Annotated in this window: 50 protein-coding genes; 37 read left to right on the top strand and 13 right to left on the bottom strand. The window is 40.5% G+C overall.

The genetic code is table 11. The annotated features are described in order from the left end of the window. Nucleotides 1-3 precede the first annotated feature (3 nt). From CDI09_RS09150 to CDI09_RS17680, 6 genes are all read left to right on the top strand, one after another. The gene (locus CDI09_RS09150) at nt 4-1,683 is read left to right on the top strand and encodes an N-6 DNA methylase (RefSeq protein WP_167370266.1); all 1,680 of its coding nucleotides are present in this window, start codon (nt 4-6) and stop codon (nt 1,681-1,683) included. A 418-nt stretch (nt 1,684-2,101) separates the two neighbouring features. Further along, nucleotides 2,102-3,160 (top strand): hypothetical protein, encoded by a 1,059-nt coding sequence (locus tag CDI09_RS17690; protein WP_146220852.1) that lies wholly within the window; start codon nt 2,102-2,104, stop codon nt 3,158-3,160. Nucleotides 3,161-3,350: 190 nt separating this feature from the next. Continuing rightward, a complete protein-coding gene (locus CDI09_RS09145; RefSeq protein ID WP_078528295.1) occupies nt 3,351-4,841 on the top strand; it encodes a site-specific DNA-methyltransferase in 1,491 nt (496 codons plus the stop codon). 422 nt (nt 4,842-5,263) lie between these two features. Further along, nucleotides 5,264-7,063 (top strand): PcfJ domain-containing protein, encoded by a 1,800-nt coding sequence (locus CDI09_RS09140; RefSeq protein ID WP_078528298.1) that lies wholly within the window; start codon nt 5,264-5,266, stop codon nt 7,061-7,063. A 363-nt stretch (nt 7,064-7,426) separates the two neighbouring features. After that, nucleotides 7,427-8,800: a hypothetical protein gene (locus CDI09_RS17685; RefSeq protein ID WP_146220851.1), complete on the top strand. Its 1,374-nt coding sequence runs from the start codon at nt 7,427-7,429 to the stop codon at nt 8,798-8,800. A 107-nt stretch (nt 8,801-8,907) separates the two neighbouring features. Beyond that, nucleotides 8,908-9,300: a hypothetical protein gene (locus tag CDI09_RS17680; protein ID WP_146220850.1), complete on the top strand. Its 393-nt coding sequence runs from the start codon at nt 8,908-8,910 to the stop codon at nt 9,298-9,300. 52 nt (nt 9,301-9,352) lie between these two features. Here CDI09_RS17680 and CDI09_RS17675 read toward each other — a convergent pair whose 3' ends face one another. Further along, nucleotides 9,353-10,285 (bottom strand): serine protease family protein, encoded by a 933-nt coding sequence (locus CDI09_RS17675; RefSeq protein WP_170120487.1) that lies wholly within the window; start codon nt 10,283-10,285, stop codon nt 9,353-9,355. 126 nt (nt 10,286-10,411) lie between these two features. On the opposite strand from CDI09_RS17675, the gene CDI09_RS17670 reads away from it, so the two are divergent. Next, nucleotides 10,412-10,984: a hypothetical protein gene (locus CDI09_RS17670; protein ID WP_146220848.1), complete on the top strand. Its 573-nt coding sequence runs from the start codon at nt 10,412-10,414 to the stop codon at nt 10,982-10,984. An 845-nt stretch (nt 10,985-11,829) separates the two neighbouring features. Here the strand turns inward: CDI09_RS17670 and CDI09_RS17665 are convergent. Next, nucleotides 11,830-12,381: a hypothetical protein gene (locus tag CDI09_RS17665; protein ID WP_146220847.1), complete on the bottom strand. Its 552-nt coding sequence runs from the start codon at nt 12,379-12,381 to the stop codon at nt 11,830-11,832. Nucleotides 12,382-12,623: 242 nt separating this feature from the next. Here CDI09_RS17665 and CDI09_RS09130 point away from each other — a divergent pair, with 242 nt between their 5' ends. The 7 genes from CDI09_RS09130 (at nt 12,624) to CDI09_RS17650 (ending at nt 20,821) form a co-directional block, all read left to right on the top strand. After that, nucleotides 12,624-12,902 (top strand): hypothetical protein, encoded by a 279-nt coding sequence (locus CDI09_RS09130; protein WP_078528304.1) that lies wholly within the window; start codon nt 12,624-12,626, stop codon nt 12,900-12,902. Then, nucleotides 12,902-13,570 carry a hypothetical protein gene (locus tag CDI09_RS09125; protein ID WP_078528307.1) on the top strand — a complete coding sequence of 223 codons (669 nt, stop codon included), beginning with the start codon at nt 12,902-12,904 and terminating at the stop codon, nt 13,568-13,570. The genes CDI09_RS09130 and CDI09_RS09125 overlap by 1 nt, the downstream gene beginning before the upstream one ends. After that, nucleotides 13,571-13,801 carry a hypothetical protein gene (locus CDI09_RS17660; protein ID WP_146220846.1) on the top strand — a complete coding sequence of 77 codons (231 nt, stop codon included), beginning with the start codon at nt 13,571-13,573 and terminating at the stop codon, nt 13,799-13,801. 63 nt (nt 13,802-13,864) lie between these two features. Further along, complete coding sequence (locus CDI09_RS09120; protein ID WP_078528310.1) at nt 13,865-16,519, top strand: DotA/TraY family protein; 2,655 nt, start codon at nt 13,865-13,867, stop codon at nt 16,517-16,519. Nucleotides 16,520-16,650: 131 nt separating this feature from the next. After that, nucleotides 16,651-16,974, top strand: a complete 324-nt coding sequence (locus CDI09_RS17655; RefSeq protein WP_146220845.1) for a hypothetical protein — start codon at nt 16,651-16,653, stop codon at nt 16,972-16,974. A 540-nt stretch (nt 16,975-17,514) separates the two neighbouring features. After that, on the top strand, nt 17,515-20,055 hold the full coding sequence (locus tag CDI09_RS09115) for an AAA family ATPase (protein ID WP_078528312.1): 2,541 nt from the start codon (nt 17,515-17,517) through the stop codon (nt 20,053-20,055). 274 nt (nt 20,056-20,329) lie between these two features. Continuing rightward, a complete protein-coding gene (locus CDI09_RS17650; protein WP_146220844.1) occupies nt 20,330-20,821 on the top strand; it encodes a hypothetical protein in 492 nt (163 codons plus the stop codon). Here CDI09_RS17650 and CDI09_RS17645 read toward each other — a convergent pair. From CDI09_RS17645 to CDI09_RS09100, 4 genes are all read right to left on the bottom strand, one after another. Next, nucleotides 20,807-23,347, bottom strand: a complete 2,541-nt coding sequence (locus CDI09_RS17645) for a toprim domain-containing protein (RefSeq protein WP_146220843.1) — start codon at nt 23,345-23,347, stop codon at nt 20,807-20,809. The genes CDI09_RS17650 and CDI09_RS17645 overlap by 15 nt on opposite strands. Before the next feature lie 235 nt (nt 23,348-23,582). Then, nucleotides 23,583-24,677: a Flp family type IVb pilin gene (locus CDI09_RS17640; protein ID WP_146220842.1), complete on the bottom strand. Its 1,095-nt coding sequence runs from the start codon at nt 24,675-24,677 to the stop codon at nt 23,583-23,585. Between the two features lie 1,890 nt (nt 24,678-26,567). Then, nucleotides 26,568-29,876, bottom strand: a complete 3,309-nt coding sequence (gene mobF, locus CDI09_RS09105) for a MobF family relaxase (RefSeq protein WP_078528314.1) — start codon at nt 29,874-29,876, stop codon at nt 26,568-26,570. 1 nt (nt 29,877) lies between these two features. Continuing rightward, the gene (locus CDI09_RS09100; protein ID WP_167370268.1) at nt 29,878-30,183 is read right to left on the bottom strand and encodes a ribbon-helix-helix domain-containing protein; all 306 of its coding nucleotides are present in this window, start codon (nt 30,181-30,183) and stop codon (nt 29,878-29,880) included. Nucleotides 30,184-31,342: 1,159 nt separating this feature from the next. Here CDI09_RS09100 and CDI09_RS09095 point away from each other — a divergent pair. From CDI09_RS09095 to CDI09_RS09085, 3 genes are all read left to right on the top strand, one after another. Further along, on the top strand, nt 31,343-32,050 hold the full coding sequence (locus tag CDI09_RS09095; RefSeq protein ID WP_078528318.1) for a hypothetical protein: 708 nt from the start codon (nt 31,343-31,345) through the stop codon (nt 32,048-32,050). Between the two features lie 79 nt (nt 32,051-32,129). Then, nucleotides 32,130-32,981 (top strand): P-loop NTPase family protein, encoded by an 852-nt coding sequence (locus CDI09_RS09090; protein WP_110571263.1) that lies wholly within the window; start codon nt 32,130-32,132, stop codon nt 32,979-32,981. Nucleotides 32,982-33,100: 119 nt separating this feature from the next. Beyond that, nucleotides 33,101-33,793 carry a hypothetical protein gene (locus tag CDI09_RS09085; RefSeq protein ID WP_078528323.1) on the top strand — a complete coding sequence of 231 codons (693 nt, stop codon included), beginning with the start codon at nt 33,101-33,103 and terminating at the stop codon, nt 33,791-33,793. Here CDI09_RS09085 and CDI09_RS09080 read toward each other — a convergent pair. Next, complete coding sequence (locus CDI09_RS09080) at nt 33,790-34,569, bottom strand: D-alanyl-D-alanine carboxypeptidase family protein (protein WP_078528326.1); 780 nt, start codon at nt 34,567-34,569, stop codon at nt 33,790-33,792. The genes CDI09_RS09085 and CDI09_RS09080 overlap by 4 nt on opposite strands. 151 nt (nt 34,570-34,720) lie before the next feature. On the opposite strand from CDI09_RS09080, the gene CDI09_RS09075 reads away from it, so the two are divergent. From CDI09_RS09075 to CDI09_RS09070, 3 genes are read left to right on the top strand one after another with little or no spacing between them, the layout of a single operon-like run. Continuing rightward, on the top strand, nt 34,721-35,047 hold the full coding sequence (locus CDI09_RS09075; protein ID WP_078528329.1) for a hypothetical protein: 327 nt from the start codon (nt 34,721-34,723) through the stop codon (nt 35,045-35,047). 2 nt (nt 35,048-35,049) lie between these two features. Next, a complete protein-coding gene (locus CDI09_RS17635) occupies nt 35,050-35,736 on the top strand; it encodes a hypothetical protein (protein WP_146220841.1) in 687 nt (228 codons plus the stop codon). 42 nt (nt 35,737-35,778) lie between these two features. Next, nucleotides 35,779-36,270: a hypothetical protein gene (locus tag CDI09_RS09070; RefSeq protein ID WP_078528332.1), complete on the top strand. Its 492-nt coding sequence runs from the start codon at nt 35,779-35,781 to the stop codon at nt 36,268-36,270. Between the two features lie 318 nt (nt 36,271-36,588). On the opposite strand, the gene CDI09_RS09065 is transcribed toward CDI09_RS09070, so the two are convergent. From CDI09_RS09065 to CDI09_RS09055, 3 genes are read right to left on the bottom strand one after another with little or no spacing between them, the layout of a single operon-like run. Next, the gene (locus tag CDI09_RS09065) at nt 36,589-37,005 is read right to left on the bottom strand and encodes a MucR family transcriptional regulator (RefSeq protein ID WP_078528450.1); all 417 of its coding nucleotides are present in this window, start codon (nt 37,003-37,005) and stop codon (nt 36,589-36,591) included. A 29-nt stretch (nt 37,006-37,034) separates the two neighbouring features. After that, the gene (locus CDI09_RS09060) at nt 37,035-37,595 is read right to left on the bottom strand and encodes a hypothetical protein (protein WP_078528335.1); all 561 of its coding nucleotides are present in this window, start codon (nt 37,593-37,595) and stop codon (nt 37,035-37,037) included. Further along, the gene (locus tag CDI09_RS09055) at nt 37,595-38,092 is read right to left on the bottom strand and encodes a hypothetical protein (protein ID WP_146220840.1); all 498 of its coding nucleotides are present in this window, start codon (nt 38,090-38,092) and stop codon (nt 37,595-37,597) included. The genes CDI09_RS09060 and CDI09_RS09055 overlap by 1 nt, the downstream gene beginning before the upstream one ends. A 1,117-nt stretch (nt 38,093-39,209) precedes the next feature. On the opposite strand from CDI09_RS09055, the gene CDI09_RS17630 reads away from it, so the two are divergent. From CDI09_RS17630 to CDI09_RS09035, 4 genes are all read left to right on the top strand, one after another. After that, the gene (locus tag CDI09_RS17630) at nt 39,210-39,848 is read left to right on the top strand and encodes a hypothetical protein (RefSeq protein WP_146220839.1); all 639 of its coding nucleotides are present in this window, start codon (nt 39,210-39,212) and stop codon (nt 39,846-39,848) included. Nucleotides 39,849-39,957: 109 nt separating this feature from the next. Beyond that, on the top strand, nt 39,958-40,158 hold the full coding sequence (locus CDI09_RS09045) for a hypothetical protein (RefSeq protein WP_078528344.1): 201 nt from the start codon (nt 39,958-39,960) through the stop codon (nt 40,156-40,158). Next, a complete protein-coding gene (locus tag CDI09_RS09040) occupies nt 40,145-40,858 on the top strand; it encodes a hypothetical protein (protein ID WP_146220838.1) in 714 nt (237 codons plus the stop codon). Before CDI09_RS09045 ends, CDI09_RS09040 begins: the two co-directional genes overlap by 14 nt. A 244-nt stretch (nt 40,859-41,102) precedes the next feature. After that, nucleotides 41,103-41,282 (top strand): Flp family type IVb pilin, encoded by a 180-nt coding sequence (locus CDI09_RS09035; protein ID WP_078528350.1) that lies wholly within the window; start codon nt 41,103-41,105, stop codon nt 41,280-41,282. A 71-nt stretch (nt 41,283-41,353) separates the two neighbouring features. On the opposite strand, the gene CDI09_RS17625 is transcribed toward CDI09_RS09035, so the two are convergent. After that, complete coding sequence (locus CDI09_RS17625; RefSeq protein ID WP_146220837.1) at nt 41,354-41,914, bottom strand: helix-turn-helix domain-containing protein; 561 nt, start codon at nt 41,912-41,914, stop codon at nt 41,354-41,356. Nucleotides 41,915-42,130: 216 nt separating this feature from the next. Here CDI09_RS17625 and CDI09_RS09030 point away from each other — a divergent pair, with 216 nt between their 5' ends. After that, nucleotides 42,131-43,222 (top strand): MucR family transcriptional regulator, encoded by a 1,092-nt coding sequence (locus tag CDI09_RS09030; protein ID WP_078528353.1) that lies wholly within the window; start codon nt 42,131-42,133, stop codon nt 43,220-43,222. Here the strand turns inward: CDI09_RS09030 and CDI09_RS17620 are convergent. After that, on the bottom strand, nt 43,190-43,600 hold the full coding sequence (locus CDI09_RS17620) for a hypothetical protein (RefSeq protein ID WP_146220836.1): 411 nt from the start codon (nt 43,598-43,600) through the stop codon (nt 43,190-43,192). The two genes, CDI09_RS09030 and CDI09_RS17620, sit on opposite strands and share 33 nt — an antisense overlap. A 183-nt stretch (nt 43,601-43,783) precedes the next feature. Here CDI09_RS17620 and CDI09_RS17615 point away from each other — a divergent pair, with 183 nt between their 5' ends. The 6 genes from CDI09_RS17615 to CDI09_RS09005 all read left to right on the top strand — a co-directional run bounded on the left by CDI09_RS17615 (nt 43,784) and on the right by CDI09_RS09005 (nt 50,462). After that, on the top strand, nt 43,784-44,344 hold the full coding sequence (locus tag CDI09_RS17615) for a hypothetical protein (protein WP_146220835.1): 561 nt from the start codon (nt 43,784-43,786) through the stop codon (nt 44,342-44,344). 1,441 nt (nt 44,345-45,785) lie between these two features. After that, a complete protein-coding gene (locus tag CDI09_RS17610) occupies nt 45,786-46,286 on the top strand; it encodes a hypothetical protein (protein WP_146220834.1) in 501 nt (166 codons plus the stop codon). Beyond that, on the top strand, nt 46,286-46,861 hold the full coding sequence (locus tag CDI09_RS09020; RefSeq protein ID WP_146220833.1) for a hypothetical protein: 576 nt from the start codon (nt 46,286-46,288) through the stop codon (nt 46,859-46,861). Before CDI09_RS17610 ends, CDI09_RS09020 begins: the two co-directional genes overlap by 1 nt. Before the next feature lie 145 nt (nt 46,862-47,006). Then, nucleotides 47,007-47,537, top strand: coding sequence for a hypothetical protein (locus tag CDI09_RS17605; protein ID WP_146220832.1), 531 nt, complete (start codon nt 47,007-47,009; stop codon nt 47,535-47,537). Further along, nucleotides 47,534-48,502, top strand: coding sequence for a hypothetical protein (locus tag CDI09_RS09010; protein WP_146220831.1), 969 nt, complete (start codon nt 47,534-47,536; stop codon nt 48,500-48,502). The genes CDI09_RS17605 and CDI09_RS09010 overlap by 4 nt, the downstream gene beginning before the upstream one ends. Before the next feature lie 433 nt (nt 48,503-48,935). Then, the gene (locus CDI09_RS09005; RefSeq protein WP_078528368.1) at nt 48,936-50,462 is read left to right on the top strand and encodes an LPD7 domain-containing protein; all 1,527 of its coding nucleotides are present in this window, start codon (nt 48,936-48,938) and stop codon (nt 50,460-50,462) included. On the opposite strand, the gene CDI09_RS09000 is transcribed toward CDI09_RS09005, so the two are convergent. Beyond that, nucleotides 50,452-50,979 (bottom strand): hypothetical protein, encoded by a 528-nt coding sequence (locus CDI09_RS09000; protein WP_146220830.1) that lies wholly within the window; start codon nt 50,977-50,979, stop codon nt 50,452-50,454. The genes CDI09_RS09005 and CDI09_RS09000 overlap by 11 nt on opposite strands. A gap of 344 nt (nt 50,980-51,323) precedes the next feature. On the opposite strand from CDI09_RS09000, the gene CDI09_RS17600 reads away from it, so the two are divergent. From CDI09_RS17600 to CDI09_RS17585, 6 genes are all read left to right on the top strand, one after another. Further along, nucleotides 51,324-51,527, top strand: a complete 204-nt coding sequence (locus tag CDI09_RS17600; RefSeq protein ID WP_146220829.1) for a hypothetical protein — start codon at nt 51,324-51,326, stop codon at nt 51,525-51,527. Nucleotides 51,528-51,548: 21 nt separating this feature from the next. Continuing rightward, a complete protein-coding gene (locus CDI09_RS08995; protein WP_167370269.1) occupies nt 51,549-51,836 on the top strand; it encodes a terminase gpP N-terminus-related DNA-binding protein in 288 nt (95 codons plus the stop codon). Nucleotides 51,837-53,400: 1,564 nt separating this feature from the next. Then, nucleotides 53,401-54,114, top strand: a complete 714-nt coding sequence (locus CDI09_RS08990; protein ID WP_078528376.1) for a Flp family type IVb pilin — start codon at nt 53,401-53,403, stop codon at nt 54,112-54,114. Between the two features lie 103 nt (nt 54,115-54,217). Beyond that, nucleotides 54,218-54,760: a hypothetical protein gene (locus CDI09_RS17595; RefSeq protein ID WP_146220828.1), complete on the top strand. Its 543-nt coding sequence runs from the start codon at nt 54,218-54,220 to the stop codon at nt 54,758-54,760. Between the two features lie 85 nt (nt 54,761-54,845). Next, nucleotides 54,846-56,414, top strand: a complete 1,569-nt coding sequence (locus tag CDI09_RS17590; RefSeq protein WP_146220827.1) for a hypothetical protein — start codon at nt 54,846-54,848, stop codon at nt 56,412-56,414. A gap of 437 nt (nt 56,415-56,851) precedes the next feature. Continuing rightward, nucleotides 56,852-57,671, top strand: an 820-nt coding sequence (locus CDI09_RS17585) for a PcfJ domain-containing protein (protein WP_211308937.1), incomplete at its 3' end; no start/stop codon positions are given.

Genomic DNA, 57,671 nt, shown 5'->3' with positions numbered 1-57,671 from the left:
AACATGACAAATGGAAAGCATGAATTCACGTTTGATAAATTACAGAAGGTAGTTGAGAAGTTCACGGATAGAATCCGCCATGCGGGGCGTGGCAATTCACAGGATTTCATGCCGATAACGGTTGGAACCTTGATGTTAAAACGGATTATCGATGAACGGACACATTACAAGCGGTTCTTGATTCAGCAATTATCGAAGGAAGGTGTCACCCTTGATGCCTTTGTTGAAAAAAATAACACCGGGAAGTTCAAAGTGGACGAAACAGCCCTGTGGTCATTCCGTCTGGATTGGAGTGATGTCGCGCAGTTCCCTGGAAACGTGGAACATGCATCCGAAGGCATCACATACACGGATATGGACTGCATCCGTAAGCATGGTGTCGGTGTGGATAACCATGCGTATGTGCCCGTTGATGAGAACGGTGCGCTGATAACGATGAAAACGGGTCTGGTGAAGTTCCTTGCGAATTCATTCAGGAATGAATTGTTCAGACAACTGTTTGATGTGTTCAACTTCACATCCCTTGTCGGTCAACGGGTAAGCGATACAGACCGTATCGTTATGGATGATGCCTGTTTCGATGGCATCTTGTCGGAACTGGACCCTTTTGATTTTTCAGTTCATCAGGAAGACCGGGACATCTTCGCTGATGTGTATATGGAACTGATTGGAAACTACACGGGTGGTGGTGGCAAACAGTCTGGAGAATTCTTCACGCCCCCTTCAATCGTGCAGAATGCCGTTCGTTTCATCAGGTTCGACCGTGAACTTGATAATGTCAAAATCGGTGACCCTACGGCTGGGGTGTGTACCTTTGCCATTGAAGGCGTGAATGCCTTTTCAGGCGGCAACCAATCCCTGAAAGATAAAGTGGAGGTCGTGGTCGGTGAAAAAAGCATTCGTTCTGGTGTTCTTGGTGCTACCAATATCTATCTAAATGGCATTGAAAAAAGTCATGTATATATCGGTGATAGCATCACAGAATATCCTGAGAAACTTGGTCAGTTTTCAGGGAAACTTGATTATATATTTGCAAACCCACCATATGGCTTGAAGGATTACGGAATAGACCACATCAATAAGAAGGATGCTGTATGGAAATATGGTGTACCGAAGAAAGGTGACTGTGAATATGCCTTCCTTCAGGTGGTCATGGATTTGATGAATGACCGGGGGCAAGCAGTCCTTGTTATGCCGATGAACACATTGTTTAAAAGTTCAACAAAGGCAATCAGGAAAGCAATTCTGGAAACAGGATGTGTTGCAGGGATTGTATCATTGCCACCAAAACTATTCCAAAATACGGATATCCCTGTGTGTCTGTGGATACTGGATAAAGACCGTCCTGATATGTCTGTAGATGGTGGCACACCAAGTGTCATGATGATTGATTCATCGCGTGATTTCAAACGGGATGGCAAACGCAACATCTGGACACCTGGGTCCAGCATGAATGTGGATGCTTTTCAAATCTATCATGAACAGAAAAATATAAACGGTTATTCCTGTATGGTTTCATATGAACAGATAAAACAAAGTGGATATCGTTTGGATACAGGGGCATATATCTTTAATGAAGAAGAAGAATTAATAGATATAAAAAAGGTCCGTAACAATATGAGGCAATTAACTAAAGCCCTATTTGCTGACTTATATGGAAATAAGGCTTTGTTTAATCTGTAAGATAATCAGTCCCCTTGGAATTAGATTTCAGGGGGCTTTTTTCTATGTCTTGTTTTCAGTGATAAGGGCGCTATCGCGCTGATAAGCCCGTGGATGGTTGTGTGTCTTCAAGCAATGTCCTGGATTTCCTTAAGCGCCTGCGGCGTTTTGTTATCGTTTAGCCGCAGGCGCATGAGACGAAATCAATTCCCTATTCCGACCTGTAAACTATATATATACACGGGCTTGATATGCGATAGCATCAAAAGACAATCATATATCTTGCGACCTTATTATATGACATAATGAGCTATCAGATATGATGATATGACATTAGTCATTCATGCAAAAGTTTGTTATATTGCATGATACCCGGTAACCTGAAAACAAGGTTCATAACATGTTGTTATGAACAGATTAACATGGGAGGAAAGTTATTATGGCTAAAACAATGATTAAATATGAAAATGGGTTAAATTGGATACATGAAAATACAACCTATAAGGGGAAAGATATAGATTTATACCAATTACTTGATAAAAATGGCGAAAATCAAGGGGATATTATGTCGAAAGGTGAAAGCGCACGTATAAACATGCATAAAGATGAATATTTACCATTTGCTGAAAACATTTTAAACGAATTAAAACCTGAAATTATCTTAGGTGTAGATTATGCGGTGTCTAATGACGGAGATTATTACCTTGGACTTGATAGCATTAAACAAGCATCCGAAGAAGGTGTTAAGTTCGACAAAGTTAGTATCAGTGGTATCCGTGAAAATAATGCGTTATCAAATGATGGTAGGTTATATTTAGGTGAAGATGCTATCAAAAGCATACCAGAAGATGTTGTTCTAAAAAATGTTAATATTCAAAATTCAAAAAATATAACAGAGTGGAACCGTCCAGTTATTGGTTATTTTAATGCAAAAGGTAGTAATTTAACGACTATTGGACCAAATGCTGAGTTCGGGGGTTATGTTGATATCAGTAGATGTAAAAATATAACCGAATTCAACAACAAGATTCCAGATACACTTTACGCATCCGATAGTGGTTTAACAACAATTGGACCAGATGCCGAGTTCGGGGGTAATATTTGGATTGAAAATTGTAACATAACCGAATTCAATCATAAAGTTGAAGGTACTCTTTTTGCAGAAAATAGTAGTTTAACAACTATTGGACCAAATGCTGAGTTCGGTAGTGGTGTTAATATTGAAAAATGCAAAAACTTAACCGAATTCAATCATAAAGCCCCTCATTTTAATGCAGAAAATAGTGGCTTAACAAAAATAGGACCAGATGCGGACTTTGGTCATGGTAAATATATTGAGGTAATTATTTCGGGAACACCATTGTCAAAAGAAATCGGCATGGATGTAATTAAAACACCTGAAGGAAAACAGGAATTAAAAGATGCCTGTCAAGCCATGAATTCGAAACAGGAACATATACCTGAACCAGAAGAAGAAACCCGTTCCATGAGCATGTAAAACACAAACAGGTGTCATCATGATGATGAACAATTAAGCCCTTTGGTTTATCCACGGGGCTTTTTTTATGTCTACTATTTGTAGAATTGCAGGCAAATAGAACAAAGTAAACAATTAAAATTATTGAATATTAGTTATATCAAATGATTTAATTAGACATGGGGGACCATTTAACAAAGGAGAATTAATTATGGGAACTGATATTAATACGTTAGTTGATTTAAATACAGATGATAAGGACGCAATCATTGCATCTTTAAAAGAACAGATTGAAACCATGGAACGTGAACGTTCTGGTCTGTTTCTGTCATATCCAGGTCGTAATCCGAACCTTGCTGATTCATTCGCATCCATTCCACGTGTCGCATTCAAATTAGATAAAGGCATGGAAATAGATAACGATGAAGACATGCCAGCACATAAGATTATCGAAGGTGATAATCTAAAAATCATGGCATCTTTGGAAATATGTTTTGGCGGCAAAGTTGACCTGATAGTCACCGACCCCCCTTATAATACAGGGAAAGATTTTAGATATAACGATAACTACAAAGGGGGCAAGGCATCCATACTTGATACAGATGACAAAAACAGGCACGCACACTGGTTAACATTCATGCGTGAACGTCTGTTTGCTATGCGTAAAATGCTATCAAATTCAGGCATCATCGCCATTTGCATCGATAGCAGGGAAGAAACACATCTTGGTTGCCTGATGAATGAAATCTTCGGAGAAGACAATTTTATCACAAAATTAACATGGGTGAAAAAAGCCGCGGCCAATGATGCAAAAAGGTTTCAGGAACTAACCGAGGCTGTCTTCATCTACGCAAAAGACATCAACAAAGCCGTCATCAAACGCATGAAACGTGACCCAGAAAAGGACATGAAGGCTTACGATAAAAACAAACTGGATGACGATGTGGAGCCATGGACTGGCTATCAGTTGACTGCACGGAGTGGTACCAAGATTTTTGCTATCCAGTCACCCTTCACCGGCGAACTGCATTACCCTGGCACACGCTACTGGATACGGGCACCACAGACCATTGCAGACATCCTAAGCGAATATGGTAGCCAATACGTCATCAAGGACATCGGGGACGGTCACGCGCCTGCAGTCGTTCTGGATGGCTGTGAATTCAAGGACGGCAAATGCACGAACCTGGAAGACATCCTACTGGGGGCATCACAAAAAGCACGTGACCGATATGCTAAAGGGTCTTGGCCTTCAATCTGGTTCGGTAAGGATGGCAAGGGCACACCATATGCCAAAAAATACCTGAAGGATACGAAGGCACCACCACCTAAAAACTTCCTGTTGCAAACAGAATCAGGGGGCGTGAATGGTAAGAAGGAATTATCCGAGATTGTAGGCAAATGGCATGACTTCAAAACCGTGAAACCCCTGAAACTGATAAAATACCTGATTGAAGCCCTATGCCCTGAAGATGGCATCGTCATGGACCCGTTCGCTGGTTCAGGAACAACAGGTCATGCAGTCCTGGATATGAACAGGGAAGGAGACAAAAGGACATTCATAATGATGGAACAGGGCAATGAAGCCAATGATGACATGTATGCCCGTAGCCTAACCTATGAACGTGTGAAAGCAGTTATTGGCAATGATAACCTGTCATTCTTTGAGCTATCAAATACCCCCTTCCCCCGCGCAATTTGATAATATCCAGTTATCAACTAAGCCCTATGGTTGTGATGACCAGGGGCTTTTTTTATGTCATGTTTTCAATGATAGGGGCGCTATCGCGCTGTAAGGCAAAGCCTTACCAAAGCCCGTGTGATGTGTGTGTCTTCAGTAATTCATATCCTGGAAATCGATCAGCCCTTCGGGTGTTTGATAACAAAAACGCCGCAGGCGCTAAGAGAGAAATCATAAATCATATCATCTGATAACACACTATTACACGGGCTTGATATGCGATAGCATCAAAAACCAATCATATTTCTTGTTAACTTATCATATAACATAATGTGTTATCAGTCATGTTGATATGACATTAGTCATTCATGCAAATATTTGGTATATTGCATGATACCCGGTAAACTAAAAAATAAGGAAATGACATATGGGAGGGTGATGATATGACTGATGAAGAAAAACAAAGGAAGATTGCAGAAGAAAATAGGAAACTTACTGATATCCAGGAACAAGCCAATTTATATGCTGGTAAATGTCCTGAGTTTGCAAAGGAATGGATGAAAAAACGCTTGGAATCCTATGCTAAGAAAAATGACTATAACCTACCACCAGAAGATGAAATTACTAACACAAGGGACTGGTTACATGGTTTGCAGGAGGAAGACCCAAAACTTGCAAATAAGATTGACCGTATTTCATGGGAGGCTGGACAAGGACACCAGGAAAAATGGCATGATAAATTAGCAAAAAAGGCTGAAAAGTTATCTGAATTCAGGGGAAATCCTGATGATATCACCCCGATGATTAAATATGAAGATGGTTTCCAGTGGGTGAAATTGGACACACCAGAGGCAAAAGATTTCGAAGGAAACGCTATGGGTAATTGTGTTGGCAAGGGTGGCTATGACAATAAAACAATATTTTCTTTAAGAGATAAAGATAACTTCCCTCATGTCACTATTGAATATGATGAAAAGACAAAAACTATTCAGCAGATGAAATGCAAGGGCAATTCAGAAGTTACCGATGATTATATGCCTGTTGTTAAAAATCTTATGATGGAATTAAAACCTGAACATATCTATGACATAGATAATGCAGTATCAAAAGATGGGGATTATTACATTGGCATATATGAAATTAAACAAGCAGTAAATGATGGTATTAAGTTTGATGCAATTAACATTGAAGGTGAATATGCATTATCTAAAGAAGGTGAATTTTACACAAACTTTATTGACATATATGATGCCATGAAAGAGGGAGTTAAGTTTGATGATGTTCAATTAGATTCATTGTATGAACAACAGAATTACGCTTTATCAAATGATGGAATATTGTGTGTAGAAAATGACATATATGATACGAAAGATAAAGGTTTAAAGTTTGATAAAGGTAAAATTAGTGTATCAGGTGAATATACAATGTCAAAAGACGGCACATTATATGTTGGAGTAAACGAAATTAAACAAGCAGTCGAAAATGGTGTGAAGTTTGAAACAATAGATATGCGAACTGCGATTATGTATGCGTATGCAGAAGATGGTAGTTTATATTTAGGTCAAAATGCTATTAAAAATATACCTGAAGATGTTGTTCTAAAAGAAGTTGATATCACAGGTAGTAAAAATATAACTGAATTCAACAATAAAGTTGAAGGAAGATTTATTGCACCATTTAGTGGTTTAGAAAAAATCGGTCCTAATGCTGAGTTCGGTGATGAGGTTGACATCAGGGGTTGTAAAAACCTAACAGGATTCAACAACAAAGTTGAAGGTTTTTTTTATGCAGATGATAGTGGTTTAGAAAAAATCGGACCTAATGCAGAGTTCGGTGGTAATGTTGATGTTTCAAAGTGCAAAAACTTAACTGAATTCAATCATAAAGTTCCCGGTAGATTTTTTGCATATAGTAGTGGCTTAACAACTATTGGACCTAATACCGAGTTCGGGGGTAGTGTTGATATTGAAGGATGTAAAAATATAACAGAATTCAATCATAAGGTTGAAGGTAATTTTGATGCAGAAAATAGTAGTTTAACAAACATTGGTCCAAATGCCGAGTTCGGTCGTAATGTTGATATTTCAGGAACCCCATTATCCGAAGAAATCGGCATGGATGTAATTAAAACCCCCGAAGAAAAACAAGCCTTTGCAGATGCTATCAAATCCATGGATTCAAAACAGGAACAGATACCTGAACACATACCTGAACCTGAAGAAGAACATTCCATGAGCATGTAAGGTGTCATCATGATATCAAACAATTAAGCCTTTATGGTTCAGCCATAGGGCTTTTTTTATGTCTGGTGACCAGGTGTGGCGCTATCGCGCTGATAAGCCCGTGGTATGTGTGTGTCTTCAAGCATGCCCTGGATGTCGAATTCATCCCTTTGGGGTGTTTGATGACTAAAACGCCGCAGGCGCATGAGGCGAAAACTTTAATCATCCTACATGAAGCCATTCACATCACCGGGCTTGACATGCGATAGCATCAAAAGACAATCATTTAACATCCAGAAAACAACGCAATAAGTCAAACATTTGTCGGATATCATGTGTTTACGTTATCATCAAAGATGAAGATAACAATGGGAGGACGATATCATGACAGATGAATTAAGACTGTATTATCACAGCAAGGGCGATGCATTAAGATATATCACGGAAACAAACCCGGTTATTAAATATGAAGGTGGTTACGAGTGGGTGAAATTAAATACGGATATCACAGCATATTCTTTGCGTGATAAAAATAACAATTCACTAATCACGGTTGCTTTCAGTGAAGAAGATAAACAATTATACGTAAAACAAAACAATGTGGATGACTACGCCATATTTATCGAACAATTGGCACAAGGGCTGGAGGCTGAAAAAATAACAGGCATCCAATCAGCCAGGGATGATACAGGGAAATTATACATTGGATACGATAGCATATTAGAAGCATCCGAAAACAATAACACATTTACACGAGATAATATAAACATACCGGATACTTATAATTATGCCATTTCAAACGAAGGACAACTGTATGTAGGAATGGATAACATAAACTATGCATCCGATAATGGAGCCACTTTCAACAAAAATAATGTCCACGTCAATATACAGTCAAGTATGTATGAAAACGGACCATTATATGTAGGGGAAGAAAGAAGTAACCAATATGATTACGAAATCATGCAGAAGAAATTAGAAGAAGGTAAACCGATTGATATTAAAAACATACCCGATTTTATGCTTGCGAAAGGATATGCAACATCTAAATCCGGGCGTGTTTTTCTTGGATACGAGCAGATGCAGAAAGCCGTAGATGATGGTGTAAGATTTGAAAAGGTATCTAAAAACCTATCGGGGGCAATGCCTGAAAATAAGTATGAACCTGAATCTTGGGCAATATCTAAAACAGGCAAACTATATCTTGGAATTGATGAAATAAAACATATATCAGAACATACAAACTTTTCCAAAGTTCACATTTCACCAGACGATAGAAGGAATGAAAAAGCATTAGCAGTTTCAAAAGAAGGCAAATTATTTGTAGGCGAAGATGCAGTCAATAAAATACCTAAAGGAACCGTTCTGGCATCAGCAACTATAAAAGGAACAACAAATATAACAGTCTGGAGCCATAAAGTTATCGGTGATTTTAATGCATCAGATAGCAATTTGTCATCACTAAATGGAAACGCCTGTTTTAAAGGAAATGCTACCTTCGATAACTGTAATAAATTAAAGTCTTTCGAAGAAAAGGTTTACGGTAATTTTTCAGCAGAAAATAGTAGACTGACAAGTTTGGATGCAAAAAAAATAAAAGGAAATATTAACATCAAAGGAACAGAATTGGCACAAGAATGTGGATTCGATGAAATTAATGCAGATGATAAAAATCAATATGAACAAAAACAAACAATGAATGATAATCAAATTGGATTCTTCATGGATGAAGAAGAAACCACAACACGAACAATGTAATTGTTCCATAATGCAAGGAACATATGATTTAATAAATATATAAGGTGTCTTCATTGGGAAGATGCCAACAACAAAGTTATTTTAATCAACAATGGAGGATATTAAACATGGAAAAACAACCAAACCTTGCAGTCATTGCCCTGGAATCCAATGTCAATTCAGATGATTTCTTCGGAGCCGTCATCGACCTGAACGGTGATATAAAAAAACAATGTCATGCAAAAGCAGACTTCTATATCAAAGACACACTGAATCTTGTCTATTCATTCCTTGATGAACCATATGATAAATACCTACCTAAAATGGAAGCCGTTTGCTATATATTGCCACCCGAAACATTAGCAGAATACAATATCAAGATTGAAGATTATGATAATGATGAATTCCCGGCCATGCCACCAGGCATCTATAAACCTAATGATGACTTTTTCAGTGATGATGAAGATTCAGTCCTAAAACAATTGACACCAATTCATTTTCCAAAAGGAAGTTTTAGTTAATAACATATAAGCAACCAGCCCCCTAATAAATGATTTAGGGGGTCTTTTTATGTCATTCAACGCGACCATGATAAATCACGCCACTGTTGTTCGCATATCCAATTATTGAAATGTTGCCGCCTGAAAAGAAATCAACATCATCAATCATATTTAATGCTTGTAAGGTTTCATGCGATAAATTAGCAAAAGATGCCGTGTTATGTTTCTTTACAGTCCATTTTATTTCCTTGTCACCTTTATGTAGGATGAACCAATAAATGGATGGCGAGGTTACATTCACCTTTGGTGTAAACATATTACCTATTGTGTGAGCAATTACGCCCGATACGACACCAATGATTTGATTGTTCATATCGAGAACAGGACCACCAGATTCACCAGGGGACATGCCAAATGGATTGCTTAATTCAGACCTGAAAATGTCACGCGGTCTATGGCTTGATATCACCAGCCCCCTTAACTGGTCATATTCGCCACTGATTTTTTCACGCATTTCAATTACAGCATCATCCCCTTCGGAAAAATTGTCATCATTCATCTTAACTTTAGACAATACATCCCGATGTTGATTGCCGACACGCCTTCCATTTCCAAGAAAATGACCGTATCTGTTTATAACAGATATTACATCGCAGTTAGCAGCAACATGATAAGCCGTTAGAATTCTGTTGTGTCCATTGTGTTTGCTATCACGAATTACAGTGCCGGTGCCCTGAGATATATTCTTGTCTTTGGTACACAAGAGAATGACAACATTATCCAGGGTTGCAGAATCAAAAGACTGACCACTGAAAACATTGTCCCCTACCCTTCCAATGCGAACAGACGACAAAGGGACATGCTCAAGAAAATAAATAGAAGATAATAGCCATATACATATGGACCATATCATCACACTTACAAACCGGAACATATCAGCCATTTCTTTTATGATGTGACATGCATACCATATTACGTAACAAGAGAACAGATTAAATCCCGCCATGCAAACATAATTGTCATATAACAACATGACATGTTTGAAATCCTGTAAATATTACAGTTAACTAAACATATAAGACCCGTTCATGATGAATGGGTTAGCAAACATGATATAAAGGAGAACGACATTATGAATAATATAACTTCACCAGAAACAGGAACAAATTCCTTCATCAAGGTTTTAGGTTCGGTATCATCTTTAACAAGTCACCAGATAGATGACATGCTTGATACAGTTGAACATGAAGGCGTTGAATCTTGCGAACGTGCCCGTGAGAAAGCAATTGCCGAACTGAAAAGGGTAGAAAGCGACAAAATCCTGATTATGCATGCAGTTAGCATCATCCGTAATTTTGCCCGTGACAATGCAGACAAAAGCCTTCCACGCCTTATCGAAGCCCTACGTGATGGCTTGAACAAAACCACACCCGTAGTCACCAAGGAACCTGAACTTGTTCAGACACCAGTTGATGAACCATTGGAAAGTCCGTCATTCGATGACGTGCCACGACTTGAAGACACTGTGCCCGATAGGAAATTGGAAAACGACACTATCACCGTGCATCCTGAACCTGTTTCCGAAACCATAGCCGAACCTGAACCAAAGCCTGAACATCAGGAGACAAACTACCAAGTTAGGGAATGGAATGAAGATGAGACATCAGGGCATAATGACATATCAAGTCACCTGTTCACCCCCTGATAGGGTTCCCGTATCATATCAGTCTGTGTTGCCCTTGGTGTCATGCCAGGGGCATTTTAAATGCCCTGATACCCCCTTGGATACCATGTCCCCCGTCAAAGGGGCTGTATGGTCATCCTACGGGGTTCTGTGATATGGTTATGGTCGTGCTGATGTGTGTGGAACGGCATATAAGACGTTTTCAGGGGCATTCTGGTGACGGGATAACAAAAGTGACGGGTTAACGGGTGAATAGCCCTGTATGGTCATCCTACGGGGTTCTGGTCGTGTTATCTGTTTCAGGGGGTGATGACCTGGTGTCTGGTTTGATTGATGACGGGGAAGATGATTGATGAGCAGGTGTGGCGCTATCGCGCTGATAAGCCCGGTATTAGTGATTGTGTTTCCAGTCATTCCATATCCTGGATGTCGGATTTCCTTGAGCGCCTGCGGCTAAATGATGACAAAAGCGCCGCATGGCGCATGAGACGGAATCTTAAAATCATCCCTTCCTGATAACACAAATATCACCGGGCTTGAGTAGATGCAAAGCATCTGCAGTGCGATAGCACCAAAGACAAGAATATAGTTTTCGAAATCGATTAATAATCTGAATTCCTGAAAATAAGATTTAAGAGAAGATTCAGCAATCTGGTTATATAGATTCCCTATAGCCAGTTTGGTGAATTGACAAACGGGTAACGTTTGTGTAAATATTACTGATAAAGTGTTGAAACATTGCAATCGTCAACAAGTATTATTTTGACGTTTTTGGAAACGTCATATTTTGTCTTGTCCTGAAGACAAAAAAATACCATGCACGAAAATTATCATACATGGTATCCGATGACGATTTTAGATGTCATTTATGCCCTCAGTTTTCGTATCTCTTTTAACAGTTCAACATGCTTGATGATGTCTTCGGGATTGGTATCAGTTAACACCATATCCATGACCTTCTTTTCCAGGTCATCAACATCCATGCCCCCTGTTTTCTTTTCCTTTAATGGAAAAGGCACGGCATCAGGTGTCTTGTCATCCGTTATGAAAACACCAGACTTGATATCTTTTAGCCATGCCTCTGCAACAGACATCTTGATGTCAAATGTCTTCACAATTTCCATTAATGACATCCCTTCATCAACATAATCCTGAAACTGCAAACGTGTAATCTTGAACTTACTACCCTTGTTAGAAGATGACAAAGATACGGATGTAGTCGTGGAATACTTTTTAAGAAGTTCAGGAAACCATTTCCTTTTTGCATAATGAACTTCACCCGCCGAAATGCCAAAATGAGACATTATTTCCTTGTTTCCATATCCAGCATCCAAACATTCCTTGAATTCCTTCTTGGAAAAAGACTTAAACTTACGCTTGCTACTTCTTATTACGTTGGAATTACGTTTCTTACTCATTAACTTTCCCTCCAGATTGTTGCTTTCACAAGTGATGCCACCTGCTTAATTCCAATATAATGAAAAATAATTATTAAAAGCAAATAAAACAAACATATAATTAAATATACCAGCATTTAACCTTAGAAAATAAGGGATAAATAAGCGTGTCAACTATTTTTTTAATTCAACATGTTTGAAAAAATAACAACTTATGCCGTAACTTAAGAAACAGGTAACCAATATAAAAAGGGGGGAAGGTTATGTTTTATTATCCGAGAACAGGCGGGATAGGTGATTTGGCACAACATATAGGTGATGCCTTAATGATAAATGTGTCGGCAACCATTATCGGTCTTATGCACATCATGTCTTTTTACATGTTTGCATCTGGCTTGATGAAAGTAAGGCAATCATTTCATGAACGCCGTGGGGCAATTACCATTAGCAATATAATGCCATTTGTTCTTGGGGGCATACTTTGCTTGCCAATGAATGCATCGGAAATCATGCAGATGATACCAGTTATAGGAGAGCAATAATGATGAAATACTATATTTATGAAGACACGATGACACATGAACAGTTTACCATTCATACGAATGATAACAACTTCGCCCGTTATTCCATTATGAATTTCATTAGTGATGACAATATCGGAAGTTTTCGCAAACAGGCATATATCGTCATGACAATCTATTTTGCAATTGCGATGGCTTTGTTCGGATATACGGGATACGAGCTTGTTTACAACCTGTGGACCGGTCACGATACGCTTGATGAAGCCAAACAGGCATTGCAAGGCATACCGTCATCTATTGGTTCCATGAGTCCGTTCATGTTGGTTCTGATAGCGATTGTCGGGTTTTCCCTGTTCAAACGCCTGATTGAATCCACATGCCTGCTGATGTGTGGTCTGGTTGCGGCGCTTTTATCCAGCATGGGTCTTCTATGGCCATTGGTTCACCTGGTGGCGAACTACCCCGTGATGATGCCTGCAATCATGTTCCTGATATTATCGGCTAATAAGTCGGCAACCCTGTTTTATCTAACAACACGTAGGATAGATTTCAACGCATGGTTTAAATCAGGTGAATGGTTCCCTGTTACCATACCATTAAAAATCATGAAGTTCAGAAAAGAACTAAAAAGAAAACAACAGTTAGCAATTGAATATGACGAATTCGCATTTGTTAAAGGGAGAAGATAAATGAATAGATTACAAGAAATCTTATTACACCCCGTGACCAGAATCCTTGCCATGATGCTGATTGTTAAATCGGCAACAGGTCTGTGGTCTGTTATCATGAAATATGATGCACAACTGATTGCCATACATGGTCATAACATGTGGACAATATGCACAGATGCACTGAATACACTGGTTGCCATAGCATTGGTGGTAGGACCAGCAATATTAATCAAACCGGAATTACGGTAATTATATAATATTGTAAACATTACCGGTAACATTAAAAAGGATACAACATAGGAGGAAAATAAAATGGAGGACAAACCTCGTAGTATATTAGGAATGGTTACAGGTTTTAATGTTATCAAAAAGATAACAGGCGAAACCAAGGATAATATCGTTGAAACCGGCAAGTTCGTCAAACAAGGCGTTGATATATTAATAGGAAATCAAGAATGTCCTATTCCAGAAAATGTAAAAGATGATATGCCCCCTGCTGAACGATTTGAAGAAATCGCAAAAGCACGGCATGTCGATGATTATACAATTGGCAAACGTATGAAATCATACAAAGTCACCTGCTTTGCATTTATGTTCGTCACTTTGTATATTCTTGCATACATTATAATAAGTAAACCATATGCAACCATATTGACATCAATGCTGTGGTTTTCTTGTCTATTCGCATCAACTTCAGTAGCTGTCAAATATGCATACTATTACAGACAACTTGCCAAGAGGTCACTGATATCAATTGGTGATTTCATTAGTAAGCCAAAACTGTGGTTGCCATTGGCTGTTATCTTGATGGCGCTTGGTGGTAGTGGTCAATACGCGCATGCATCCAATTATGATAACACTGAACAAGTAACCATGCAGTTCAGCACGGCAACAAAAAACGATAGTCCAGGCAAATTCGTAGATAATATCCTTGGACATAAAAACGGCACTATGGTTACGCCGTCTAATACATCAGGAACAGCATTCACATACTTGCTTGGAGATATCAACGCCTTTGTGTTCTTCTGCGCCATGATGTCTTTTACATATTTCACAATCATCGGTATTGCACAGACGGCACATGACGGGAAGGTTCTTGGACAAGAATGGAACACTATGTGGGCACCAATTCGTGTCTGTTGGGGTATCGCCTTCCTACCACCAATTCCTGGTTCACAAGCCGGATTAAGCCTTGGGCAATATTCCATTATGTCTTTGTGGATAGGTGGTCAAAACTTTGGAACATATTTAGCAAAACAGGGCATCGAATATGCGACCAATCTACGAAACACAACATCTGGAACACAAAGTGGCTTGAAGAACACCGGAAATCAGGATTTCGGCGGACAAAAACTGGTTCACGAAGTTATTGAATCCGAATTGTGTTATCAGGCATACAAAACACAAATAACAAATCAATATGGTTCCAATGCATCTAATTATATTGCACAGGTAACACAACAGCCTGATATCAAAGGTCAAGCAACAACAGACGGCAAGGAAACCGAATGGGATTATGGAGACTGTGGAAAAATAACAGTCGGTAGTACCGCAACAGTTGCACAGTTTGGTAGTCTTTCTTCTTCTGATACCGATGCCATTAAACAACAGCAAACTGATATGCAGACGTTCATAACGGCACGTAATCAGGCTTTGTCATCCTTAATTCAGTCTGTTCGCTCCAGTCAGCAGATACAGGCAATGGTTCAGTCATCAACACCTGGTGGTGACGCAAACACCGCAAAATTCCCTACTAACCTGACATCTGGATACGGAAATCTTGCCGATAGTTATAATGCAACTGTTCTAAAAGCGGCGACAACGCTTGATGTGGCACTGAACGGCAACGCATACAAGCGCATGGAATCAGGTCTGGACACATACGGATGGCCATTCCTTGGAGCATACTTCGTTGACTTAGCAGCAAGTTCACAGCACGTCGCTAATATCGTGAATTCGGCCCCTGTTGATACAAGCATAAAACTGACTTCGTATGAAAACGTGCCTGGTTGGAAACAATATGTGGAATTCATCGAAAACCGTTTTGAAAATGAATGGACACAAGAGAACGAAAAACCTACTGCGCTAACTGGAGCGGACTTTGCGACAACAAAAAGCAATACAGATGGCATAACAGGTAAAAGCTTTTCGTTAATGAATAAAGCAATCAACTATGTGTCAACAAAAATTATAAATTCATTTACGGATTCATCCGATAAAGACCCGATTACAGAAATGATGTGGTGGGGTAATACTATTATAGGAATTGGAAATGGAATTATAGCGATGGCGTTCGCTGCTGGCATATTATCAATACCAAGTTTCGGGTTATATATTGTTGGCGTCGGGGTATTTATCTCACCTATAGTCTTTGGATTATATGCACTTGGAATTCTTACCGCCTTTATCATGCCAATGCTTGCCGCCATGTATGTTTTCTATTCATTCATTGCATGCTGTAAGTTCGCTATTGAAGCCATGATGGCAGCGCCCCTGTGGTCATTCACTTTCGTTCGTCTTGATGGACAGGAATTGATACATCAGGTATCCAAGGCAGGTATCATGCTGGTAGCCAATCTTGCCATGCGCCCTGCATTCTCAGTCATCGGTTTCTTCGCAATTTTCTATATCGCACCTTTCCTGATGTCATGCGTCGATAACTACTTTGCTACAATTTTCATAGCACAAGAAGGTAGTAGTCTTGGTGGAGTATTCACCATAATGGCTGGTGTTACCATGCTGATGTATCTAAAATACCAGGTTATCATTCAGTCAATTAACGGTATCACTGATTATCAAGCACACGTATTCACATGGATTGGCGCACACGCACGTAACTATGGCGAAGCCGAGAATTCAGCCAAGTTCGCTGGCGTAATGTATAATACCAGTGGCAAGTCAAACGAGCTTAACAAACTGGTTCATAAGCATCCGAAGAAAGGTGGTGGTTCAGTTAAAGGAGGATAAGGTGTCAAAGGAGGGGGTAACACCCTTCCTTTATTATTTGTTCGATAAACATGCAATAAATTCTTGACATTTATAACAGATATGATAGTATTAATAGTAAGAGTTAGATTACATCAAAGGAGGACATTAACATGTATGATTTTTTAAAAGGTATGGTCATCTTATGTATTAAGACTGTTTGGGGGTTTTGTGGCTGTATGATGACAATTGGTTGTATGATATTCTTTCATTTATGTGAAAGCACACAATCAAGGGCAACATTCACAGACTTTATTACTGACAAACATAATGTTCATGTCATATTGCATGCGGGATTAATGGCACTTGTAGTTAGTGCAGTATTTACCATAGCATTCCTGGGAATGACGGTTCTACGTCCTATCGGTGATGCCATGGAAGAACGCATTGAAAGTGATGCCGAAGATATCCTGGCATTTTTCGGCATCTACGATTAACCAGTTCTATCTCCTAATGCTGTAATCTTTTAAGGTCTTGTGGTGTGAGCCATCGGACCTTTTTTATTAGCAAAAACAGAACGGTAACATATGCGCTAACGCGAATTAAGCCCGTGTGTAATAAGTGTTTCCATAAAGCCTGTAACGCCATTTTAACGCGATATGAATGCATCCGAGAACAATGCTACACATCAATGGTCACATCCAGATAACGAAACACGGATATCCAGATAACGTTAATTATATGATAAACGATACATTAACTTATGATTGATAACACGTTCTATAATCACACGGATAACAGACTTATAATTTCTTTTTGCGAAACCTTTAATGTCATCATGTAAGCCGCAATCATCACCGGGCTTACCCGCGATAGCGCCTAAGACACATATAATTAATAACCGCTATAATCAAGTATGTCATAATGACATGGGTTTCCGGTTGACAAATATGAAGGTCATGAGTATATAAAGACACATGAAGTCCATGATGTGGCATTGTCTGTCTACATCTATCATCTGAATTAAGGATATTGTCATGAATGCTGTTGAATTCCTAAAAAAGATGGTAGATGACGAAATCAAGTATTCTGTTGTCACAACAGGTGATATCTATAGCCTGTCTGCTAATGACATCTACAAGGCAATTGAAAAGAAAAAAGAAGATTTCAGGAAAGAAATCGGTCGTCCTATCTGTGGTGAAGAAAAGAAGGTTGTTGCCACCATAATAGGTGAACGGGCAAGCGAATTGCTGAGTTCAGCAAGTGACATGGATTTCGAAAACATTTTTGCATTTGGCAAATTAGAAGACATTGTATTTGATACTTACGTGTCAAAAATCCTGATTAAAGAAATCGGAGAAGATATCGTTTCTGTAAAATTGGATAGTGAAACATCCAAAAGATTTAACCCCGAAAACAAAAAACACTTGTCGTTTGATTTTTCACAACTGGTGATGGTGGTGTTTGATACCATGAAACTGGTGTGGAGTGATGATGACCGGAACGCCGTATGGATGTCATCGGATGGCGTCCTGTTTTTTGAAAAACAAGGCGACATGCTGAACCGTGTGTTCGATGCTATCCTGAAAGTCCCCCTGGATATCCCCTGCGTTGAAGACGCAAAAATGGTCCTACAGGCACGCAAAGACTTTCCTGTGAACCCTTGCACGAATTCTGGTGATAGCGTTGTAGATGCCGATTGGCTGTTGCTGTTCGCACGCGCTGAAATCGGTTTTATCCGGTCAATTATGAAATATCATCACACGCCCGATAAAGACTGCGATGATATCAAGAGTAGTTATAACAGATACATCATTAGCGATGACGAAAAAAACAAACTGTTTAATGCAGTCGGGAAATCAGCAATCATCCTGGCGCTGCGGCACTCATACATCGCAAAAGAATATATAAGAGAATTCGGATGCGAACGAACCGCCCTGAAATTCATGTATCAGCAAATGGTATGCATGGACCTGAATGATGATTGGCGTGAACTGAAAACAGTTTGTTATCTCACTGAAGAACTAATTGACTTCATTGTTGAAAACATTGATGACATCACAACAAATGACGCCTGTGAAGTCCATTTCACATATCACAGACTGATATTAGAAACCGTCCGTGTCATGGCGTATGCATCCAGTCCGAATATCTATGGTCACATCTTTGATGAATGCAAAGATATTCCCGTAAAAGCTTTCAGCATTCCATTAACAGACATGGTCCCTGACCTTGTTAATTATAACACAAAGGATATCGAAAGCCTTTTCAGTATATCACATTTCCTGATTGATAAAGCATTGGAAAAAGATACTGAGTTCATGTCGGAAATGGCTAAGAAACTATTTTACGATATCAAAAGACATGAGGTTTCGAAAGAAAACGATACATCAAAGTTCATGACTTATTGGTTCAAGCCAACCGATATCATCACCATGAATGACATCAGCACAAAAATAACAGACCGAGACCTTATCGGTGAAATAGGAAATGCTGTGTCCGAAAAGCCCGGTAACATACCCGTAGCACCCGATGCCGTTATCATACCCCCCGATGATTTTGACGAAATCAATGGGAAAGATGATGAACACAAAGAAATGGTTGCTTTCGAAATAAATGATGATGGCATCGAGGAAGTCATCCCCCCTGACCCCGTGAAAAAACTACATCGAAAAAAAGATACCGAAACAACAGATTTCAAGGTGAAGGCTGGTGAAGGCGAAGTCGCAATCTTCGAAACCTTCCCTGCAAGCATCCTACATCGGAAAAAACGGATTGCCGAAGACTTTAATAACTTTCGGAAACCGCTGAAACTTCGGAAACCGAAAAATATTGATATATCCAAACTGGAGGCAAAGTTTTCCTATGCCAAACATGCAATCAGGGAAATGAAGAAGACATACGATACATATAGCCGATACGGTATCATGGTCCGGTCACCGAACATCATTCTTGTAGGTCCGTCTGGAACCGGCAAGTCAACCTTGGCACGTGAATTCTTCGAACTGGTAGGCATCCCGTCTATGATTCGGAATATGGCAAGCACGCATGATTCATTTTTTCTAACAGGCACACACATGTCGTTCGGTGAATCCACACCGTCACAAGTCCTGGAAGAAGTTGCACGCACAAAATGCCCGAACATGGCTTTCATCCTTGATGAAATCGATAAGGTGACACGTCACCGAGACTACGGTTGCATCCAAGACGCCCTGCTTGGTGTCCTGGATAAGAAGGAGGCACAACACTACCGGGATATCTGGTTCAACAGACCTGTTGACCTGTCATGGCTAACATGGGTGATGACCGCGAATAATCCTGACAATATACTACCCGCCCTGAAATCAAGGTGTACCATCATCAAAGTGGATGCCCCGAGAACAGAACACGTCCCCGTAATCGCAAGGAATGTTGTCCGCGATATCGAAAAAGAACGGGGGCTATGTGAAGGCTGGTTTCAACTGGATAACGTCGATATCACAGCACTGAAAAACGTGTTCAAAGGCGATATGAGGTCATTCAGGAAATACGTTGAATTCATCGTGGATTCAAAAGAAAACAATATGTTCAACGCATAACAGATAACAAAACAACGAAGTCCCTGAGTTTAACATTCAGGGATTTTTTTTAACACACATCATCACAAGGTCTATCAGGCGTTAGCCCCTTCTTAATATTTCCTATATCAGTTGATTGTTTCTTGATGCTATCGCATTGATACACAAGTGTATCAGGCCCGTGTAATGTGTGTGTCTTCAAGCATACATCATATTAGTTAACACATAACCTTATATCATCTTGATATAATCTGGTATCCTTTATGTTAGCAACATAAAAAAGGAGGATATCAATATGAGTGTTATGAAGTCAAAAAAGATTACAGGGTATATTTTACGAACAGAAGAAGTTAACACTTCCAATCTTGGCAAGAAATATAAAAGCATCACATTGAAAACTGATGATGGTGAAGAAGTTGTTTTAACAAATGTGAATGTTTCAGGTGAAATCAACAGGATGCTAAGATTTGGAAACCTTGTCACATTGTTCTATGTAAATGCTGGAATAGGAAATGAAGTCATAGGATGTGTTCAAGGAACAAAATCCATAATCGATTCATCTATTTCACAAGTCATATTGAAAATAACAGGTGGTCTATTCCTGTTGTCATTCATGATTGTCACAATGTTAATGATGTGGATGAATGCAAATGTCATCACGATACTACTTGAATTGGTTGTCGGAGCAAGTTGCCTGATTTTTGCAAGCAACTGGTTTATGCTACGAAATGCAATCAAAGAAACCATGATGACATTTGAAAAGGATGTCCCGTCACATCTTATGTGATGATGACATAATATCTTCTTCTTCTTCTAACCAAGACAAAGCACGGTCATTGGTGTCATCATTAGCATCGTCGATGACATCATCTACTATCTGTTCATTATCAGCATCACGTATTTTTTCAACGTCATCCTTTGATGCGATATCCATTTCATCATCTTCCATGATTTCTTCAGGATACCACATGTTAACCTGGTCAATCATATCCTGTGGAATCTGGTCACCAAATTCTTCCTTCAGTTCAACAATCTGAAAATCGGGAACATTGCTGCTGAACTTTCTCCACAATGCATCAGGTGTGTCCTGTTTCCACAACTTGCCCTGGATGCAATCATTCCAGTCCTTGTATTCTGCTGGAGGATGATGGTCGAAAACTTCCAATCCCTTCGGCGCAATCGCACGGAACTTTTCACTGAACGTGTTTCCCGCACTGTCATTGTCAAAGCAAAGATATACAGACGCCTGGGGGTTGCCTTCACTGATAACCTGAGCCGTCACACGATGAGCATGTTCACTGGTGTTGCCATAAACAGACATCAATATGCTGTTCTCAGGTGAACCGTCATGTTGCCAAGCCGATAACAGGTCCACAACAGATTCACCGACATAAGCACGTTCAATAGCGTCACCATTTCGTAACTGCGTAGATAACTTGGTTCCACCGGCTACGAAAATTGAAAATGACTTGTCGAAGTTTACACCCTTTTGAATGTTCTCAGGTGTCTGCGGTGGTTTCGGTCCCTTACGTTCATATCCAGACAAGCCCCCCTGCGCATCCCTGTGAGCAACCACAAAGCCTTCTGGATTGCACCTGTCACCAGAATAGTCCTGACGGTCCCTGCGAATGTCACCAGATTGATTGAAGGCGGCAATGGTCGCCGGTAAGATGCCACGCGATAATAGGTAAGGGTCATCATTCGGTATCGGTTCACGTCTATCAAAATTACCCTGAAGACGCGCACGGTTCCTGGCAATGACCTTTTCTAAATCTTCGGCTGGCAAACTTTTGCTGATGATGGAGTTGGAGTGCTGTGTAGGTCTTGCATGCATCGTCCGAACGGATGATTCAACAGCAAGCACACGGTCCTGAAAAACCTGTTCATATGCACGCACCATGTCCGATACATCAGGCGTCGGCTTGCGCGTTGCAAACGTGTGACCAATATCGCTGGTACGTTCCGAAAACACTTCATTTAAAACATTATAGGCATCCTGTCTTTGCATGCCCTTGAGCTTGTTTAACAGTTCACCCGTTTCAATCTTGTTGTAGCCATGGTCAACAACAATACCGTCCGCCACGTTCGACCAGGTTCTATGCGTTCGAGGAGGGTTCTGCATGTTAACCGATTTGCGACCACTAACCTTTATGGCATCAGCAACGTCATTGGCGAACAGGTCACTGTCACGGGGATACGATACAAATTCCTTCTTTTCGCCTTCCCTGCCCGTCACATAAACAGGATAGCGTTCTGCATCACGCGCTACGACAAAAACAGCATTCGAACGACTGTCATGTATTAAATCAGCCAAGTCCGACTTCAAGTCTGTATTGCAATCAACAGATGATACCAATATCTGCACTTCATCAGGATTCTTTATCATCCCCCTTTTCTTGAAGTCCTGATAAGCACTGAAACCCGATTTCATATCACGGGCTATTATCTTCACACGCGCATCATCATCGCCAATCTTGCCAATAGACTGCGCCTGATAACGATTGCCCTGTTCCAGTGTGATAGCCTCATAAGAAACCTGTTCACCCGTCTTGAATACAGGATAAACAATAGCACCGTCACCAGTTTCCTTTAACTTAGGCAAAAGGTCACGGATAACATCATCATTCATGCCAAGCGAACGCAATGTTTCACGCGCACCATTTCCTGCTGGTGACATGTCATTGTATTCTTTGATGCGAGACTGCGTTAGTTCACGCCCTGTTTCTTCTGTGACATCAGGAAGTAACAGACCACGCTTGATATAGTCCTGACGCTCACGCTTGTTCAACATGTTGATGCCATACAATTCAAAAGCAAGAATCCGTATAGCCTTCTTTTCCTTCTCATACGGTTTCATTTCAACCGATGGAACATGCGTCCCGTCACGGGTTGTGAATTCTTCCGTCATCATAGGATGACTTCTTATATATAAGTCCAGAATGCTTAATCGGTCTTTGACACCGACAACTTCACCTTCTGCATCATAACGTGGAACAGATGGCATGTTGCCTTCCTGGCGAATAGACCAGATGCCCGACCGTAGATTCTTATACAGAATAATCTTTTCAAATTCAGGCGGCGTCTTCACCTTGCCCGGCATCGGGTCCGTGTCTTCCTGATTAACCAAACGGAAAACATGTGTACTGTAATCAACATGGTCCACACGAAGACGACTTGCATGTATACTGTCTTGCGTTAAATCCCTGCATTCATAATTACGGGATAAAAACTGCGGTAAATCATAACGATACAAACGGTCCCGTAACATATTATATCGTTGTGTTATCAAATTACGTTTTTTGAAATCGTCCATTCCTTCTTCCTCCAGTTGTAGTCCTTCCACTTCCCAAGGTAGCACAAAACGAAGAAAAAAAAGCAATTTAACCAAATAAATGAAGATTAGGCGCTAACGCGGTCAAGCCCGATGATGATTGTGTGTCCTGGTTTTGCCCCTTCCTTGATGCATCCAGATGACACCTGAAACCATGAACACATAAAAAAAGGTGACCATTTTAAAGGTCACCACAGTATAGTTCAATGCGTCTATATCAATTACTGGATGTCGAAGAATTGGCATCGGTAGGTGTTCCAAAGGCATCGGAATCATTAACGTAACTATATGAGTTAGTAGAAGATGTTCCGCCATCAGGTGTGTTTGTCTGCGTATAACTGTAATTAGAAGGATTATATACAGAACCTTGGTCGTTAACAGTTCCAATATTATCTTCAGATTTTAGAACCTGTTGAGCCTGACTTGCTGTTTCTTCACTGAATGTAGATGACTGATTTTCCTGCACAGTTTCACCAATAGGATTTCCTTTGTCGTCTGCACTTCCTGTAGGGTTATAATAATTTAGACTTGAAGAAATAGTATAGTCATGACCTGTTTGACCAGCAAGCGAACCACCTGAACCATAAGTCTGTTCATCAGAATTCGGAATATATAAAGTCGTATCCTGGGTCGCTAAATAATTATTGTATTCCTGTTCTGCTTTGTTAAATGCATCTTCTTGTGAACTTATGCTTGCCTCATCTTCCGATGTTAATGTCTGGTTTGTCAAATAAGGGTCGCCATCGGCATCAGTTGGTTGGTATTCATTGTTAGCCACAACCGCTGCCGCTATCGCTGAACCATATTCGGATTCTAATTTATTTTCTTCTGCGGACGAATTAGATTCCATAGAATTGAGGACTGACTGCAATTGGGCAAAAGTTGTTATAGGTTCGCCGTCCCCGTTATACACATTGCTTAATGTTATCGTAGATTTCCCTGAATTATCGGGTTCGTAATCAGCACCATATTTATTAAATTCATCAAAATTACTTTGGATTTCTAACATATATGAATATATCTGTGATACCTGCCCCTGATTTAAAGCCGTAGCATTTGCTAACGAATAATTAGTAGTTCCACTACCGCTACTGCTATAAGTTCCACTACCACTTCCCGAAGAACTTCCTGAACTTGTGTTGCCTGCGGTACTGCACATGGTATCCGCTGCGTTGAATTCATGAGCAACAGAACAAAATGTTCCCTGAATCGTGCCACCCGTTATTGCAAGCGCCGATAACATAGCCAAGGTAATAAATATCATGATAACGACATATTCAATTGCCGAATTACCTTCTTCCTCCTTCCACATGTCAACTTCCTCCTTTAATTGTTGCTATACAATTAAAAAGGTATCAGGTCATATGGTTTATATAAAGTATTTAACAGGTAGTTAGTCCCTAATTAAATACAAACTGGATAATATGTCACCGTTAAAAGATGACATTCATAAAATGATAGAAATGGTATCAATGTGTCATATTGGTAGTTTGATACCATAGACACATAAAAACGACTGTATGGTCATCCTGTGGATTTCTACGACATTAAAACCGTATCAGGATAACCGACCATGGCTGATGATGACCTGGTGCCTGTGTGTGACGGGTAAACAGGTGAAGGCGACTGTATGGTCATCCTGTGAGGTCTGGTGATGTGTCATCAAGGCTGTGATGATGACCTGGACAACGAGGCGCCTGGTTTACCTGTCGGATGATTGATGACGATGAAGGGGGCGCTATCGCGCTATGTGGCTTTGCCACATCAAGCCCGTGATATAATATAGTTTACAGATGATGCGAACAGGATATCGATTCAGCCCTTCGGGTGTTTGATGACGAACAACGCCGCAGGCGCTCAAGGAATTCTAACCCCTACCCTGCATGAAGACATTATTATCACCGGGCTTTAGTAGATGCTTTGCATCTACAGTGCGATAGCACCATAAGACAAGAAAATATTGTTTTCGAAATCGATTAAGAATCTGAATTCATGAAAACTATAAAATGGAGAAGATTCGGCAATCTGGTTATAATGAATCCCTATAGCGAGTTTGGTGAATTGACAAACGGGCAACGTTTGTGTAAATATTACTGATAAATTACTGAAAACATTACAATAGTCAACATGTGTTATTTTGGTGTTTTGGGAAACATCCAATTTTTGATGACTTGATGATGCCCCGGCGGGGTCCATTTTTCCAAAAAATCAGTTTTTGAACATGTTACCGTGTTCAACACGTAAACCTGAAACCGTGTGTAAACTGTTGTTTTATATGACAATTCTAACAGTTGCGGAATGCATGTGTAACGGCTTGCGAAACACACGTGTAACGGCTTTTTAACGTCCTTGGTAATTTCCTGTAACATTCCGTGATGTGATGCATAATGACATCTTAGACATCATTTCAAGATGAATAATCATCATGTGAACGGTCTCATAATTTCATAGGAAACGGTTTCCATATGAAACCAGAAATATGATGGAATTGAAAATTATACGTCATGGATATCCAGCATTAACAGAATGCGAAATCCAGACCACACATATTCCAGCATATGACCGATAACACATATTATACATTCACCTGACATGACGTAAACGCCACGCCATACACATCGAAAACAAATCCACACATATTATATGAACGACGTGGTTACATGGCTGACACACGAACATAAACAAATAAGACATACCAGACGATAAACACCATACACATTCAGTTAACGAAACACATACCAAAACATATAATGCTACGTTATCGAAAAACGAACGCCACGAATATGGAAACGTCAACGTAATGCATACACGTCTTATATGTCCGCTGAAACGAGAACGGAACACGGTTTTAACGCGCCTGTAACGCCATGTTATCGTTTGCCGTATGTCACATGAAACATGTCATTGAAATCATAGAAACGATACAAGGAATGTTTGGGAAACGTTAACGGAATATATTTAGAACGATACATAATATGTTTATGGAACGTTAAATTATCAATTCATGAGACATACAAAAAACAATCATTGTGTATGAACATAAACGTTAAAAGGATGACTAAGGGGCATATATGATACGTTGAAAGCATGTCCGAAATACGATTAGGAAAACGTGTCATATATATAAAAAGAACGTATGCAAGACATATCGGGGGCATATCTCCATACGTTCAAGGGGCGTTACAATGACGTTAACAGCATCTTAAATTGCCATTGTCGTTGTGATTTCATCTTCTGGAATATCGTCGGTTTTTAGCCGTTCCCTGAGTGTTTCCATGCGCTCGATGACGTGTTCCAATTCTTCTTCCTGTTCTTCTTCCTGCTCTTGGTTTTCTTCCAAAATCAGTTCCAGGTCATCATCTTCCTGCGTCATTATGTCATCAAGTTTCATCTGCAACCTGTGTTTCCGAATTGAATCCAATGCATCTGTAACCTGCTGTTCAGTGACACGGATATCCAATGGAACCAGTTCACGTTCATTCAAACGTGTCTTAGACATAATGCTGATGTCATCGTCTTTCCCTGCATTCATGTTGACGGGTTTGCCAAGGAAACTTTGGTTATCTTCTGGTGCCCTTTTCATTTCCTTACGTTCATCCGATAACCTGTTGGCATCCGATGGCATCATCATGAAATCTGCCAAGTAGTCTTTTTTTACATCTTTCTTGACCATGTTGATGACGTTAGATTTTTCACAGGAAATCATTGAGCCACTTTTTATATCACCGAACACAGCCTCCCTGTTTACAGACTTGTCATCAATTTTATCCGGTGTGTCTTCTTCCGTATCGAAAACCATGGCATTTTTGCTGATACGAATTTCGTTGTCCTGTTCACCACGCTGATTGATGCGATGCTGGAAATCAGCCCCGTTGACGAAGACATTGCAATCCTGCTTATGACGTGTCATCGCCACATAGAACATTTCCGCGCCAAGGCTAGTGCTTGTGTAGACATACGCATTATTGACCGTTGTTCCCTGTGACGCATGAATCGTAACCGCGTAAGCATGCTGTATCTTTGGAAAATCAGTCTCAGGTTTCTTCTTGTTTTGGTCCGAAACCAAGTCAGACCAATAGCAAGTGAATTCCTTTCCTTCGTCCTTGTCCTTATCCATGATGATGGTGACACGAGGGTTCTCAGGGTTGAATGTGTTGGGTTCAATCTTGGTGATGGTCGCAATGTCCGAATTGTTGATGGCTGGTGTGTAATCGGAATCATCACCGTTCTTCAGCTTGACGGTTTCACCAAAGATTATTCGGTCCCCTACCCCGTATGTCGCATCAACAACCTTGGATGCCGTGCCCCTGTTGAACGCCTTTAATGTGACTTCAGGTTCCTTGATGTAGCCAAGTTCTTTATACTGCTGACGAACAATCGCATTCAAAGATGCCACTTCCTTGTTGGAACGTGACACAATCAAACGGGCATTCGGATTCGTGTCCTTCGTGCGCTCCAGTTCATCACGCCAGGTCTTAGCCAAAGCCTGCATCGCGCTATCTTCATCATCCATGATGTTCACACGGTCATGGTCCATGTAAGCCTGCAATGCCTCGTCACCATTCTGCTTAAAAAAGTCCATGGATGCCTCAACCTGCCACTGAACCTTCTGACGACGAATTTGTGTGATGGTCTGTGTGCCAATTTCAGTAGCAAGTATCTTCAATGGGCTACCGGCAGACACAGGCTGTAACTGCTTGGTGTCACCAGCCAAAACCAATTTGGCCCCTGCCCTGGTTGCATGCTGTATCAAGGAACGCATGTCCTTGGTTCCGACCATGCCTGCCTCGTCAACAATGATGACGGAATTGGATGTTAACTCAATATGTTCTGGATGGTCTGGTCTCATACGCATCAGGAAACCATGAACAGCCTTCGCATTGTTCTCATCCGTTTCCGTATCAGCACGCACAACGTCCTTAGCCTTATGCGAAGGTGCAAGAACCCAGACTTCAAGACCAATTTCCTTGAAGGCATCCGTGCCCGTTTTTAATGAGAACGATTTACCCGTTCCTGCGGCACCTTCCACAACAGATACGCCATCAGGTCTACATGCATGACGTACCATATCCGCCTGCTCCTGAGACATCGTAGGACGTTCTGCAATGAACCGTTCAACCACATCATCAGGAACACCTTGCCACTTGCCCTGAACAGCAATCGCCTGGGATACCAATTCCTTTTCAGCCGATATCATGCGAATGGTTGAGTAGGCTGGAATCGTGTTTACCGTCATCTGGTCCTTGTCGAAAACAGGTCCACCAAAACGCCCCGTATTGACATGACCTACCGGAATCAATTCCTTTGACTGCATCAGTTCACTGATTAATGCCTCGCCTTCAGCTACCGAACATTCCCCTTTCAGTTTCCTGAAAACAGCCTCAACAATGTTGCTTTCCGTGAAAACCGATTCCATTTCCTCCAGTTCAGCAATCGCATTCCGAACCAATGTCCGGCAATGCTCCATCTGCTCATATTTGTAATCGGCTACCCTGGCATGCGTGTTATCCACATCCGAACGAACACGCCTACATTCATCAACCAGGCGCGAACCATCGTAGTAGCCATGTTCCCCGAATCTGTCCTGCCATACATCCAGCAATTCATTTTTTGAGGGGACATCACTTTTCTTCTTACGGGTCGCATAACTTGCAAGCTGTGCATGTTCCTTCGATAACCCTAATTCCTGAAGATGATTCTTGATATCCAGACGGCGTGACGAAAACGCCATGCACAGGTCTTCCGATAAACCTTCAATCTCCAAAGAATTCGGAACCTCTGAATGCGCCTGTATCTTGAACAGGTCACCAAGTTCTTCACACAGATACGTGTTGAAAACTTCATTGATAGCCTTCTGGTTAATCAAAACCTTCTTGTTCTCAAGCGTTCCAGTCGTTCCGTCCGAACGCAAACAGATGTTTTCTAAAACAGCATGCGTATGTAAATGCGGGTCGCCACCACGTGACGTGGAATGATGAAACAAAGCAAACGCATATTTATCAGGAACTTCAATTTCCTTGCCACCCTTACCACGCCTGGTGACAATCATCTGCTTTTCAATCACGTAATTTAATACACGCTGAACAGCCTGCTTGCGTTTGTCTTCAATGACATCCGCTAACATCCTGTTGCCATACTTCACATTGCCAAGTCTACTTGCCGCATGAATAACACTGACACACTTAGGAACTGAAAACTGAAAGTCATATGCACTTTTGCGAGTTGAAGTCTTCAACCTGGTTTGCATCAAATCTTTCTTATCAGTCGGGTCACGTCCATCCGCTAACAGTTGAAAAACATTCTTATCAACCAAATCACCAGTCCGAAAACCCCACGGCTTTTCAGTCTGTGTAACCCGGCTACCCGATGCGACTAACCATTCACCTTCAGTTTCATCTACGTCACCAGTGTCCGTATAATATCCCGTGCCATCATAATCAGTGTTCTTAGTTAACTCAGAAGCATCAGTATAATAACTGATATTCCTTACACTCGATACCGTCATAACCATATCATTTGCCCCCCTTAATTATGGAGGCTGATACCACCGTTATATACTTCGATATCTTTTCTAATACACTTCCTACATTTCGATATCGGTCATCCGTGTTAACACACCACCTTTCTATTACCGATATCTTATTATTAGTTTCAACCTGATTGCGACGCATCATAACAAACGCATCCCGCATTTCATTAATCAATGAAGTCGGGTCACAATACATGTTAATCATGTCATCAATTAATTCACCACGCGAACGCCCCGTCTTCGTAGACATCGCATCCAATTTAGCCTTCGCATCAGCATCCAATGTCACATTACACTGTTTCCTTTTCATGGTTATCATCCCCCCTTTAGTTAGTTACCTATCTATTAACCTACCGGATAACTAAACTTATACAAAGGAAAACAGCCATTTATTAACACGATAACCTAATATATTATCATCCCTGTTAAAACGATAGCAAACAAAAGAAATCTAATGTTTTCTAAGGAAAACGTGTGATTGATGTGTAGGAAATATGGAAGATATCATGATATCTGGTATGGTTTGGAGTAGACAAACCTTGTAGAAAGTGAAGCCATCGCAGGTGAGTGTAGCGTCATAACATTTTTTTTAATCCCCCTACACACACAATATGTAACTACAATGCTTGCATTGGTCTTTGTTCGATAACCTTGTATGTAATACTTTTTGTTCACTTTACGGTATTTTACCGGCAATTTACCGGTATTTTACCGTCACCATTTTTCCCTTTATTCTGTAGCAATAACTGAATACTACTTTTGCAAACTTTCCAAAAAGTTGCTACCAATTCGAAATTGAACGGTACACGAACCCCCTGAGACCCGAAATCATCAGGAGCGGGTCTCCCGGAACCCTATTTTAATATCTTTTGAACACTTCATTAATGTCTATTTAACGAATAATAAACGTCATCGTTAATATATATTTAACGTAATCTGTAACTGAATATTAACGAAAACATATACACATAATTAACGCCCCCGTAATGTATCATTAACGGAAACCGTAACATATTATTAACGGGAACTGATACATACATTTAACGGCACGTTAACAGATTATAAATTAAATCTGTAATGTAAATTAAACGTCCGTTGCAACGTGTTTGTAACACATAATTAACACGTCTTTAACGAAACCGTAAACGTCATATTAATGTCTATTTAACGTGGTCTTAATGTCTGCGTTAACGTCTTTGTAACGTTTGCTGTAACGTTTTTGTAACGTTTGCTGTAACGTTTTTGTAACGCCATTCATACGAATGTGTTAACGTCGTTTTAACGTTGTTTATATGACTTATTAACGTGTCTGTAACGTCTGCTGTAACGTTTGCTGTAATGTTTTTTTAACGTTTTTTGTAATATGTCTTGAACGTTTAATGTTTTATCCGGTAGCATCAGCGTTAATGGTTTGAAGACGTTTATATAACATGAGGAGGTAACAGGGAATGGAAAAGATTAATCTTGAAAAGATACAGCGTGTTCGTGAAAGAATTCAGAGTGTTCGTGGGAATTCTAAGCATTTTGAGGTCATGGTTGAAAGGCTTAGGGCGAACGATAAGCCCCGTGTTGTATCTTTGCGTGAGTTGCTAACGTATCCTGATATTTCGTTTGAGGTGACGGCTTTACGTGAAAGCGGTATTTCCTGGGATACGATTGCACAGCATTATTCTGAATCCTTTGGAATTAAAATTGGGATACAGACTTTCCGTGTTTACTATTCCCGTGGCTTGAGGGTCATCAGGGAAAAGGAAGAAACTTCGAACACGGTGGCAAAACCAAAAAAGATTTCAAAGCGCCAAAAGGCAACACCAAAGCCTATCGAAAACACACCCGTTCCTTCCGTTAATGTTGACAATGTTGACACGGAAACAGGGGGTCTTGCCAAGGATGTGTTGAATCCGGTAGTTGATGAATCGCCGGTTGCTGATGTTGATGCCAAGGTGGTGGCTGATGCTGTGTTGACTGGTGATGGTGTATCATCTGTTGAAGTGGAAGGTGATTCTGTTGACGCGGGTGAAGTGGTGGAATCGGGTGAACGGGAAGTGACGCCTGATGAAGTCACGGCTGAAGATAAGAAGGTGACGTATCAGCCGAAGGCGGGTGAGATTGTTAAGGGCAACCGTCCTGCGCGTTTTGACCGTAGAAGGCTGTAAGTTTTTGATGTCCTTGTCTTTTGGTATCGGGGCAAGGTTTTAGGGAATAGATACTGGTAACAACTTAGGAGGGAATAATATGAGTGAACAAAAGAAGGTCCGTGTTCCTGCTGGAATGTTAGATACGCCTGCGAAGAAGGATGACCGTAAGTTATTTATTATGGTCAATTCCAATAAGGGTGGTGTTGGCAAGTCCTGGTTCTGCACATCGTTGGGGCATGTATTGCGTAATGTATGGCATGTTCAATCAGGCTTTTATGATGGTGACGGAGCCGTAGGTTCGTTTGGCATTGCGTATGATGGTGACCCGAATGGTGGTGTCACGTTTTATGACATTCGTGAATCAAAGAATGCGGATGACATGCCGGGTCGCAACATGTTTTTGGATTCATTGGCTGAGACTGAGCCTGATGTCATTTTGCATGACTTAGCTGGTGGCACCATGAACATATTGAAGGACATTGTTGATGAAGGTGAAGGTGTTGATGGTTTGTGTGATGCAATCCGTGAACAGAACCGTCGCTTAATCATTGTCAATGTGATTGATGCGGGACAGGCGTCGACTGCATCTGTGAATGATTGCATGGATTTGTTTGGCAATCGTGCTGAATATGTGACTGTGTTGAATGGTCGTGAAGGTAAGGATTTTCCTTACTGGTATGGTTTCAAGACGAAGACTGGTGAAGAAGTCGGTGGCAACAGTCGCAAGGCGTTTTTTAAGGCTGGTGGCAAGGAAGTATTCATGCCGTCATTGTCGCCTGCAACCCGTGCGAAGATGGAAGGTGAGAACATCACTTTTTCCGATGCGCAGACTACGGACCTGTTGACCATTACTGAGAAAAGTGGTGCCAAGGTTTACATGAACAAGTTTTTGGAAAACCTTGAGAAATCTGGATGTGATAGGTTGCTTGGCAAACAGTTTGTCAATTAAGTTTATGGCATCGATGATACGGAAACCGTATCAGGGGAAGGGGGGATTGGTTCCCCCTTTTCTATTAAGATGATATCTTATTAATAAGGGGAGTAACAAAAAGGGGGAGGTAACTAAATATGGAAGAAACTGTTTTTTCAAAGACTGCTGGTGTTCTTGAACTTGATGAAGAAACTATCAAGAAGGCATGGGACCATTTACGTGTATTAAACATTAGTCCTGATGACCCGGAAGTTGTTATTATGTTAAACAATTTCCGAACTGAGCAACTTGTATCTAAATTGACATCATTGATGCAGACATCTGTTACTGAGATGCGTGGTGTATCAAAGCAGATTGTTTCCGACGCCCGTGAAGAGGCGAAGAAGGAAATAAAGGTATTTGTTGATAGTGCAGGCAAGATAGTTGATGCCTTGAATTCAAATGCAATGGAAATCATCAAGGGCATAAACAATGCCAATGAAGAAAACTGCAACAAGATTACGGAAGGTGTCGCCCGTTCGATTGGACCGAGGCTGGACAACATAATTGAAAGTAAAATCAAACAGAAGAACAGGACTGAGATAGCCCTGCTTGTTTGTTTTTGTGTTATCTTGTCATTGGCTATTGGCATGTTTGGTTATGTGATTGGTTCATCAGTTAATGGCAATACATCTGGTGACTTTTCACAATTCTTGAATTCCATGTCACCTTATACATTGATAGCCATTGGTGCCGCAGGTGTCTTATTTCTTTGGTTTCTTGTTAACATCCTTCGTCAATGGAAGTTTACCCGTAGTATTTTTGGATTAAAGCCCCCGAAGGTAGATTAAGACAATCTACCAAGTTTATGCAGTTTGCGGGATACAATCTGGTCACGTTCAGCGGATGACCCGCAACCTGTAATAACTACGATGTATCGGACGCCTTGATGCAAGCCCGATGCCACCAGGTTATAACCTGATGCATCTATATATCCTGTTTTAGAAAAATCCATATGGTGACTTTTTACGGACATCAGGTGATTTGTGTTCCCGTAAGTTTCACCCCTATAGTGCCATTCTTCCAAACCAAAATCTTTCAGGTCATATGATTGCATGTGTTCGTAAAGACGAACGAGGTCGCAATCTGTGGATGTGTTCTGGTGAAGTCCTGGAAGACCTGTTGCATTAAAATATGTCGTGTTCATCATGCCATATGATAGTGCGGCAAGATTCATCCTTTTTACGAATTCATCTTCACTACCTGATATGAATTCAGCAAGAGCCACGGCGATGTCATTTGAACTATGAACAGTGACCGCCTTGATTGCATCATTCACTGAAATCTTTGAACCAGCCCGAAGTCCAAGATGTGACTTAGGCATTGATGACGCATGGCGTGAAATTGTCACCATGTCTGTTCCATGTATATGCCCCGACTGTAATTCACCTAATACGATATCAATTGTCATCATCTTTGTTAATGATGCAAGAACTACCCTTTTGTTTGCATTCACATGTTCAGTCACATGATTGCCTAAAATCAGCATAAAACTTTTATTGTTCGCCTTGGCTGGAACCATACACACAACACACACAGCTATCGTCATCAATATCTTTTTCAACATCTTCCTTTCCTCCTTGTTAACATAACGTCATCCCTGATGTTACCGGGTGTTATGTTAAATATAAACAAATGAATTAAATGAAACATTTGAAATATATAAAATATTACTGATAACATTAGATAAGAAGTTAACGAACATGGAGGGTTATCATATGACAAAAGACCATTTAGATGATGCTGTGATTATCAGCAAGATTGATACGATAATGCGGGACCGGGTTGACAAGACTTCACCGAACAAGATTCCGAATGAATTATTTATCAAGTTATTTGACCGGATTACGGGGATGCGTCGTTTAAGGATGACGTGGCAAGAAATTGCTGATGTCATTAGCAAGACAACGGGCAAGGAATTATCGGACAAATATATTCGCAACACGTATTTCAATCAGATTCGCAGGGATGCGCGAAATGGTATCAAGCGTGAATATGTGACGTATTATGGAAAGGGCAAATGTTTAACAGGTGAGGGTGAATAATCATGGATGACAAACAATTAAAAGCATCCATGACCAAACTTGATAAGAATGTTGGTTTATTTGGTGATACGGTCAAGGCTGTTGAGCGTGTATTGATTACGCATGTTAGTGACATTGAGAAGGCGACTGGTGAAGAATTAGCGGAACGTGTTCATGGTGAAATTCTACCGGCTGTAAATAGTGCCATGAAGTTATCGATGCGTGACATGATAGTTAAGTGGTCGATTGTTGTGGCTATTTTGTTATTGATTTCTTGCTGGTTTGGTTATCGGTATGGATACACAACGGCGAGTGGTGATGTGACTAACTTGACCAGTTTGATACAATCGCAACCAGAAGTTTTACAACAGGTCATGGCGAACGGTAACATATCAAGTGCATTGGAGACATATTGCCATTCTGGTAGTCGGTTTGTTCAGGCGAGAACGGATGGTTCGATTTCTTGTGACCTTCGTGTTTTTCTAAATCGTCCGACTGTTCCTGATGGAAGGGATATTGTAATCAGTCCGGCAACTATCATACCTGTTGTGACTGAATGGTTGCGTTCATGGAATCCGTGGCTTTTATTAATCAGTAGTGGTGTTCTGTTCATTGTCACCAGGTTCTTGATATCTATTTTTTGTGACATACCGGGCATGCGTGCTTTGCTTGCTTTACCGAAAAAGGAAGTGAAGTATGATAGCGATTGATTAAGTGCTGCGTTAGATTTTATTTTTTGATAAGGTATCGGCATGGATAAAGACAAGATAACTGATACCGCCATTGAGTTCATAAAGACCAATGGTTATCATCCACAGGTTGCCATAATTGTGAAAGACAATGGCAACCTTCTTTATGTGGATTTGGATACCACACCAGAACACAAGGAATCTGAGATACAGGCTTTGTATCTTCTTTGTCAGGCTGAAAATGCTGTGGGTGTTTTCATCATTGTTGAGGCGTGGTTGACATTCATCCAGTCGAACAATCCGAAACGGCGTGAAGTTCTAAACATATCGTATCAGGACCGTGACACCATGGAACTGAAGACATATGAAATCGAAAAACGTGATGGCAAGGTCATTGACCTGCATGACATCAGCACGCCCCCGGTCGGTGAATTGACATATGGTGGCTTGATGTCTGAGGCATTCCCGACTTCACCGTTACCATTATCAGAGCGCCGGAAGGCACGAATGGTAGCGAACAAGATACGCAAGAAAAACAGGAAGGGTAGGGGATAGCCTGGTTTCCTGTGAACCATTTGGATGACTGATGACAGGGAAGGGGGCGCTATCGCGCGTTAAGCCCGTGGATAATAATGTCTTCAGTCATTCATGGTCTGGATATCGGATTTCCTTGAGCGCCTGCGGCTAAATGATGACAAAAGCGCCGCATGGCGCATGAGACGAATTCTTAAACCCTGTTTTTATGGGAACACATATCATCACCGGGCTTGATGTGGCTTTGCCACATTGCGCGATAGCGCCCTGATGATTGGATACAAAAAAAAAGCGTGCCACCGAATATGATGAACACGCCTTGATGATTTTGAAATCAGGTTATTCCTGTTGTTTTTTGATGCTACGTCCTAACCCGATTTCTTTTGCGAGTTTGGTACGCCTTTCGGAATATGCTGGCGCAACCATTGGGTAGGATTCAGGAAGTCCCCATTTTGCCCGATATTCTTCTGGGGTCATGCCATATGCTGTGTTCAGGTGACGTTTCAGCATTTTTAATTTCTTGCCGTCTTCCAGGCATACGATGTAATCGGGGAATACGGACTTCTTGATAGGAACAGCGGGAACAAGAGCCGGAACGCTTGGTTCATCCTTCTTGTTACCCCCTGCAATTTCCAGTGTGTCATAAACTTTGTTGATGAACGCCGGGACTTCTTCAACGGGCAACGTGTTTTTTGACACGTATGAAACCACAATTTCCGTCACACATTTGATAACTTCGAGTTTGTCAGCATCCATCATACTTCTCCAGTGAGCAATTTTATCCATTATAACTGATATGGTAGGATTTGCGATAGCATATAAGCATCTATTCGCTTTTCACCTGTGGTTCCTTCCTTGATGAACTTTTCACAGACTTGACCGTTAAGGTTCCAGATGCACAAAGCCATGCTGTTAGGTGTCAACTTGATACCGTGGGGGAAGATGTCACGATATTCCCTTGGTGTGATAACATTGTATTCGAATGTATCAGGTGACATCTTGTGTGCCTCCAGCGTCAAATATCTATCGGCATAATATGATTGTGCGTTCACATTTTTCAAAAAACTTTGCAGGTCGGTGATTCCAAACTGGTTCGACTTCACCACCACCTTGGCATCATTCCATTCAGCACCAGAATTCATATCTGTGTTTAATAAGCCGACTTCGGACAACTGAGCCGTTGTCATTCCATATTTTCCGACACTATACAAATTGCCTTTTGCATAATCGGAATGGACACGCCTGTCTTCAATCACATCCTTATAATTTATTATCTGGTCTGGTGTGATTGCATGTGCCTGCGGCACACACAATGCAAGAAATGGTATCATATAAATTAACTTCATTATTTATTCCCCCCTATAAAATAAGTCACCTGGTCATCAACACTTTTGTTGCCTGTTGACCCTTTATCAAGAAATCGCTTGCATCCGTAATCACCCAGATACCAAACACATTCAGCAAGTCTTTTCTCAGACACATCATGTTTGCCACCAGGGAATGTATCCATAGCCTGAGCCATATATTTTTTCATGTAATAGGTCTGGGCTTTCTTGTTGCCTTCAAAATCTTTCCTTGACTTAATTTGAAATTGATTGTCTTTAAAAGTAGCAGATGACCAAACATCACCATTTTTACCAAGTGATTTTTCATCCAGTTTCAATAAACCTGCAATTTCAAGTTGACGCGGCGTCATCATATACGTGCCCGTGCTATCACCATTTTCAGCATATTGGTTGTCACCAGATGCTACCTTCGCTATGTCATCCAGATAACTATCCTGCGCAAACGCCGGTGTCACACCCAAAGATAAACCAATAACTAACATCATACGTTTAATCATGTTCCTTCCTCCTATGTTTAATCAACCTACTTATTAAGATACCGGGGATATAAACATAATAAAAGGAAAGTATGAAAATATTACATTATCCCATATAATAAGAATATATGCGTTTTTAACCATTTATGTGTTTTGGTATCTAAAATATAAAAGATGATGATATATGACCATTATAGAAGGTGTTTTTTTGAAAAAGTCATCATATTTGATGATATCTTGTCATCCAAACATCATATCATATGGAATGTTACCAGGGCATATATATTAGATATCGTATATGGCTGTAGGGTTTCTTTGATATCAGGCAAAAAAAGCCCCCTAAGAAAATATATCAAAGGGGGTTGTGTAGATTGGTGAAAGGATTAGTGAAAGAATACGTGTTCTGAGTTGATGTCGCGTGTGATGACGGTATTAGGGGCATCAGGCGCAATCTGTTTGGTTTTAGCAATTTTCTGTTGTTCACTCCTATCGCTTATATAGGTTTTAATAAGGTCATACGATGACAACATAAATGCAAGAAATGCTGTGCATCGAGACATTAGAAAAATTCTATCAAAAACATGTTCACTTCTAAAGGCAATACCAAAAACAAAAGAACTAAAAAAAAGAATGAATGTTGCCATAATCATATAAATAGATATTCTACGAACAATTGGAAACTTTTTCAACATGTGACCTACCCCCCTTATGAATACATTTTGATTGTTTAATTGCAAAACAACCTTATAATTCTATTTAATCAAATACCTATGCATAGTTGCAAGTATTTCGAACAAAAAAATCAATAAATATTTCTACCTTATGATGACAGGGAAGGGGGCGCTATCGCGCGTTAAGCCCGTGGGGGATAATGTTTACAGATGATGCAACCTGGATATCGGATTTTCTTGAGCGCCTGCGGCGTGAATGATGACAAAAGCGCCGCATGGCGCATGAGACGAAAACTTAATAAATCATCCTATCCTGCTAACACACACCATCACCGGGCTTGATGTGGCTTTGCCACATTGCGCGATAGCGCCCTGTGTTTGCATCCAGTATTTCAATAATATTCAGTTCACGAAATTAAGCCGGTAACTTGGTTCCTATGATTGATAGCAAATAGGGGGAAGGTTACATGAGGATTGAATATCATGAAGGTGAAATTATAAAGAAGTCTATTCTGCAACTTGGTGTTGGTGAATGGTTTTATGTGGGACGTGATTACGAAGATAGAAACCTGATTAAGTTTGAATATGAAGTGAACGGTCGCTGGATATTCCTTGTCCTTGTGCATCGTCATACGTATCAGGTTCATCAAATTCGGGTTGCAGTCGGCATTCCTGCATTAGACATCGACCTGTTAACAATGGCTTTGCCCCCGTTGTTCAAAAAAGTGCAGGTCACTGATATCCTGTATATGACACCTGGTTTTCGTCCACGGCTTGGTGTGAAACCAGCATTCTGTATGGCACGTGATGATACAGGCTGGTACGCTGGTTCATACGCATTGAACGCCAGGCGGCACAAATGGGCACACATCCACATTCCACAAGGAATTCCAGTAGCAAGGACAAAGGACGGCATCTGGTATCTTCGTGAAGATGACATCATGAAGGCACCGCCTGGAACCACATTCGAATATGTCGACATCGAAAATGGCACCAAGATAACGGACTGGAAGTGGAATGTTGACGGTCCATTCTATGCTGAAAATTCAGCATTAAGATATATTGAACCTGATTGCATCCTAGCAGAAGGCATCAGTATAAATTAATACACCATAATGAAAGTGTAGTGGAAGTATACAACATGGTTTCCTGTTATTTCTTCCGTTTAGTCTGTTATCCTGAAAGTATGGGTTAACAACAAAGGGAGAGGGAACCATGAATGATATTGATAAAGTTAAACAGTTTATTGAAGTCGTAGAATCCTTTGAAATGGATTTTGATGAAATAGGATATAACAATCGTGATTTAAATGGCATGGATTTAATAACGGCCAATATGGCTGATGTCTTGTGTCAAATGAGAATGAATACACGTGAATTGTTATCTGTCATGGAGAACAATCATGAACTTGCGTAATTTAACATTTAGTGTGGCAATAGTCATGTCTGGAGCCATACTATTATTTCTATTCCTGGAAATCATGGGTGTCCGATTACACACGATGGCATGCTGGATAACAAGCAACTGTGTTCAAGATGCACACCAGGACGACACGAAACAAGAAAACAAGGTATTGGCAATGATTCCAAAGTTCGATGAAGGACTTATGGATGCATATACCGACAAGTTGACGGAAGACATGTATATGATGATGGTGAATAGTAATCTGATAAAGAACGATTATTATTCAATCATGAACAAGATGCAAGATGTGCATGACCAATATAAAAAAGACATCGAGAATGCAAAATATTGGCTGGATATGAATTCTATTCAACGGTCACAGCCTTTCTTCTGGAATGTCATTTATGAACAGCGTGAATTGCTATCATTGGCGCAGGAACGCAAATCCTTGATTAAGTCATGGAACACAAACTTGGAGGAAATGAAAGCGACAATTGATGACGATGAAAATAATATCTTCACGGCATCTGGGGATAACAAAGTTCTTCAGGAAAACGAAATCGTAACTGCAAAAAATCAGTCTGGATATATTGAACCTGGAAACAACCGTCTGCGTGTAGATGAAGATGCTTTCAAGTCATACGAAGATGACATGTTCCCTTCAGAAGAACTGCTGGTGGATGAACAGAAAATATTAGGAGGGGGCATATGAAACTATTAAGGTTTGTTTTCAATATCTGCATAAACCTATTTATCGCTTTCGTGATTATAATGGTTGCATGTTACCTAATCACACATGGCTTTTATGGCATGTAATTATAGGCGATAAAAAAGTTAGTGCGTTTTTCTTGGTTATGCATACTAATACTGATAACATTATCGTTATAGGGAAACACAAGGTGTGTTTTTCATTCAACTGTTGTCAATACCGACAACTAATTAAGGAGGAAACTAATATGAAAACACTTATGAATACTGCCAAGGCTGAAGACGGTGCAACTGCTATTGAATATGGCTTGATTGCTGCATTGATTGCTGTTGTTATCATTGGTGCTGTTACAGCCGTAGGTAATAACTTGTCTAACGTTTTCAATAACGTTGCAAACAACTTGTCTAACGCTGCTACATCTTCCTGATATCCAAAAAAAAGGGTATCAGATAAAAATAAAGGGTCACGATGTGTGACCCTTTTTTGTTGTCTTATTTCTTATTTTTCCTTTTTCAGTTTGCATCTCCAAGAATGGACTGTTTTTGGTTTAACATTATATATTTTTGCGATATCTTTATCGGATATATTTTTATCATTCAGTAAATCAACGGGCATATCTTTGCTTTTAATTTTTGGTCTTACATGTAAACCTGTTTGATGCTTGAGAAGGACAAGTGTTGTTAACGACATTCCTAATTTTTCGCAAATATCTTTTGTTCCAAGTCCTGAATCCATTAAGTCTTTTATTTCTGGATGCATATTTTCAGGCTTGAACTTCTTTATGTAATCACGCTTGATGACTAATGGTGGTAGTTTTTTCGTTTTACGCCATGTCTGGATTGTTCGGGCACTGACACCATAATGTTTAGCTGCATCATTCTGTGTCATCTTACTTAATGTCTCTGCTAGGTCATCAGGAATTTCGATTTTCCGTGAGTTTGTTAATCCACGGTTTCTTGCCCAGCGATAAACAGTTCCTTCTGAGACACCATAATTGTTTGCAATCTTATTTTTATGTTCTTCCGAATATGTCTTTTTAAAATTATCAGGTATTTTCATAACGTTATCCTCCTATTTAATTGTTGTGTTAATTTTTATGATAACACATGAATGTCATAAAACTAAGAAATGCATGCCATAATACATTTTTAGAGTTGAAAAGGTATCAAAGAAGGTTTAAGACTATCTAACTAACTTGATGCGGGTTGCCGTATCAGGATGACATGACAAACAAGGAAACGGTGTCATGTCATTAGCAAAGCAAGGGCATGTGACATGAGCGACGAAAAACTGATTGACGCGACGACCAGCATTGTTCGGGAATATCTGCAGAAGAACACTGTTGCGCTGGAAGACCTTCCCCGTTTGATGCAAGCCGTCCGTGAAGGTCTGATGGGTGGAACATCCATTTCCATGCCCCCGGCACCAGTGGCATCTTCCCCCGTGGAAACCGTGGTGGAAGTGTCGGCACCTGAAAAGCCTGTCATCGAACAGGTACCCGCAATCGCAATCGACAAGTCTGTGACGCCTGGTGGCATCTATTGCCTGGAAGACGGGGTTCGCAAGTCATCCCTTGCCCGTTATCTGGAAACCAAATTCAATCTGTCGCCGGAAGAATATCGGAAGAAGTGGGGACTTCCTGATTCCTATCCGATGACTGCGCCTGGTTTCACGGTCTATCGCCAATTCCTTGCAAAAACCATGGGACTTGGTCGCAAGTTCAAGAAACCTTCTACCCCCGAAGAAAAGCAGGCACAGAAGTCACGTGAGCTTGCTTACATTGACAAGTTCACCAAGCCCGATGGTGGCATTGATTGGGAACGGTGGCGCTTTGGTGAAGGTATGGGTATCAGCATTCCCCTTGATGCCCCTTTGGTCAAATATCTTGATAAGCGTGTTGCCGAATATCGGGATGAATTGGTTAGAGGTGTCCCGAATCTGCTGAAATCACCGGACCACATCAATCCTGATATTGTTGACAAATCCGATGATGACCTTGCCCGTGAAAACGGGGATGACATGACAATTGAAGAACAAGATGAATTGAACGGGTTTGTCTTCGAAGAACCACGGGATATCGAACAGCATTTGGAAACGATGGACCCTGCTTTGTTCAAAGCGGATGAAACAACGGTCCCTGATGCCGCACCTGTGGCAACCGAAGAAACCGTTGTCCCCGTGAAAGTGACCGAAGTGACCGAAGTGACTGAAACCGTGGAACCTGTGACCGAACCGAAGGCTGAACCCGTCAAAGAAGAAACCAAGGCGGAAGAAACAGCAAAGCCCGACGCGAAGGAAACGGAACCGAAGAAGGCACCTGCACGCAAGCGCGCGTCACGCAAAGTAACAGGCGTAAAAAGCAAATAATGCACGGAACCTGTTAAACAGGGTTAGGGGCTTGCCTGCTTGACTTCTATACGCATTGTGTAGATGTCTTGTAAGCAAGTCCTTTTCTTCTTGTTTGATGTCACCTGTTATGGGTCCATCGCTATTAATGGCATCACGCAAAACAGCCAATGCCCGTTGTTTAAAATCAGAATCTTGGTTTCCGATAACAGCAATCTGGTTTTTAACAACGAAAACACTTGAAATCAATTCATCATGGAATGATACAAGATTCAGTTCCATATTTGATACAGTGTTATCTGTTTTGTTGATTGAATAACATAACAGCCACCGCGTTGGTAAATTGTTATCATCTTTTAATGTGGCATATATAAAAACGTTATCAAACTTTTCAAACATAACCAGTCCTTTGATATCGTAGTGGCGCTATCGCGCAATGATATGCAGAGCATATCACTAAGCCTGTGGATAATGTGTGTTATCAGTTCAGCGGCATGCTATCAATATGTATTAAATAAGAATTCTCTAGTTGTTGCTTGATATCTAGTGAGTTATTATCATGACATATCAAAAGGAATAGTCATGACTGATAGCAATGTAATTCGTGGTGTTAAGATTCCGACACGTTGTCTTGGTCTTCCCAGGCTATCTAATGGCATGCCAATTCCAAAGTTTGCATCATGGAAAAATGGCGTGGCTGACCTGACAACCATGAATGCGGAATATGCCCGTCATGCCATGCAATTCAAAACCTGTTGGATATGTGGTCAAAAACTTGGTCGCCATTGCGCATTTGTGGGTGGTCCGAAATCGGCACATGCTGGTGTTTATTCCGACTTCCCTATGCATCGGGAATGCGCTGAGTTCGCCGTCCAGGTGTGTCCATTCATTGTCTATGGTTCCAATTATCGGAAAAACCCGACACTGAACACGGATGACATGGCACGCATGGTCGATAACGATAACCCCGTCATCTTCTGTGTGTCCGTGGCATCCCGATATCGGTATGAACCTTCCGCCGGCGTCTTCGTCATCCACCCCGATGAGCAACTGTGGTTCCTACACGGAAAGCCTGCAACACCCGAACAGATTGCTGATGCGAAAAACAAGGCACAAGCCGAAATTGAAAGCCAAAAAACGTAATCGGGTGGTTTTATACCTTTTGCCTACAAAAAGCCCTGTATGGTCATCCTACGGGGTTTTAGGCGTGTGTATGGTCATGGTGATGTAACACGTAACGCCATATAAGACGTTTTCAGGGATATTCTGGTGACGGGCTGACCAATGTGACGGGATAATGGGGGAATGCCCCTGTATGGTCATCCTGTAAGGTCTGGTCGTGTCATCTGTTTCATGGGTGATGACCAGGTGTGGTGGTTGATTGATGACGGGGAAGGGGGCGCTATCGCGCGTCAAGCCCGTGTATAATAATAGTTTACAGATGATGCAACCTGGATATCGATTCAGCCCTTCGGGTGTTTGATGACGAACAACGCCGCAGGCGCATGAGACGAATTCTAAACCCTGCTTTTTTTGATAACACACATTATCACCGGGCTTGAGATGCTTTGCATCTCAGTGCGATAGCACCAAAGACAAAAAATATAGTTTTCATGAATTCAGATTCTAAAACAGATTCCTGAAAACTATTCTCAAGAGAAGATTCAGCAAATTGGCTATAGATATTACTTATAACCAGTTTGGTGAATTGACAAACGGGTAACATTTGTGTAAATATTACTGATAAATTACTGAAAACATTACAATAGTCAACATTTATTATTTTTGTGTTTTTGGAAACATCCAATTTTTGACAACTTGAGAGCGCCCCGGCGGGGTCCATTTTCCCGAAAAATCAGTTTTTGAACATGTTACCGTGTTCAACACGAAAATCTGAAATCGTATATAAACTGTTGTAATGGTTATGTTTTTAGCATTTGCGGAATGCATTTGTAACGGCTTGAAAAACACACGTGTAACGGCTTTTTAACGCTATTGGTAATTTTCTGTAACATTCCGTGAGCGGTTTCAAAGTGGAACCGATTTTTTTCCTTTTTGAAGATAGATGGATGCCGGGTAGGAGCCACATTGTTTGCATCGGAACCTGCGCATCACATCCCGAACATGCATTCCATTATAATTGGATAACGTCCTAACCTGGATGTTTGATTCCCGTCTGCATCTTTGACACGTAAGAATGAAACACCATGAGGCATACGCCTTCAGTTGTGTTGATAACACAAGGTTTCGTTCTTCATCGGGTGACATTTTCATATCAATTAATATGACATGAAAACATAAAAAAGACCATGAACGATAAAAGAGGAAACGTTCATGGTCTACAACAAAGGAGGAGAACTCATATCTTAACAGTGAAAGAGGGAAACACTATCAAGATATAAACGGGTGTTACCGTCTAAAGTCATACAATCACGAAACAATGCCAAATGTCAAGAAAATTAAACATAAGATAACACATAATATGTCATCTTTATTGCAAGTGTCATATATTTCCTCATATACTGGAATTATAGCCTTACTTGATAACAAGTGGGGGGATAACAATCAAAGGAGGAAATAAGCCATGACGCTAAAGCAATTAACATTAACTGAAACAAGAAAACTTCTTAATGACAATGAAGATTTAAGGAAGTTTTTAATATCAAATGATTATCTAACAAATCATGAGATGTTAACTGATGAAGTTAACAGACTGTATGCCCCTGATAACCGGGTTATAAGTTCCCGCAGGCTTATAAAAGCATTGAATGATTATAGATGGTTAAATGAGATTCTGGATTCATATGGTGAAAAGGATAGCATTGTAACAGTAAAGGACCATAATGATGAAAACTATGTAGATGCATCTGTTGAAGAAGATGATTTCATAGATGAATCTGTATTTGATGGTAAACTTGAAAATAATTATGACCCTGATGAATTAGAAGAAGAAACGGTTACGGCAACCAATACGGGTATATCGCCTGATGTAAAAGATGTCATCAAAATCAGTTGTGTCGTTGCTGGTGGAATTTTAATCGCTGATATCATCAAGGCTGTTATTCGTCATGGGAGGCGCATATAATGATAAAGCGTCTTTTATCCATTGCATGTCTTGCTTGTAGTTTTCAGGTAGCGCATGCAACCGAACTTGGTGGAACGGAATACGCTGACGTTCACATGAACGGCTTTGAATCATTAAAATGGTATAAGCGCATTGCCCGTGAATACAAACAGGGGGCACACTATTATCAGGTTATGAACCATAAGACTGACACGCCTGTTGACAAGATAACGGGTCTGGAAACGGCTGATGGCAAGCTGATACCTGATATCTTGACCATGGATGCATATGTCACGCCATATCTTGAAAGTGTTAGATTAAAGTATGGTGAGAATATTTATCATGAAATGATTGATGACCCGATGACAATTCATGCGAACATACCTGGTTTTGAGGAGGCTGTTCATGGTTTTCCTGAATTAACAGTTTCCATGGATAGCATCCCTGCTGATTATAATAGCAATCGTCTTCAAGGGTTCACGTTTGGAGTTCAGGGGATTTCTTTTCCTTTGAATGTCATATTGAACAATCAGGAAGGGAAACCAGGGTTTAATCTATCATCGGAAGAGTTGTTCCCAAAGATAGCAAAAAAATAATAAATCATAATATGATTAAGATGGCATGATGGCATTTGTTATCGTGTCATTTTTTTATTTAACATATTTCAATTATATAGAATTTGCTTAATATGGCTGTTATCATAAAAGGGAGTTAAGTAACAAAAAAAGGGGGGTAGCTGATATGGATATAAGAACAGTTGATGATGTAAGAAAATATTTATGTTCTATTTCGGGGGTTTCATATGATGTTCCTGATTATAAAAGAATATTGAAACAGTGCATTAATCTTTGTGTGAATTGGATACATGACAATCCTGAATATGATGAAGTTTCTTGGAAGTGCATTGAACATGCCAATTATCTTTTATTGAAGATTGCGCATGAAAGATGTGAAATGATTGATATAACGGAAATGGATAAACATTATGCGCGTGAGTTCACAAAATCAGGTTTTTTCGTGAATGCTGATAAACTTGTGGAAGTTTATATAGGATTTCAGGAAGGGAAACTTATTGAAAGTGATGACATTATAACAGTTAATGTAGGAATATTAACAGATGTCGGTGTGATTGCGCTTGGAATGTCCCCGACAAACGGGTATTGTATCGGGGATGTCGTAAATTCGCGTATCACGTGGAGTTATGATTTTGAAACCACACGCCTTATGTCGCAGTTCACTGAGGCTTTGATTTCGGGGGGGGAATTGGTATGACGGCAACAGCTATGGAACGTGCAAAACAGCACATGCTGTTAAACGTCAAAGATATCTTCAACCCGATATCAGTGAGCCGGGCGAGCGTTATCAGTGCATTAAATGTTCGTCATCGTCTGATGGACATGCTTGATATCGTGAAGGCGGAGCCTGGTCTTAATAAACGTTTGTATCCGTATATTGCGGAATATGCGTTTACGCTGTTCAAGGCATCTGTCCTACTGAAGATGGATTTTGAACCGTCATTCGTCGGGCTATCGGAAGACAAGTTCACTGAATTGTGCGTCTTCCATATTGCGCAAGATGTGAATGATGAAATCTTTTTTGATGTTGCGAACGGGCATGAAAAATTACCTGAACATCACCGTTTGATTTTGTTCCGTGACAAGACCCTTGTGTATGGCATGAAAGGTCTTGAAGACGGTTATGTGTTTACGGTCGGGTTTAATAAGGAACGTGGACCGCTTTGGTCTAAGAAGACATTCAACAGCATTCCGCATGCGCAGTTGTATATGACGTCGATTTTGAAGGACCGTTCTGGTTCGGCAAATGATTTCCGCAATGCTGTTCGTGACCAGATGCATTATCAGGATTCACGCCGGTTCTGGTTGCGCAGCCTGAATGATGTAGCGAACAGGAAGAATGCCGTTGACCGCTTTTTCCTGATTCAGAATGAATACAAATGTTCAACATATGGAACGGGCAAGGATTGGCTTGAGGCTGGTCGTGACTTGTTAGCATCCTACATCCTGGATGAAGCATACAACACGAACAGATTAATCAAGCATCTTCTGTCATCGTCTTCCTTCGTTCCTGAGAACTGCTATGTGTCTGACATCATCACCGGGTCACACCATTTCTTCACCGAGACCGGCAATGCATTTGGCTTGGAACGTGTTGAAGAAATGAAGAAACGTGAAGCCAACGAACTAAAAATAATAAAGAAAAAGGTTCGGGCTTCTTAGTCCACACATCATTCCGTGAATTAAGGAGCCATCCCTGATATCCATATCATAGGGTGGCTTTTTTTTGTCTACAGTTTGGATGAACTGGTCACCAGGGGAGGGGGCGCTATCGCGCTATGATATGCAAAGCATATCACCTAAGCCCGTGGTGGTGTGTGTTAGCAAAAAATGATGTTCTGGATATCGAATTCATCCCTTCGGGTATTTGTCAGCATTTTACGCCGTAGGCGCTCAAGCGAAATCTTAAATGCTGCTTTTTTATGGGAACAATCACCATACCGGGCCTGATGCGGCAAAGCCGTATCAATGCGAAGCATCAAAGACAAATCGTTTAATATCCTGAATTCGTATTATATTTCCATGCATCCCGGTAACATGTTTTGTATGTCAAACTATTTGTTTGTCACGAAACTTTAAAAGGAGGGTGATTACAATGAGCATAACAAATAACAAAAATATGCGGTGGATGCGTTATCAGGGGGGCATAGATGTATTATGTGACAAAGACATTGCTGATGCAAAGAAGTGTTATGAATATTTCCTAAAAAATCAGGAAGATAATAAAAAGGTTTCATTTAATGAATTCATAGCAATGATGCAAAGGAATGAAGAAGGAAACACACCACCTGTTATCGAAGAAGATACGAAGAAGGTTAAAAAGTCATCTGGTGATGAAGAAGATTTCGGGAACAGTGTTGAACCTTTATACACCGATGAAGAAGATGATGAGAAATCCAAGTTCTGGGTCAACATGACGCAAAAGGGCTATCATGCTGGATATGGTCCATTGCATTTCGATATCCAGAACAAGCATGTCACCATGAACTTGCCGAATGGCGTACCATTGGAAGACCACGGGAACATCCTGAAATACAAAAGCCATGAACATATGGATGCTGAATCTGCACAGAAAATGGCGAACTTGATTCAGCAAAAAGGGTGGACAACGGTTCAGGTGAAGGGGTCAAAAGATTTCAAACAGATGGTTGCCAAGGCTTGCCTTGCCATGGACCCACCAGTTTTAACGAACGTCAAATTGCCGGAAAGCATGATGGAAAATGCCATCAGGAGCAAGATGGATGCTTTTATCAAAAACATAAAGCCGAATGAATCACAAAATCCAAGTGGTCCTGATAGGGCACTGGAGAACCTGGCGAACACAAAAGCCTGGGCATTACAGATGATTGAAGCCTTATCGAATAAGATTCCAAGTGTTGAAGAAATCGCCACACCGAAAATCACCGAACGTAAAAAGAAGACTGAGGCTGTTCGTGGTGACCTTACGGCATTAATTATTTACATCAAAGAGTTCAAATTGAAGAACAACGTTGGTCGGTTTAGTTTCCGAAACCCTGCATGGAAACAAATGAAACTGATGGAAAAAGAATTAAGACGCCAGCAATCAAAGTTTAGAGTTGTTGCCACCAATGAAAAAGATGACATTAGGAAAATATCATGCTTATCACAAATGACAAGGGAACAGCGTTTGGAAATTGGTCATAGAATGGCACCTGAAATTCAGCAATTAAAAAGCTTTCTGGACCATGCCGATGATTTCGAGATGGCTATTAAAGGCGGCAACGATGCCATGATTGGCATGTTTCAGATTCCTGGGAATATGATTACAATTCCATATGGACTTGAATACGTAATTGATGCCAAGGCAAATGCTGAAAAACAAGCAACACCTGCACCAGCCCCCGTGGAACCACCTAAACCTGCACCACTGGATGAACGCATTGAAAAACATGAACCTGTAAAACCTGAGAATAAAAGCGAGATAAACCAGGATAACAAGGAAAAGGAAAAACCAGCATCAAATCCAGATGCAAGAATTCCACAAACAGATAAAGCGCCACCTAAAACAGTAGCGCCTTCATTATTACAGGTTCATACAGCGACATCAGAGCCATCACATGATGATGATGACCATGATGATTATTCACTTCCTACGCCATGATATTATAAGTATCGGCATCAGGCGTTGACCCTTCGGCATACATCGCTGGAAAACGGGTCACGCCATTTTTCTTCATGAAAGCCTCAGTTGCAAGCCTGATTTCTTCTTCTTCTTTTGCCGCAGTCTTGCGGTATGTGTCATATGTGACCTTCTTAATGCCACCCTTCGCTAACTGTTGTATGCGATAAACCGGCATAGCATTCCATGAACGCTTTTCTTCACTAATCTTAATCATTGGTTCCTTCTCCTTTACTGCTACATCATTCTTAACTGGTTCCCCTTGAACCTTGACCGGTTCTACATGCTGAACTGGTTCTTTAACTTCCTTAACGTCTTCTGTTTTCGCCTTCTTCTGGAAAACAGGCATCTTTGATAGAAAATCAAGCAAATCATACTGGTTCTTATTAATGCGTTTTACCGAACCTGAACGCTTGCCACGGGCACGAACCGTAACCTTCTTCGCCTTCACTGGAGCATCATCACATTCAAACGGTGTCGTTCCTGCTACGAAATCCATGAAACTTAACTGCTTGCTATCATTGATAAGACGTTTTTGACACATTGTATTATCCCCCTAATAACTAAAATCATGCGACGAAAACATAAAATAATATGTCACATCACTTCATACTTTTATTAAATCAAATATCATGACTAAATTACAAGCATATAGAACATGTTAACCATTTAAATAAAAGATTTTACTACAGACACTAAGGAAATCTTTTTATGCTTATTAAATGTTTGCTTAACATATTTTACATAATTCCAATTAATATGATTAACTAAAATTATAGGGAAGCGTTGTGTTTCCTGACGGTATGCGGGGGAGCATATTTAAACAGACTGGAGGATAAGATTATGAGTTCTAAGTTTTCACATCGTCGCAATGCGAAGAAGATTGACAAGCATTTTGTAGGGATGTTGTCGAACATGGATGGCTGGAGAGGTGAAGAAGAGCCTGAAATTCTACAAAAGGTTAAATACGAATTGAAAGTAGAACCAAAAGTGAAATATAGTAAGATAAGGAACAGGAAATGGCATGATGATGAAGACTTAGAATGATAGGGGGTTATGATGACTATAATGAATGAAGATTACAGGGATGGTTTTGTAGACTATTTGATAACGCATAGTTTGCTTGAGACGGCCAAGAAATACAAAATGTCTGAAAGTAGTGTGGTGAACTATAAGAACCGATGGTTCACCAAGAAAGACCATGAAGACTTCAAGAAGTTGCGCAAAGACAAACGCCAAGAAGAATTCATGAAACTGTATTATGAAGGCTTTTCACAAATGGAAATTGCCAAAAACATGAATGTCACACGTTCTGTTGTCACTTATTACAAGCAGAAATATATTGATGCCAAATAAGATGACACAAATTGAACAATCAACATGAAAGCGATGCCTGATGGTTTCGCTTTTTTTATTGCCTATAACATTCCCCGAACAACATGAGTGACAACGTCCTGATACCGTTTTAATTTCCGTTTGAACTGTTTTTTAACGTAATGTGAATGTTTGTGTTAACGCCTGTTAGATGATGCTAACGCAAGGGTTATGCCCCCGACATGGTAAAATTGGATGCCTGGTCACCTGAATGGGTCTGTACGGGCATCCTGTGGCTTTCAGGGGCGTGTTGCTGTGTTCGTGGTTGATGACATGGCGCTGGTGGCTGTGTGAACTGGTGATATGCCCCGTATAGGGAAAACTGGTCCGACACCCCTGTATGGGCATCCTGTGAGGTCTGGTGATGTGTCATCGAGGCTGTGGTGATGACCTGATGTTCCGTGTAAAGCCATATAAGACGTTTTCAGGGGCATTCTGCTAACAGGGTGGTCAAAGTCACGGGTTAACGGGTGGATGTGGCTGTATGGTCATCCTGTAAGGTCTGGTCGTGTCATCGAGGCTGTGGTGATGACCTGGTGGGATGCCTGGATAACGAGGTGCCTGGTGTGGTTGATGACGGGGAAGGGGGCGCTATCGCGCTGTAAGGCATATCGCCTTACCAAGCCCGTGTAGGTGTGTGTCTTCAAGCATTCCATGGATGTGATATCGATTCAGCCCTTCGGGTGTTTGCTAACGAATGACGCCGCAGGCGCTTAAGGAATTCTTAGACCTGCTTTTTTTTGATAACACACACCACCACCGGGCTTGAGATGCAAAGCATCTCAGTGCGATAGCACCATAAGACAAAAAATATAGTTTTCGAAATCGATTAGGAATCTGAATTCCTGAAAACCAATCCAAAGAGAAGATTCGGCAATCTGGTTATATAGATTCCTTATAACCAGTTTGGTGAATTGACAAACGGGTAACGTTTGTGTAAATATTACTGATAAATTACTGAACACATTACAATAGTCAACATTTATTATTTTGGTGTTTTTGGAAACATCCAATTTTTGATGACTTGAGAGCGCCCCGGCGGGGTCCATTTTTCCAAAAAATCAGTTTTTGAACATGTTACCGTGTTCAACACGAAAACCTGAAACCGTATGTAACCTGTTGTAATAGTTATGTTTTTTAGCATTTGTGGAATGCATTTGTAACGGTTTGCAAAACACACGTGTAACGGCTTTTTAACGGTTGCGGTAATTTCCTGTAACATTCCGTGAACATGAAAACTGAACACAAAAAAAGCCCTGCATTCTGATCGATATCAGGGGCAAGGCTGGTTCAAAAATCATGGATGATGGTTACATCAATCTGTTCTTCAACTATATCCGAGAACACACCTTCATCTGGCAAACAGTATACCAATGCATGGCTAACCAAAAAAAATGTCATCGAAAAATGATATTGTTTGCTCGGTTTGTCAATCTTTATAGTCGGGTATCATATTAACTTCCTTGGTTTTATGTGTTCGAAGACCTTACAATAATAATATGTCTAACATAATCGTTATGCATGTTATTAGGGGGGAAGTTTTAAAATGACTGATATAAAAAATGATGACGGTGTGACCGCTGTTGAATATGCCATCATGATATTACTGATTGCAGTTGTTCTTATTTCTGTGATTGCTCTTACAGGGGGAAATCTGGAATCTGTGTATTGTAAGATTGCCGGTAGCTTGGTGAACGAACCGGTAAGCTGTAGCGCCCCGTCATCTTCATCCAGTTCAGGTAGTGGTTCTGTTAGCAGCGGTTCTGGTTCTGATTCCGACACATCGGAAGAGACTGAATTGCAGAAACAGTTATATGCGGTCCTGAACAAGATATCGGGGGCTGAACGGGCATATACGGGTGTTGACGAACTGAATGTCATCAATCTGGCAAGCAAGATAGCACAAGATGAAGGGTATAGTGGGGATGTTGCCATATCTGGTTTGTATGAAGATGACGGGACACCGATTAATTCATTAAGCGAGTATCAGGCTTACATGTCCAATTATGGTAATCAGTTGAAGTCGGAATATGGTTCAACTATTGCAAATGATATGCTGACGCCATCCAATGGTGATAGCCAGTCATCGACATTAGCAGATGGTTTGTCTGCAACCGATTATACGAACTTAGCCAAGAATTCACCACAAGTGAAAACGGGGGCAAATCAACAATTCACGTTTTCGCCCGGTGACGGAAGCACGATTACAATGAATTGGACACCTGGGCATGAAGGCTACAATGTTTACACACCAAATTAATAAATAGAGTTCTTCTTAAAATGTCATGCCATCTGGTATCATAATAAATATGCAGATGACATGACCATAATGGGAATGTTGCACAACAAAGGGAGAAAGTAAAATGACAACAATAAGTAATATGTTCATAACAGATAAGCAGTTTCAATCTTACCTTGAGGCTGTAAAAAACAATCCTGATGAAATGGAAAAAGATTGCGCCTATATTATTTCACATTACCCAAGACGGGCATATGAAATAGATTTGGTTTATTTGAAGTCTAAGGATAGCACGAAAACACAGGCTAAATATCTTGATAAGACATTATTCTTAATAGATGACAATGGTGTCTATGATGTGAATGACCAGGTTTATGTAAAAGCTGACACGTTGCCTTGGGCAATCATGTATAAAGAACTAAAAGGTTCATCCCCGAACAGACGTGAATTGCATAATGCTATTGGAATAGCTTATGCAAACATGAAAAGACTGATGGCAACGGAATATTATAAGGTTTCAGGACGTGACTACCCTGAAAGGGAAGGGGAATGGTTCAGCAATGTTGTGAGAGAAGACTTTGACGCCCCTGTAGAATGTGGACCATGGCCAAAACATACATGGTCTTGGAAACCACCAAAGAAGGGGGATGATGTAAATAAACAATAACCCGGCATTTTGCTTAAATATCGGATATTCTAAAATGTATAGTGGTTATGAAAATAGCCGCGTCAACAAAATGGAGGAATATTCGATGTCAGAAATTATGAAATATGACAATAATTATACATGGGATGTCACCGATGGAGAGGGTGGCATCTATAATTTTAATTTACAACACAGGGGTTCGATGTCGGGTTTCACGAATCCTATTTCATTAACGTATAATGAAAACACAGGTGAAGTTACCGACATCATCCGCATCAATAAAGATAAACAAGAATTCAAAAATGATACGGGACCATATGCGCCATATATTGAAGATGTATTGAGCGCCATAGCACCGAAAGCAATTAAAAATGATATTCCTTGGGGAAAAGATGATAACGGCAAGATTTATTATGGTCGGGATAGCATCAAGAAAGCGTCGGATTCTGGTGTTTCGTTTGTGACGGCATCATTGAAGGAAGATATGGCGTTAAGTCGTGATGGTCATGTTTACACTAACATGGGTGATATCAACAGGGCGGCACGTGATGGCGTAACATTTGATAAGGTTAACATAAAAAGTGTTGATAACTACGCATTGGCTGATAGTGGACGCTTATATATCGACCGAACTTTCATAGATTATGCTGTTATGAAAGGTGAAAAGTTCACCAATGGAAATGTCAAAATAAAAAATGGCATGGCTATTGATGATGCCGGACATCTGTATGCTGGTAGAAAACAGATTATTCAGGCTGGTGATGACAACGTGTTTGTCAAGATGGAAGGCAACATTAAGAAGAATATTGATTTCATACAGGATAGTGAGGGCAAAATCCATATTGGTAAGAACTTGCAGGACAAGGTTATCAAGGTCAATGACATCAAGGATGTTCACATATCAACGTCACCGTATAATCTTCCTGATGGGCAACCATTTGGCATGGATAAAGAAGGCAATGTGTATGTTGGTGTGAATGCCATGAACGAAGCAAGTTCACGGGGAATAGCCTTCACACATGCAGACCCGTTGGATTTACCGTATTGTGTTGAAACAAATGGAAGATGGCATGTAGGTGAGCAGGCTGTGGCTAACCAGGCGACCACATACAAAACGTTTTCTATCGTTGACATCAGTCACACGAAGACGATTGAAGATTGGTCATCCAGGGCACAGAATTTTGTTGCTAACGGTAGTAATTTAAAAAGAATACATCCACAAAACATAAAAGATGCCAAACTTTATTCCGTGGATAACACACCCCTTCAAAGAAAGGCTGAGGCTTTCGTTGAAAAATATCGGGAAGAAAGACACCAGGCTATTGAAGATGCCAAACCCAAAGGGTTTGAAAAAGTCACAAACTGGTTCAAATCGAAGGCAATGGCAATCAAAGATTATGTAACAGGTGAACATCATGAAGAAAAAAAGGAACCTGTTAAGTTCAAGCCTTCAATTGAATTAAGAAGTATGAGAGATGACTTTAAACATGATTTTGATGTCATACATGATAACCCCGAAGTCATTAGACATGATATTAACAAAATATCGAAACATACACCTGAATCTGTTCGTGATAAACTAAAAGAAGTAGCCGAAAACATTAAAAACATTCCGGCACCTGAAACACAAGCACAGGTAAAAACAGAAGAAGAAGACTTTACACATACACTTTGATGACATGCCTGTTATGAATAATAAGCAATCAGCCCCCTTGGAATTGGATTTCAGGGGGCTTTTTCTATATATGATGACAGGGAAGGGGGCGCTATCGCGCTATGTGTCAAAGACACATCAAGCCCGTGGTAGGTGAGTGTCAGCAAAAAAATGATGTTCTGAAAATCGATCAGCCCTTCGGGTCACATGAAGACTGAAACGCCGCAGGCGCTAAGAGCGAAATCTTTAATCATATCATATGTAAACTATATCACATACCGGGCTTGATATGCGATAGCATCAAAAACAAAACATGTGTCATGTAGTCGTATTATATAAAACATAATGAGGTATAAAACATATTAATAAGTCATTAGTAATCCATGCAAGCCTTTGTTATATGTAATGATACCCGGTAACATAAAAAAAAGGTTCATAACATGTAGGAGGATGACGATATGACTAATGAAAAAAAACAAAGAAAGATTGCGGAAGAAAACAGGAAACTTACTGATATCCAGAAACAAGTAAATGAATATGCCAAACGTTTTCCTGTTTTTGCCAGGGAATGGATAAAAAGACGTTTGGAAACATATGCCCGTCAAAATGAATATAAACTTCCAGATGAAACCGATATCGATAACACGAGGGACTGGTTGCATGGTTTGCAGGTGGAAGACCCAAAACTTGCAGGAAGGATTGACCGTATTTCCTGGAAAGATGCACAGACACACCAGAAAAAATGGCATGACGGGTTAGCAAAAAAGGCTGAAAAGTTATCTGAATTCAGGGGAAATCCTGATGATGTTACCCCGATACTTAATTACGAAGGTGGTTTTCAATGGGTAAAATTGGAAACACCAGAGGCAAAAGATTTCGAAGGAAACGCTATGGGGAATTGTGTAGGACGTGGTGGATATGATGATAAGACGATATTTTCATTGCGTGATAAAGATAACTTCCCCCATGTCACTGTTGAATATGATGAATACACAAAAACTATTCAGCAGATGAAATGTAAGGGTAATTCAGCCGTTACCGATGCTTATATGATGCCGGTAGAACGTTTGATTAATAAATTAAAACCTGAACGTATCACAGGCATAGATAACGCTATATCAAAAGACGGTCGTTTATATCTTGGTTTGGATAATATTAAACAGGCATCCGAAGAAGGTGTTAAGTTTGCGTTTGATAAAGTTAATATTCGTAATGCAGATTATGCTATTTCAGCAGATGGTCGTTTATATCTTGCATTGGATAATATTAAACAGGCAT

The sequence above is a fragment of the Komagataeibacter nataicola genome (assembly GCF_003207795.1).
GTDB lineage: Bacteria > Pseudomonadota > Alphaproteobacteria > Acetobacterales > Acetobacteraceae > Komagataeibacter > Komagataeibacter nataicola.
Note: the sequence above shows the minus strand (reverse complement) of the source record. Positions and strands in the feature narration are given on the sequence as shown.

Excerpts from the sequence above, each read along its gene's own strand:
- CDI09_RS09150 (WP_167370266.1), top strand. The coding sequence starts at position 4 with ATGACAAATGGAAAGCATGAATTCACGTTTGATAAATTACAGAAGGTA.
- CDI09_RS17690 (WP_146220852.1), top strand. The coding sequence starts at position 2,102 with ATGGCTAAAACAATGATTAAATATGAAAATGGGTTAAATTGGATACAT.
- CDI09_RS09145 (WP_078528295.1), top strand. The coding sequence starts at position 3,351 with ATGGGAACTGATATTAATACGTTAGTTGATTTAAATACAGATGATAAG.
- CDI09_RS09140 (WP_078528298.1), top strand. The coding sequence starts at position 5,264 with ATGACTGATGAAGAAAAACAAAGGAAGATTGCAGAAGAAAATAGGAAA.
- CDI09_RS17685 (WP_146220851.1), top strand. The coding sequence starts at position 7,427 with ATGACAGATGAATTAAGACTGTATTATCACAGCAAGGGCGATGCATTA.
- CDI09_RS17680 (WP_146220850.1), top strand. The coding sequence starts at position 8,908 with ATGGAAAAACAACCAAACCTTGCAGTCATTGCCCTGGAATCCAATGTC.
- CDI09_RS17675 (WP_170120487.1), bottom strand. The coding sequence starts at position 10,285 with ATGGCGGGATTTAATCTGTTCTCTTGTTACGTAATATGGTATGCATGT.
- CDI09_RS17670 (WP_146220848.1), top strand. The coding sequence starts at position 10,412 with ATGAATAATATAACTTCACCAGAAACAGGAACAAATTCCTTCATCAAG.
- CDI09_RS17665 (WP_146220847.1), bottom strand. The coding sequence starts at position 12,381 with ATGAGTAAGAAACGTAATTCCAACGTAATAAGAAGTAGCAAGCGTAAG.
- CDI09_RS09130 (WP_078528304.1), top strand. The coding sequence starts at position 12,624 with ATGTTTTATTATCCGAGAACAGGCGGGATAGGTGATTTGGCACAACAT.
- CDI09_RS09125 (WP_078528307.1), top strand. The coding sequence starts at position 12,902 with ATGATGAAATACTATATTTATGAAGACACGATGACACATGAACAGTTT.
- CDI09_RS17660 (WP_146220846.1), top strand. The coding sequence starts at position 13,571 with ATGAATAGATTACAAGAAATCTTATTACACCCCGTGACCAGAATCCTT.
- CDI09_RS09120 (WP_078528310.1), top strand. The coding sequence starts at position 13,865 with ATGGAGGACAAACCTCGTAGTATATTAGGAATGGTTACAGGTTTTAAT.
- CDI09_RS17655 (WP_146220845.1), top strand. The coding sequence starts at position 16,651 with ATGTATGATTTTTTAAAAGGTATGGTCATCTTATGTATTAAGACTGTT.
- CDI09_RS09115 (WP_078528312.1), top strand. The coding sequence starts at position 17,515 with ATGAATGCTGTTGAATTCCTAAAAAAGATGGTAGATGACGAAATCAAG.
- CDI09_RS17650 (WP_146220844.1), top strand. The coding sequence starts at position 20,330 with ATGAGTGTTATGAAGTCAAAAAAGATTACAGGGTATATTTTACGAACA.
- CDI09_RS17645 (WP_146220843.1), bottom strand. The coding sequence starts at position 23,347 with ATGGACGATTTCAAAAAACGTAATTTGATAACACAACGATATAATATG.
- CDI09_RS17640 (WP_146220842.1), bottom strand. The coding sequence starts at position 24,677 with ATGTGGAAGGAGGAAGAAGGTAATTCGGCAATTGAATATGTCGTTATC.
- mobF (WP_078528314.1), bottom strand. The coding sequence starts at position 29,876 with ATGGTTATGACGGTATCGAGTGTAAGGAATATCAGTTATTATACTGAT.
- CDI09_RS09095 (WP_078528318.1), top strand. The coding sequence starts at position 31,343 with ATGGAAAAGATTAATCTTGAAAAGATACAGCGTGTTCGTGAAAGAATT.
- CDI09_RS09090 (WP_110571263.1), top strand. The coding sequence starts at position 32,130 with ATGAGTGAACAAAAGAAGGTCCGTGTTCCTGCTGGAATGTTAGATACG.
- CDI09_RS09085 (WP_078528323.1), top strand. The coding sequence starts at position 33,101 with ATGGAAGAAACTGTTTTTTCAAAGACTGCTGGTGTTCTTGAACTTGAT.
- CDI09_RS09080 (WP_078528326.1), bottom strand. The coding sequence starts at position 34,569 with ATGTTGAAAAAGATATTGATGACGATAGCTGTGTGTGTTGTGTGTATG.
- CDI09_RS09075 (WP_078528329.1), top strand. The coding sequence starts at position 34,721 with ATGACAAAAGACCATTTAGATGATGCTGTGATTATCAGCAAGATTGAT.
- CDI09_RS17635 (WP_146220841.1), top strand. The coding sequence starts at position 35,050 with ATGGATGACAAACAATTAAAAGCATCCATGACCAAACTTGATAAGAAT.
- CDI09_RS09070 (WP_078528332.1), top strand. The coding sequence starts at position 35,779 with ATGGATAAAGACAAGATAACTGATACCGCCATTGAGTTCATAAAGACC.
- CDI09_RS09065 (WP_078528450.1), bottom strand. The coding sequence starts at position 37,005 with ATGGATGCTGACAAACTCGAAGTTATCAAATGTGTGACGGAAATTGTG.
- CDI09_RS09060 (WP_078528335.1), bottom strand. The coding sequence starts at position 37,595 with ATGAAGTTAATTTATATGATACCATTTCTTGCATTGTGTGTGCCGCAG.
- CDI09_RS09055 (WP_146220840.1), bottom strand. The coding sequence starts at position 38,092 with ATGATTAAACGTATGATGTTAGTTATTGGTTTATCTTTGGGTGTGACA.
- CDI09_RS17630 (WP_146220839.1), top strand. The coding sequence starts at position 39,210 with ATGAGGATTGAATATCATGAAGGTGAAATTATAAAGAAGTCTATTCTG.
- CDI09_RS09045 (WP_078528344.1), top strand. The coding sequence starts at position 39,958 with ATGAATGATATTGATAAAGTTAAACAGTTTATTGAAGTCGTAGAATCC.
- CDI09_RS09040 (WP_146220838.1), top strand. The coding sequence starts at position 40,145 with ATGAACTTGCGTAATTTAACATTTAGTGTGGCAATAGTCATGTCTGGA.
- CDI09_RS09035 (WP_078528350.1), top strand. The coding sequence starts at position 41,103 with ATGAAAACACTTATGAATACTGCCAAGGCTGAAGACGGTGCAACTGCT.
- CDI09_RS17625 (WP_146220837.1), bottom strand. The coding sequence starts at position 41,914 with ATGAAAATACCTGATAATTTTAAAAAGACATATTCGGAAGAACATAAA.
- CDI09_RS09030 (WP_078528353.1), top strand. The coding sequence starts at position 42,131 with ATGAGCGACGAAAAACTGATTGACGCGACGACCAGCATTGTTCGGGAA.
- CDI09_RS17620 (WP_146220836.1), bottom strand. The coding sequence starts at position 43,600 with ATGTTTGAAAAGTTTGATAACGTTTTTATATATGCCACATTAAAAGAT.
- CDI09_RS17615 (WP_146220835.1), top strand. The coding sequence starts at position 43,784 with ATGACTGATAGCAATGTAATTCGTGGTGTTAAGATTCCGACACGTTGT.
- CDI09_RS17610 (WP_146220834.1), top strand. The coding sequence starts at position 45,786 with ATGACGCTAAAGCAATTAACATTAACTGAAACAAGAAAACTTCTTAAT.
- CDI09_RS09020 (WP_146220833.1), top strand. The coding sequence starts at position 46,286 with ATGATAAAGCGTCTTTTATCCATTGCATGTCTTGCTTGTAGTTTTCAG.
- CDI09_RS17605 (WP_146220832.1), top strand. The coding sequence starts at position 47,007 with ATGGATATAAGAACAGTTGATGATGTAAGAAAATATTTATGTTCTATT.
- CDI09_RS09010 (WP_146220831.1), top strand. The coding sequence starts at position 47,534 with ATGACGGCAACAGCTATGGAACGTGCAAAACAGCACATGCTGTTAAAC.
- CDI09_RS09005 (WP_078528368.1), top strand. The coding sequence starts at position 48,936 with ATGAGCATAACAAATAACAAAAATATGCGGTGGATGCGTTATCAGGGG.
- CDI09_RS09000 (WP_146220830.1), bottom strand. The coding sequence starts at position 50,979 with ATGGATTTCGTAGCAGGAACGACACCGTTTGAATGTGATGATGCTCCA.
- CDI09_RS17600 (WP_146220829.1), top strand. The coding sequence starts at position 51,324 with ATGAGTTCTAAGTTTTCACATCGTCGCAATGCGAAGAAGATTGACAAG.
- CDI09_RS08995 (WP_167370269.1), top strand. The coding sequence starts at position 51,549 with ATGAATGAAGATTACAGGGATGGTTTTGTAGACTATTTGATAACGCAT.
- CDI09_RS08990 (WP_078528376.1), top strand. The coding sequence starts at position 53,401 with ATGACTGATATAAAAAATGATGACGGTGTGACCGCTGTTGAATATGCC.
- CDI09_RS17595 (WP_146220828.1), top strand. The coding sequence starts at position 54,218 with ATGACAACAATAAGTAATATGTTCATAACAGATAAGCAGTTTCAATCT.
- CDI09_RS17590 (WP_146220827.1), top strand. The coding sequence starts at position 54,846 with ATGTCAGAAATTATGAAATATGACAATAATTATACATGGGATGTCACC.